The organism is Variovorax gossypii (assembly GCF_003965815.1).
Taxonomy (GTDB): domain Bacteria; phylum Pseudomonadota; class Gammaproteobacteria; order Burkholderiales; family Burkholderiaceae_C; genus Variovorax; species Variovorax gossypii.
Genome location: NZ_RXOE01000002.1, coordinates 1 through 57,671 on the forward strand (window position 1 = coordinate 1; position 57,671 = coordinate 57,671).

Consider the following 57,671-nt stretch of genomic DNA (forward strand, 5'->3'; position numbering starts at 1 on the left):
CCGAGCGCGAAGAGTACCGGAGGGGTATAGCTCAATTGGCAGAGCGTCGGTCTCCAAAACCGAAGGTTGTAGGTTCGATTCCTACTGCCCCTGCCACTTAGGTGGCACTCCGAAAAGCCCGTCGCGTCCCGACGGGCTTCGGCGTCTCAAGAGACGCATTGAATTGAAGGCCTTCGGGTCACAGGAAATCAGCCGAACATGGCCACTTCTCAAATCGAAACCGTGAGCACCGGCGCCGACAAGGCCAAACTGGCCGCGGCGGTGGTGTTGGCAGTGGGCGCCATCGTGGCGTTCTATCTGCTGGCGCGTCAGGGCTCGCTGGTGCAGTGGGCTGCGTTGCTGGTCGGCTTGGCCGCGGCGGTGGCTGCCTTCGGCAGTTCGGAGAATGGTCGCCAGTTGTGGGCGTTCGGTCGTGATTCGTGGCGCGAGGTCAGGAAGGTTGTCTGGCCGACCCGCAAGGAAGCGATGCAGATGACGGCTTATGTGTTCGCCTTCGTGGCGATCATGTCCGTCTTCCTCTGGCTCACCGACAAGACGCTCGAATGGGTGTTTTTCGACCTCATTCTGGGCTGGAGAAAATAAATGATCGACGACGCAGTTGAAACCACGCCGAGCGCGCCGGAGGAAGAAAACACCTCCGTGCTGGCTCCTGCCGCCAACCCTGATCTGCGTTGGTACGTGGTGCATGCCTATTCGGGCATGGAAAAGGCCGTCGAGCGCAACATCACCGAGCGCATCAACCGCGCCGGCATGCAGGACAAGTTCGGCCGCATCCTGGTTCCGACCGAAGAAGTGGTCGAGATCAAGAACGGCCAGAAGCGCACCACCGAGCGTCGTTTCTTCCCCGGCTATGTGCTGGTCGAGATGATCATGGACGACGAAAGCTGGCATCTGGTGAAGCACACCAACAAGGTGACGGGCTTCGTGGGCGGCGCCAAGAACCGTCCGGCTCCGATCTCGCAGAAAGAGGTCGAGGACATCGTCAGCCAGATGCAGCAGGGCACCGAGAAGCCGCGCCACAAGATCGAATTCACCGTCGGCGAATTCGTGCGCGTCAAGGAGGGTCCGTTCACCGACTTCAACGGCACCGTCGAGGAAGTCAACTACGAGAAGAGCAAGGTCAGCGTGTCGGTCATGATCTTCGGCCGCGCGACGCCTGTGGAACTCGAATTCAGCCAGGTCGAAAAGACCTGAGCCCCGGACCGAGAGGTCCGAGCCACTCCCGGCTGCGCGTTGTCCGACTCGGCGCGCGGCTTTGATCGAAGAGTCGTTTAACCCCGGGGAGCCTCGGCCGCAAGCCAAGGCGATATCACCCGCAAGGAGCAAAAAGCATGGCGAAGAAAATCGTCGGCTTCATCAAGCTGCAAGTGCCAGCTGGTAAGGCCAACCCGTCCCCGCCGATCGGTCCCGCACTCGGTCAGCGCGGTCTGAATATCATGGAGTTCTGCAAGGCGTTCAACGCGCAGACGCAGAGCTACGAGCCGGGTTTGGCGCTGCCGGTGGTCATCACCGCGTTCGCCGACAAGAGCTTCACCTTCATCATCAAGTCGCCGCCGGCCGGTGTCCTGATCAAGAAGGCCATCAAGCTCGAGAAGGGCTCCGCACGTCCGCACACCGACAAGGTCGGCAAGATCACGCGTGCACAGCTCGAAGAGATCGCAAAGACCAAGATGAAGGACCTGACCGCTGCCGACATGGACGCCGCGGTTCGCACCATCGCTGGTACGGCCCGTTCGATGGGCGTGAATGTGGAGGGCGTGTAAATGTCCAAGATCACCAAGAAGCAGAAGTCGCTCGAAGGCAAGGTCGACAGCACCAAGCTGTACCCGCTGGCTGACGCGATCAACATCGTCAAGGAAGCCGCTACCGCCAAGTTCGACGAATCGATCGACGTGGCCGTGCAGCTCGGCATCGATGCGAAGAAGTCGGATCAGGTCGTGCGTGGCGCCGTCGTGCTGCCCAACGGCACCGGCAAGACCAAGCGCGTCGCCGTGTTCGCCCAGGGCGCCAAGGCTGAGGAAGCCAAGGCTGCCGGCGCCGACATCGTCGGCATGGACGACCTGGCTGCCATGGTCAAGGCTGGCGACATGCCTTTCGACGTCGTGATCGCTGCCCCTGACGCGATGCGCGTCGTCGGTACGCTCGGTCAGATCCTCGGTCCCCGCGGCCTGATGCCGAACCCGAAGGTCGGCACCGTGACCCCGGACGTCGCCACGGCCGTGAAGAACGCCAAGGCCGGCCAGGTCCAATTCCGCGTCGACAAGGCCGGCATCGTGCACGGCACGATCGGCCGTCGCTCGTTCGACAACGACAAGCTGCAAGGCAACCTCGCCGCGCTGATCGACGCTCTGGTCAAGGCCAAGCCCGCGACCAGCAAGGGCGTGTACCTGCGCAAGGTGGCTGTGTCGTCGACCATGGGTCTGGGTGTCCGCGTGGACACGCAAACCATCTCGGCGAGCTAAGAAGGATTTGCCTCACCCGAAAGGGCGGGGCGGATGTGGTGGGTCGCGGCGGCTTCGGTTGCCGCGGGCCATCCAAGACCGCTGGTGTGCAGGGTGCTGCACTTAAACGCCGGACCTCCCTGTCCGGTATCCAGCGCAGATGGCGACCCCACTGCAAGGAATCAAGGAAGTCGATTTTTTGTTCCTGACAGTTGGTCGCTGCATGAAGCGCGATCCCAGGCTCCGGCCGAAGATCGCATTTAAAGGAGTAGACCTTGAGTCTGAATCGCAGTGAGAAAGAAGCGGTCATCAATGACGTGACCAGCCTCGCCGCAAAAGCTCAAACGCTCGTGATGGCGGAATACCGTGGCATCACGGTGGCCGATATGACCAAACTGCGCAACGAAGCGCGCAGCAAGGGTGTGAGCCTGAGTGTTCTGAAGAACACCCTGGCCCGCCGTGCTGTCGCTGGTAGCCCGTTTGAAGTCGTCGGCGACCAGATGACCGGTCCGCTGATCTATGGCTTCTCCGAAGACGCTGTGGCCGCCGCCAAGGTGGTGGCCGATTTCGCGAAGACCAACGACAAGTTGGTCATTCGCGGTGGCGCTTTCGGTGGTAAGGCCCTGGACGTCGAGGGCGTGAAGCAACTGGCCAACATCCCTTCGAAGGAAGTGCTGCTGGCGCAACTGCTGGGCTTGATGCAATCCCCGATCTCTCGTACCGCCCGCGTGCTCGCGGCGCTGGCCGAGAAGCGCGGTGGTGGCGAAGCTGCACCCGCCGATGCCCCGGCAGAAGCACAGGCAGCCTGAGCTGTCTGCGTTTGAAACATTCAACCCAATTGTTAGGAAACAAAAATGGCATTCGATAAAGACGCATTTCTGACCGCGCTCGACAGCATGACGGTCCTGGAACTCAACGACCTGGTCAAGGCCATCGAAGAGAAGTTCGGCGTGAGCGCCGCTGCAATGGCCGCTCCGGCTGCTGGTGGTGGCGGTGCCGCTGCTGCTGCAGTCGAAGAGAAGACCGAATTCAACGTCGTGCTGGTCGATGCCGGCGCGAACAAGGTTTCGGCGATCAAGGCAGTGCGCGAAATCACCGGCCTGGGCCTCAAGGAAGCCAAGGACCTGGTGGAAGCCGCTCCCAAGGCTGTCAAGGAAGGCCTGTCGAAGGCTGACGCTGAAGCCGCCAAGAAGAAGCTGGAAGACGCCGGCGCCAAGGTGGAACTGAAGTAATTCAGACCCCCTGGAGGGCTGGAGGTGCCTGCAAAGGCCCTCCAGCCTTTGCCGCTTTCAGAGCGCACTCAAAAGCCGGCTCGTTGCCGGCTTTCCCGGAGACCCGAAGGGCTCCGGAAAAGCCAGAGCGAGATGTTTTTTGAGTGTCTTCTGACCCCGACTGCAGAAGACCCCTTGGTTCGGGCGATGTGCAACGCATCGCTGTCCGCCAACGGCTGGTAGTGGCCAGCCGCCAAGCAGTGGTGCCCAGGCACTGCTGACAAGTCGCTGAAGATCTCAAGCACCGGAGCTCTCATGGCCCAATCGTCCGCGTACAGTTACACCGAACGCAAGCGCATCCGAAAAAGTTTCGGCAATCGCGACAGCGTCGTCGAAATCCCCTACCTGCTGCAGATGCAGAAAGACGCGTACACCGCGTTCCTGCAAGCCGGCATCCCGCCGAAACAACGTACCGTCGAAGGCCTGCAGGCCGCGTTCGACGCCGCCTTCCCGATCGTCTCGCACAACGGTTTCGTCGAGATGAAGTTCCTCGAGTACAACCTGGCGAAGCCGGCGTTCGACGTGCGCGAATGCCAGACCCGCGGCCTGACCTTCGCGTCGGCCGTGCGCGCCAAGGTGCAGCTCATCATCTATGACCGCGAGTCGTCGACCTCGCAGTCGAAGGTGGTCAAGGAAGTGAAGGAACAAGAGGTCTACATGGGCGAAGTGCCGCTCATGACGGACAAGGGTTCGTTCATCATCAACGGTACCGAGCGCGTGATCGTGTCGCAGCTGCACCGCTCGCCCGGCGTGTTCTTCGAGCACGACAAGGGCAAGACGCACAGCTCGGGCAAGCTGCTGTTCTCGGCCCGCGTGATTCCCTACCGCGGTTCGTGGCTCGACTTCGAGTTCGACCCGAAGGACATGCTGTACTTCCGCGTGGACCGTCGCCGCAAGATGCCGGTCACGATCCTGCTGAAGGCCATCGGCCTGAACCCGGAATCGATCCTCGCGAACTTCTTCGTGAACGACAACTTCCGCCTGATGGACAGCGGCGCGCAGATGGAGTTCGTCTCCGAGCGCCTGCGCGGCGAAGTCGCGCGCTTCGACATCACCGACAAGTCGGGCAAGGTCGTGGTCGCCAAGGACAAGCGCGTCACCGCGCGCCACACGCGTGAGCTCGAGCAGGGCGGCACCACGCACATCAGCGTGCCGGAAGACTTCCTGATCGGCCGCGTGATCGCCCGCAACATCGTCGACGCCGACTCCGGCGAGATCCTGGCCAAGGCCAACGACGAGCTGACCGAAGCGCTGCTGAAGAAGCTGCGCACGGCCGGCGTGCAGGACGTGCAGGTCATCTACACGAACGAACTCGACCAGGGCGCGTACATCTCGCAGACCCTGCGCATCGACGAAACCGTGGACGAGTTCGCCGCACGCGTGGCCATCTACCGCATGATGCGCCCCGGCGAGCCGCCGACGGAAGACGCCGTGCAGGCCCTGTTCCAGCGCCTGTTCTACAACCCGGACACGTACGACCTGTCGCGCGTCGGCCGCATGAAGTTCAACGCCAAGGTCGGCCGCGACGAATCGACCGGCCCGATGGTGCTGACCAACGAGGACATCCTGGCCGTGGTCAAGATCCTCGTGGACCTGCGCAACGGCAACGGCGAAGTCGACGACATCGACCACCTGGGCAACCGCCGCGTGCGTTGCGTCGGCGAACTGGCCGAGAACCAGTACCGCACCGGCCTGGCACGTATCGAGAAGGCCGTGAAGGAGCGTCTGGGCCAGGCGGAGCAAGAGCCGCTGATGCCGCACGACCTGATCAACAGCAAGCCGATCTCGGCCGCGCTGAAGGAATTCTTCGGTGCCTCGCAGCTGTCGCAGTTCATGGACCAGACGAACCCGCTGTCCGAAATCACCCACAAGCGCCGCGTGTCGGCCCTTGGCCCGGGCGGTCTGACGCGCGAACGTGCAGGCTTCGAAGTGCGCGACGTGCACGTGACCCACTACGGCCGCGTGTGCCCGATCGAAACGCCTGAAGGCCCGAACATCGGTCTGATCAACTCGCTGGCCCTGTACGCCCGCCTGAACGAATACGGCTTCATCGAGACGCCGTACCGTCGCGTGGTCGACAGCAAGGTCACCAACGAGATCGACTACCTGTCGGCCATCGAGGAAGGCAAGTACGTCATCGCCCAGGCCAACGCGGCCCTGGACAAGGACGGTGTGCTGACCGGCGACCTGGTCTCGGCTCGTGAAGCCGGCGAATCGATCCTGGTCGGTGCCGAGCGCATCCAGTACATGGACGTGTCGCCCGCGCAGATCGTGTCGGTGGCCGCATCGCTCGTGCCGTTCCTCGAGCACGACGACGCGAACCGCGCGCTGATGGGCGCCAACATGCAGCGTCAGGCCGTGCCCGTGCTGCGTCCCGAAAAGCCGATGGTCGGTACCGGTATCGAGCGCGTTTCCGCGGTCGACTCGGGCACCGTGGTCACGGCCACCCGCGGCGGTATCGTCGACTACGTCGACGCGACCCGTGTCGTGGTGCGCGTGAACGACGCCGAAGCGGCTGCCGGTGAAGTCGGTGTGGACATCTACAACCTGATCAAGTATCAGCGTTCGAACCAGAACACCAACATCCACCAGCGTCCGATCGTCAAGCGCGGCGACAAGATCGCCAAGGGCGACGTGGTGGCCGACGGCGCATCGACCGACCTCGGCGAACTGGCTCTCGGCCAGAACATGCTGATCGCGTTCATGCCCTGGAACGGCTACAACTTCGAAGACTCGATCCTGATCTCGGAACGCGTTGTCGCCGAAGACCGCTACACCTCGATCCACATCGAGGAACTGGTGGTGATGGCTCGCGACACGAAGCTGGGCGCCGAAGAAATCACGCGCGACATCCCGAACCTGGCCGAGCAGCAGCTCAACCGCCTCGACGAGTCCGGCATCATCTATGTCGGCGCCGAAGTGCAGCCGGGCGACACGCTGGTGGGCAAGGTCACGCCGAAGGGCGAGACCACGCTGACGCCTGAAGAGAAGCTGCTTCGCGCCATCTTCGGCGAGAAGGCTTCCGACGTGAAGGACACCTCGCTGCGCGTGGACCAGGGCTCGCAAGGCACCGTGATCGACGTGCAGGTGTTCACCCGCGAAGGCATCCAGCGCGACAAGCGCGCCCAGCAGATCATCGACGACGAGCTGAAGCGCTTCCGCCTCGACCTGAACGACCAGCTTCGCATCGTCGAAGCCGACGCGTTCGACCGTATCGAGAAGCTGCTGACCGGCAAGGTCGCCAACGGCGGTCCGAACAAGCTGGCCAAGGGCACCAAGCTCGACAAGGCCTACCTGTCGTCGGTCGAGAAGTTCCACTGGTTCGACATCCGCCCGGCGGAAGACGAAGTGGCGACGCAGCTCGAGTCGATCAAGAACTCGCTGGAGCAGACGCGCCACAGCTTCGACCTCGCGTTCGAAGAAAAGCGCAAGAAGCTCACGCAGGGCGACGAGCTGCCCGCCGGCGTGCTCAAGATGGTCAAGGTGTACCTGGCCGTCAAGCGCCGCCTGCAGCCTGGCGACAAGATGGCCGGCCGCCACGGCAACAAGGGCGTGGTGTCGAAGATCGTTCCGGTCGAAGACATGCCCCACATGGCCGACGGCACGCCGTGCGACATCTGCCTGAATCCGCTGGGCGTGCCCTCGCGGATGAACGTGGGCCAGGTTCTCGAAGTGCATCTGGGCTGGGCCGGCAAGGGCGTGGGCCAGCGCATCGGTGACCTGCTGCAGCAGGAGGCCAAGGTGGCCGAGCTGCGCAAGTTCATGGAGCAGCTGTACAACGGTTCGGGCCGCAAGGAAGACATCGCCTCGCTGAGCGACACCGAACTGCTCGAGATGGCAGGCAACCTGCAGAACGGCGCGACCTTCGCGACGCCGGTGTTCGACGGTGCCTCGGAAGAGGAAATCCGCGGCATGCTGAAGCTGGCCTACCCGGACGACATCGCCAAGGCCAAGGGCCTGACCGACAGCCGCACGCAGGCCTACCTGTTCGACGGCCGCACCGGCGACCAGTTCGAGCGTCCCGTCACCGTCGGCTACATGCACTTCCTGAAGCTGCATCACCTGGTGGACGACAAGATGCACGCCCGCTCGACCGGCCCGTACTCGCTGGTCACGCAGCAGCCTCTGGGCGGCAAGGCGCAGTTCGGCGGCCAGCGTTTCGGGGAAATGGAAGTGTGGGCGCTCGAAGCCTACGGCGCTTCCTACGTTCTGCAGGAAATGCTGACCGTGAAGTCCGACGACGTGCAAGGCCGTACCAAGGTGTACGAAAGCATCGTCAAGGGCGAGCACTCGATCGAAGCCGGCATGCCGGAATCGTTCAACGTGCTGGTCAAGGAAATCCGTTCGCTGGGTCTCGACATCGAGCTCGAGCGTTCCTAATTTGAAAAGGGAAAGAGTCTTATGAAATCGCTACTCGACCTGTTCAAGCAATTCACGCCCGATGAGCATTTCGATGCCATCAAGATCGGCATGGCTTCGCCCGAGAAGATCCGTTCGTGGTCCTTCGGCGAGGTGAAGAAGCCCGAGACGATCAACTACCGCACGTTCAAGCCCGAGCGCGACGGTCTCTTCTGCGCGAAGATCTTCGGCCCCATCAAGGACTACGAGTGCCTGTGCGGCAAGTACAAGCGCCTGAAGCACCGCGGCGTGATCTGCGAGAAGTGCGGCGTCGAAGTCACGCAGACCAAGGTGCGTCGCGAGCGCATGGGTCACATCGACCTGGCCGCGCCCTGCGCACACATCTGGTTCCTGAAGTCGCTGCCGTCGCGTCTGGGCCTCGTGCTCGACATGACGCTGCGCGACATCGAGCGCGTGCTGTACTTCGAAGCCTACGTGATCACCGACCCCGGCATGACCCCGCTGAAGAAGTTCGGCATCATGTCCGAGGACGACTACGATGCGAAGCGCAAGGAATACGGTGACGAGTTCGTCGCCAAGATGGGCGCCGAAGGCATCAAGGACCTGCTGGAAGGCATCGAGCTCGACAGCGAGATCGAACGCCTGCGCGGCGACCTGACCGGCTCCGAAGTCAAGGTCAAGAAGAACTCCAAGCGCCTGAAGGTGCTGGAAGCCTTCCGCAAGTCGGGCATCAAGCCCGAGTGGATGGTGCTCGACGTGCTGCCCGTGCTGCCGCCGGACCTGCGTCCGCTGGTGCCGCTGGACGGCGGCCGCTTCGCGACCTCCGACCTGAACGACCTGTACCGCCGCGTCATCAACCGCAACTCGCGTCTGCGCCGCCTGCTGGAGCTGAAGGCTCCGGAAATCATCGCGCGCAACGAGAAGCGGATGCTGCAGGAAGCCGTCGACTCGCTGCTGGACAACGGCCGCCGCGGCAAGGCCATGACGGGCGCCAACAAGCGCGCGCTGAAGTCGCTGGCCGACATGATCAAGGGCAAGAGCGGTCGCTTCCGCCAGAACCTGCTGGGCAAGCGCGTCGACTACTCGGGCCGTTCGGTCATCGTGGTGGGCCCGACGCTCAAGCTGCACCAGTGCGGCCTGCCGAAGCTGATGGCGCTTGAGCTGTTCAAGCCCTTCATCTTCTCGCGCCTCGAAGCCATGGGCATCGCGACCACGATCAAGGCTGCCAAGAAGGAAGTCGAATCGGGCACGCCGGTGGTCTGGGACATCCTGGAAGAGGTCATCAAGGAGCACCCGGTCATGCTGAACCGCGCTCCTACGCTGCACCGTCTGGGCATCCAGGCCTTCGAGCCGATCCTGATCGAAGGCAAGGCCATCCAGCTGCACCCGCTCGTCTGCGCGGCATTCAACGCCGACTTCGACGGCGACCAGATGGCCGTCCACGTGCCGCTGTCGGTGGAAGCGCAGATGGAAGCCCGCACGCTGATGCTGGCCTCCAACAACGTGCTGTTCCCGGCTTCGGGCGAACCGTCGATCGTTCCTTCGCAGGACGTGGTGCTGGGTCTGTACTACACGACCCGCGACCGCATCAACGGCAAGGGCGAAGGCCTGGTCTTCTCCGACATCGGTGAGGTCCAGCGCGCGCTCGACGCCAACGAAGTCGAACTCACCGCCAAGGTGGCAGTGCGTATCACGGAGTACACCAAGAACAAGGAAACCGGCGAATTCACGCCGTCGACCTCGCTCGTGGATACCACCGTGGGCCGCGCGCTGCTGTCCGAGATCCTGCCGAAGGGCCTGCCGTTCTCGAACATCAACAAGGCGCTGAAGAAGAAGGAGATCTCCAAGCTCATCAACGTCTCGTTCCGCAAGTGCGGCCTGAAGGAAACCGTCGTCTTCGCAGACAAGCTGCTGCAGAACGGCTTCCGCCTGGCGACCAAGGCCGGCATCTCGATCGCCATCGACGACATGCTGGTGCCTTCGGAGAAGCACGGCATCATCGAGCGCTCGGCCAAGGAAGTGAAGGAGATCGAGCAGCAGTACGTTTCGGGTCTCGTGACCTCCGGCGAACGCTACAACAAGGTGGTGGACATCTGGGGCAAGGCCGGCGACGAAGTGTCGAAGGTGATGATGGCCAAGCTGTCGAAGCAGAAGGTCATCGACCGCAACGGCAAGGAAGTCGAGCAGGAGTCCTTCAACTCCATCTACATGATGGCCGACTCGGGTGCCCGCGGTTCCGCGGCCCAGATCCGCCAGGTGGCCGGCATGCGCGGCCTGATGGCCAAGCCTGACGGCTCGATCATCGAGACGCCCATTACCGCGAACTTCCGCGAAGGCCTGAACGTGCTGGAGTACTTCATCTCCACCCACGGTGCCCGTAAGGGTCTGGCCGACACGGCGCTGAAGACGGCGAACTCGGGCTACCTGACCCGTCGTCTGGTCGACGTGACGCAGGATCTGGTCGTCACCGAGCAGGACTGCGGCACGCACGGCGGCTACCTGATGCGCGCCATCGTCGAAGGCGGTGAAGTCATCGAATCGCTGCGCGACCGTATCCTCGGCCGTACCGCTGCCGACGACGTGCTGCACCCCGAGAACCGCGCGGTGCTGCTGAAGGCCGGCGAGATGTTCGACGAGGACACCATCGAGGAGCTCGAGGCGCAGGGCGTGGACGAGGTCAAGGTGCGTACCGCGCTGACCTGCGAAACCCGCTTCGGCATCTGCTCGACCTGCTACGGCCGCGACCTGGGCCGCGGCGGCCTGATCAACATCGGCGAAGCCGTCGGTGTGATCGCCGCCCAGTCCATCGGCGAACCGGGCACGCAGCTGACGATGCGTACCTTCCACATCGGTGGTGCCGCTTCGCGCGCCGCCATTGCCTCGAGCGTGGAAGCCAAGTCGAACGGCTCGATCGGCTTCAACGCCACGATGCGCTACGTGACCAACAGCAAGGGCGAGCTGGTCGTGATCTCGCGTTCGGGTGAAATCATCATCCACGACGAGCATGGCCGCGAGCGCGAGCGCCACAAGGTGCCGTACGGCGCGACCCTGACGGTCAAGGCCGACCAGCAGATCAAGGCTGGCCATGTCCTGGCCAACTGGGACCCGCTGACCCGCCCGATCATCACGGAATTCGCCGGCAAGACGCAGTTCGAGAACGTCGAGGAAGGCCTCACGGTCGCCAAGCAGGTGGACGAAGTGACCGGTCTGTCGACCCTGGTCGTGATCGACCCGAAGCGCCGCGGCGCCGCCAAGGTCGTTCGTCCGCAGGTGAAGCTCATCGACGCCTCCGGCGCCGAAGTGAAGATCCCGGGCACCGACCACTCGGTGACGATCGGCTTCCCGATCGGCGCGCTGGTGCAGGTGCGTGACGGCCAGGACGTGGGCCCCGGCGAAGTGCTGGCGCGTATTCCGGTCGAAGGCCAGAAGACCCGCGACATCACCGGCGGTCTGCCGCGCGTTGCCGAGCTGTTCGAAGCTCGTTCGCCGAAGGACAAGGGCATGCTGGCCGAAATGACCGGTACCGTGTCGTTCGGCAAGGAAACGAAGGGCAAGATCCGCCTGCAGATCACCGATCCGGAAGGCACGGTCTGGGAAGACCTCGTGCCGAAGGAAAAGAACATCCTGGTGCACGAAGGCCAGGTGGTGAACAAGGGCGAATCCGTGGTCGACGGCCCGGCGGACCCGCAGGACATCCTGCGCCTGCTGGGTTCGGAAGAACTGGCGCGCTACATCGTGGACGAAGTGCAGGACGTGTACCGCCTGCAGGGCGTGAAGATCAACGACAAGCACATCGAGGTGATCGTTCGCCAGATGCTGCGCCGCGTCGTGGTCGACAACATCGGCGACACGAGCTACATCTCCGGCGAACAGGTCGAACGCAGCGAAATGCTCAACACCAACGACGCCCTGCGCGCCGAAGGCAAGATCCCCGCGACGTTCACCAACCTGCTGCTGGGTATCACGAAGGCATCGCTGTCGACCGACTCGTTCATCTCGGCCGCTTCGTTCCAGGAAACGACGCGCGTGCTGACCGAAGCCGCGATCATGGGCAAGCGCGACGAGCTGCGCGGCCTGAAGGAAAACGTCATCGTCGGTCGCCTGATCCCCGCGGGCACCGGCATGGCGTACCACCAGGCACGCAAGGTCAAGGACGCCATGGACGAGGCCGAGCGCCGCGCCATCGCCGAATCGGAAGCAGCCGAACTGGCTGGCTCCGGTGAAGCCGATGCGGCTGCCAGCACGACGGAAGCCAGCGAAGGCGCTGCGACCGAATAACTGGTTAGCATCACCGGCCATGACCGGTACATCACGCCCCCCGACCGCCCCCGGTTGGGGGGCGTTTTTCTTTGTGTTCCCATGAGGCTTGGTGGTCGATGAGTCTGTTGCCCGAATCGATGGCCGGCTGGATCGTGATCGCGATCCTGCTGTTCTGGTTTGTCGGTGCCTACAATCGGCTGGTGCGTCTGCGCGCGGCCGTGCTGCAGGCCTATGGCCAGCTCGATGCGGCGCTGGGCAAGCAGCTGGATTTCGTGCAGGCCAGCATCGCGGCGGGGCCGCAACCCGAGGCCGCGCCCACGGGCGAGCTGCTGTCTTCGGTCGCGCCGCTGCAGGCTGCAACCGCGCAGCTCGCCACGCTGCTGGGAGCGACCCGGCTGCGACCGCTCGATGTCGGCGGCATGGCCGCGCTGGCCACCGCGCTGCAGGTCTGGATCGGAGCCTGGCAGCGCCAGCACCCCGACCAGGTGACGGTGTTCGATGCCGACGGCACGCTGTCGCGGCCCGTACCGCTGCAGCCCGGCACGACAACGACCGTGGTGTCCGGCGCCGCCGAGCCGATCGGCTGGCCCGAGCCCTCGGCCGCGGCCGAGATCGCGCGCAGCCAGTTCAACCTGGCGGTGGCGCAATACAACGCTGCGATCGCGCAGTTTCCGGCGGTGCTGGTGGCATGGGCCGTGCGTCTGCGTCCGGCAGCTCCGCTGCTCTGAATAGAGCTTGCGGCGCGCTTCGACCACCGTTTCTCTCCGTTTCTTCTTCTTTCCATGCGCGAAGTCCGGCCTTTGGCCGGCCCGTTACCATCGCCTCCAACTTGTCAGAACTACCTTCCGATCCTTCCCGCAGGGGCCATGGCGATACGCCGCCGCTGCAACAACCTCCGCTCTGGCGCCAGCTGCAGCTGACTGCGACGGCGCTGGCGTCGATCCGGGCCGGCACCTCGGGCTCGGTGGCCTTCGAGGCCGTCGAGCCCGCGCTGCGGCCGGGCGTGCAGGCGCTCGGCTTCCAGGTGCTGCGCTGGCTCGGCCGCGCCGAGGCCCTGCGCCGCCACCTGGCCAAGCGCACCCCGCCGCCCCTGCCCGATGCACTGCTGTGCACCGCACTGGCGCTTGCCTGGGACGCCGCGCACGCGCCCTACGAACCTTTCACGCTGGTCGACCAGGCCGTCGAGGCCGCCAAGCGCAACCCGGCCACGCGGGCGCAGGCCAGCTTCATCAATGCCTGCCTGCGGCGCTTCCTGCGCGAGCGCGACGAACTCGTGGCGGCCACCGACACCGAACCCGTCGCGCAATGGAACCATCCGCGCTGGTGGATCGAGCGCCTCAGGCGCGACCATCCGCGCGAGTGGCAGCGCGTGCTCGCTGCCGACAACGCGCAGGCGCCGATGACGCTGCGGGTCAATGCACGCAAGACGACCGCTGCTTCCTATCTCGCCGAGCTGGAGGCAGTCGGCCTGGGCGCGACGCGCGTGGGGCCCAGCGGCCTGCAACTGGCACGCGCCCGCCCCGTGCAGCAGCTGCCCGGTTTTGCCGATGGCGCTTGCTCGGTGCAGGACGCTGCCGCGCAGATGGCCGCGCCGCTGCTGCTCGACGGCCTGCTGCAGCCAGCGAAGCCCGGCGAGACGGCCGCGCCGCTGCGCGTGCTCGACGCCTGCGCCGCTCCCGGCGGCAAGACCGCCCATCTGCTCGAGATGGCGAGCCCCGGCGCCATCGACGTCACCGCGCTGGAAGTCGATGCAACGCGCAGCCGCCGCATCGACGAAACCCTGGCCCGCCTCGGGCTCCAGGCCAGGGTGCTCGTCGCCGATGCGGCCCGGCCGGCCCAGTGGTGGGACGGCACGCCCTTCGACGCCATCCTGCTCGACGCGCCGTGCACCGCCTCGGGCATCGTGCGGCGCCATCCCGACGTGCGCTGGCTGCGCCGCGAAAGCGACACCGCCCAGCTCGCCGCCCAGCAGGCCGCGCTTCTGGCGGCCCTGTGGCCGCTGGTGCGGCCCGGCGGGCGGCTTCTGTACTGCACTTGCTCCGTGTTCCGCGAAGAGGGTTCGCAACAAATTGATGCGTTTCTTGTACACAACACCGACGCACGATTGCTGCCATCGCCGGGCCATTTGCTGCCCCAAAGCGGGTCGAATGCCCGCAGCGTCCCGGACAATGCCTCTGGTGACCACGACGGCTTCTTCTACGCCCTGCTTGAAAAGCGTCCGCGTTGAGCGACGGCGCCGGCTGATCCTGTCGCTGCCCGTCCTGCTCTGGATCTGGGCGATTTGGATGGCCTTCCTGCCGGCTCCGGTCTCCGCGCAGGGCCGCAACGGCGCGTCGATCACCCAGATGCGGCTGGAGCAGTCCGACGACGGCATCTACTTCAGCGCCGCGGTGCAGTTCGAGCTGCCCTCGCTGGTCGAGGAGGTGCTCGACAAGGGCATCGCCGTCTATTTCGTGGCCGAGGCCGAACTTTTCCAGGAGCGCTGGTACTGGACCGACCGCAAGGTCGCGCAGGTCACGCGCCACATGCGGCTGGCCTACCAGCCGCTCACGCGGCGCTGGCGGCTCAACGTGTCGGCGGCGCCGATGACCGGCGCGGCCGGCCTGGGCATCTCGCTGAACCAGAACTTCGACACCCTCGGCGACGCGCTCGATGCCATCAAGCGCGTCGGCCGCCTGCGCATGGGCGACGTGGCCGAGATCGGCGACGACCCGCAGCACCAGGTCACGTTCCGGTTCAGGCTCGACACCTCGCAGCTGCCGCGCCCCTTCCAGATCGGCGTGGTCGGCCAGTCCGACTGGAACATCGCCGTCGAGCGCACCGCGCGTCTCGCGGTGGAGAAGCAGAAGTGAGCACTCCGGAGCGCGGCGGCACTTCGGCCTCGTCGGCCGCGAGCCGCGCGCGAGCCCGACGCTGGGCCATCGGCGTCGGAGCCGCGCTGGTCACGGCCATCGGCCTCGTGCTGATGTTCCTGCTGGCCCAGGCCACCAACAACCGCGCGCTGTACGAGCGCTACTACGTGCGCCTGTTCGGCATCAATGTCGTGGTGGCGGTGCTGCTGGTGCTGGTGATCGGCTGGGTGGCCTTCCGCCTGCTGCGGCGCCTGCGACAGGGCAAGTTCGGCAGCCGGCTGCTCATCAAGCTCGCGGCCATCTTCGCGCTGGTGGGGGTGGTGCCGGGGGCGCTGGTCTACGTGGTGTCGTACCAGTTCGTCGCGCGCTCCATCGAGAGCTGGTTCGACGTCAAGGTGGAAGGCGCGCTCGACGCCGGCCTGAACCTCGGGCGTGCCACGCTCGATTCGCTGTCCGACGATCTTGCCGTCAAGACGCGCAGCGCCAGTGCGCAGCTGGCGCAGGTGCCCGACGCCAGCGCGGGCCTGGTGCTCGAGCGCATCCGGGACCAGCTCGAGGCCAGCGACGTCATTCTCTGGACCGGCAGCGGCCAGCTGGTGGCCAGTGCCGGCACCTCGCGCTTCCAGCTCAATCCCGAGCGCCCGACCGTGCAGCAGTTTCGCCAGGTGCGCCCCGAGCGCGCCGTCGCGCACGTCGAGGGGCTGGACGAAACCGCCGCGGCGGGCGCCACTCCGCCGGTCGCCAGCGTGCGTGCGCTCGCCATGGTGCAAAGGCCGGGGTTCGACTTCGACACCGCTCCGCGCTATCTGCAGGTCACGCGGCCGCTGCCGCCGGCAGTGGTCAAGAACGCGCTGGACGTGCAGGAGGCCAACCGCGAGTACCAGGAGCGTGCGATCGCGCGCGAGGGGCTGCGCCGCATGTACATCGGCACGCTCACGCTGAGCCTGTTCCTCGCCGTGTTCGGCGCGGTGCTGCTGGCCGTGCTCTTCGGCAACCAGCTCGCGCGCCCGCTGCTCGTGCTGGCCGACGGCGTGCGGCAGGTGGCCGCCGGCGACCTGCGGCCCACCGCCGTGCTGCAGGGCAAGGACGAGCTGGGCGGCCTTACGCGCTCCTTCGCCGTCATGACACAACAGCTGGCCGATGCGCGCGGCGCGGTCGAGAAGACCATGGGCCAGCTCGACGCGGCGCGGGCCAACCTGCAGACCATCCTCGACAACCTGACCTCGGGCGTGATCGTGCTCGATGCCAAGGGCACCGTGCTGTCCACCAATCCGGGCGCGACCCGCGTGCTGCGCGCGCCGCTCGCGGCCTACGAAGGCCGGCTGCTCGTCGAAGTGCCTGGGCTGGCGGAGTTCGGTGCCAAGGTGCAGCAGCAGTTCGAGGACTTTCTCGTCGAGCGCATGCAGCACGGCCTCGACCACTGGCAGCATGCCTTCGAGCTGCATGCCTCCGGCGCCGACCTGCCGCAGCAGGACGGCGCCATCAACATCGTCGCGCGCGGTGCCGAACTGCCCGGTGCCGCGCGGCTGCTGGTGTTCGACGACATCTCCGAGATCGTCTCGGCCCAGCGCGCGCAGGCCTGGGGCGAAGTGGCGCGCCGGCTCGCGCACGAGATCAAGAATCCGCTCACGCCGATCCAGCTCTCGGCCGAGCGGCTCGAGATGAAGCTCTCCGGCAAGGTCCAGCCGCCCGAGCAGGCCGTGCTCGTGAAGTCGGTGAAGACCATTGTCGACCAGGTCGATGCGATGAAGCGGCTGGTGAACGAATTCCGCGACTACGCGCGCCTGCCCGCTGCCGACCTGAAGCCGGTGGACCTGAACGCGCTGCTGACCGACGTGCTCCAGCTCTACAGCGCGGAGAACCTGCCGATCACGCTGCGCTCCGAACTCGACGAACGCTGCCCACCCATCCGTGGCGACGCGCAGCAGATCCGCCAGGTCATACACAACCTGTTGCAAAACGCGCAGGACGCCGCCGAGGCCGCCGCCAGCGGCACGGGCAAGGTCGGCGAGGTCACCATCCGCACGCGGCTCGGCGACTCCGGCCAGCGCGTGCGACTGACCGTGCAGGACACCGGACCGGGCTTCGCCGAGAACATCCTCAAGCGCGCGTTCGAGCCCTACGTCACCACGAAAACAAAAGGTACCGGTTTAGGGCTGGCGGTCGTCAAGAAGATCGCCGACGAGCATGGCGCGCGCATCGAGCTTTCCAACCGCGTCGTCGATGGGGCTGTAGCGGGGGCACAAGTCTCGCTATCATTCGCGCTGGCAGGCGAGCCGCAGGCAGCGGTCGCTCACACCGAAGATTCGTCGAAGTCTTCCGCCGCCTGAGCCGCACGCACGAACGAATGTCCGTCGCACAGGCGACGGATCGGCCAGCGACTCGACAAACATTGCAGACACCAGCGCACACAACAAGCATCACTCATGGCAAACATTCTCGTGGTCGATGACGAGCTGGGCATCCGGGACCTGCTCTTCGAAATTCTCAATGACGAAGGCCACAACGTGGAGCTCGCGGAGAACGCAGCCGAAGCTCGCGCTGCACGCCAGCGCGCACGGCCCGACCTCGTGCTGCTCGACATCTGGATGCCCGATACCGACGGCGTCACGCTGCTCAAGGAGTGGTCCACCGCGGGCCTCCTGACCATGCCCGTCATCATGATGAGTGGCCACGCCACCATCGACACCGCGGTCGACGCCACGCGCATCGGCGCGTTCGCCTTCCTCGAAAAGCCCATCACCATGCAGAAGCTGCTCAAGGCGGTGGAGCAGGGCCTGGCCCGCGAGAACGCACGCCGTGCCGCTGCGGGCGTGGTGCCCGCGCCGGTCACCGGCAGCCAGTCGGCAGCCATCACGACGACGGGCGACAGCCTGCTGATGGCGTCGCTGGCCTCGGTGCCCGTGGCCGATGCCGGCCCGCAATCGACCCAGAGCTTCGACCTCGACCGCCCGCTGCGCGACGCGCGCGACGGATTCGAGAAGGCGTACTTCGAGTTCCACCTCGCGATGGAGAACGGCTCGATGACCCGCGTCGCCGAGAAAACCGGCCTCGAGCGCACCCATCTCTACAGAAAACTCAAACAACTTGGCGTTGATCTTTCAAGAGGGCGAAGAAGCGCTGTATAATTCGAGGCTACACACAGCAATGGCCCGGTAGCTCAGTTGGTAGAGCAGCGGATTGAAAATCCGCGTGTCGGTGGTTCGATTCCGCCCCAGGCCACCACTCTTCTAAGCCCTTGATTCTTAACGGAATCAGGGGCTTTTCAGTTTGTGGCGCCTCGCTATCCGCTTGATTTGGTACACCAAGCAGGTACACCGTGGCATCTACGCTTCATAGAATCGGCGGCGCATCAACTGTTCGCCGACGCTCGTTCATGGCCCAGCCGTTCAAGTCCCCGACTGGGATCTATCAGTTGCGCCGCAAGGTGCCGCCCGAGTTGCGGTCTGCGCTCGGCCGCGAGTACAAGAGATCGCTTAAGACCCGCGATCCGTCCGAAGCGAAGACGAGATTTGCCGAGGAGTGGGCGAGATCGGACGATGCTTTCGCACTCGCTCGGGCTCAATCAGACGGTCTCAATGCGCTGGGCGAACGAGACATCCAGCAGCTGGCCGCGCGATGGTTTCGGACCGAGGCGCAGAAGCTTGAAGCGTCGGGTAACTTCGTTGATTGGCTGTTCGAAGCCGAGACGTGGGTCAATGAACTCGGCGATCAGTACGTCGAGCACACTCGGCTTGCTAGTGCTCGGCAGGCGCTGGACGAGGGGTACTTGGAAGAGCAGGACTTCGCTTCTCATGTCACTCGCAATGTCGCGGCCACGCTGCGATCCAGTGGTGTGCCTTTGCCCACAGACACCGAACGACGAGCGCGCCTTGAGGCGGCTTTTCGTGAGCACTGGCTCAAGCTATCTGACCTCGCATTCAAGCGCTACGAAGGCAACTGGACGATCCAACCCGATGTTCTGCCGCATGAGCCGCTGACGATGGAGGCCAAGCGAAAAGCGTCGAAGCAGCACACGAAACTCCTTGACCTGTTCAAGACCTACAGCGCCGACAAGAAGCTCAACGATGGCGACACGCGGGGTGTACGCAAGACGCTGGACGGCTACGAAGCAACGCTCAAGCAGTTCATCGAACTCTGTGGCGATCTCCCTATCGAGAAGATCAGCCGCGAGACGGTCCGTGAATATCGGGCCTATCTGGCTCAAATGCCCGCAAAGGGCGATGGCATCCGCAAGCTATCGGCAAAGCAATTGATTGCGAAAGCCGAAGCCGAAGGGTTGCCCAAGGTTTCTGCGCCAACCATCCGAAACAAGCTGCGTGCTCTGTCCGCTGTGCTCAGTCATGGTGTAAGGCTGGGGTTGCTTGCGGAAAATCCAGTCATCGCGGGCGGCATCGGCAGGGCTGCGGCGAAGGCCGCTGGCAGTCGCGGTGCTGCATCGCGGCGGCGCAGGGACTACACCAAGGATGAACTGCGGCGTATCTTCATGAGCCCGATCTTTACCGAGGCGGGATGGTCTGCGCCTCGCGCGGATTTCGGTAGGGCGTGGTACTGGATGCCGCTGCTGATGTACTACACGGGGGCGCGGCGCGAAGAGCTTGCGCAGCTCGCCGCGAGGGACGTGCTGGTCAGCAGCGAGGGGATTCCTTGTCTGAGCATTCTTGCGATGCTGGATGACGATGACGCAGATCGTGGAGTGAAGACAGAAGGGAGTCGGCGGATGATTCCGCTGCATCCTGATTTGGTGGAGCGAGGTTTTCTGGAGTACGCGCAAAGTGTCCCGACGGGTGGGCAGTTGTTTCCCAAGTTGAAGCCAAGCCCTGCCGGTTTTTACGGCGCGAACTTCGGCAAGCGCTGGGCAGCATATTTGCGTGAGGTGGTGGGTTTGGATACTTCAGTCAGCCCTTCGCACGGCTTCCGCCACACGTTCAAGACGCTATGCCGAGAGGTGGGCGTCGCTGAAGACGTACACGATGCGATCACTGGTCATGCCGGGGCTGGGATGGTGGCGCGCGACTACGGGCAAATGCCACTGGTGCGCATGGCTACCGAGATTGCTCGTTACCCATCTGTAGATGCTCTGACTGATTCGGCCTAGTTTCTTCCCGGCTAGTGATTGCAGGGTCAAAGGGGGTAAGCCCGGGCGTGCGACTGCTCGCCCGAGTGGAAGATGGCTGGCTATGCTGTCTCTAGCGACGGTACCGGCTTCGTGGCAGCTTTGTGTATTGCGGCGTAAGCCGCTTCCTCTGCCTGTAGCTCGGCTTCTAGCGCGGCTACCTGTTCGGCCACAAGCCATGACGGTGCCGCGTGGCCTTGCTGGCTGGAAATCGGGTTCGTGTCCTGAGTATGCATGCGCATGAGCATGTACTTGGTCGATGCATCGACCTCCTCGCTCATGACTTCGGTTGATGTCGCAGTCGTGCGTTGGAACAGTCTGCCTAGCAGCGTGTCACCGGCAAGGATGCCAGCCCTCTTCAACGCCGGGATATACCGCCGCACGTCATTGGATCTCTTGTTGTTGAGGTCGGCATACCAGCGGCAAAGTGTGCCGATGTCCGGGGTAATGCCGCGACGTCGGTTGGCAAACCTTAAAACAAAGGACGCAAACCGGCGAACCTCGGGCCTCAAGGAGTCAAGCGCCTTAAGGCGGGCCGGCAATATGGTCGCTAGGTCAAGGGGGCGGATATCCAGCTCAGATGCGGGAATGATCTCGCCCGTTTTTAGGTCCACGTACTCGCGTACTGAGCGGACCTTCCCGGCCTTGGTCTGCGAGATGGACAGGACGGCAAGGGACCTCGCGTCTAGTTTCTCGGTGTATTGAATCCGAGTGACAGTTTTATTCTGCAAACATGTTCCTTTTAAAGTCAGGGGGAATGCCGGGAAGTCAGCATTCATGCGGGGTTCAGCCCGATGAAAGTGCGCAGAAAGCGCAGATCTGTGCCTAAAAAATGGGCAGTGGTGCTGATGTCACGGCGGAACGACAGAGTTCGGCTGCCCGCAACTGCATGGGGCCTTGTGAGGCCGAGGTAGTGGTACGCGGGCAGTTGAGCGCGCGGAGCAAGTCGCGGTGAAGAGTGCGGCGAACGCTGTCTGTTCACTTAGGTGGTCCCGTCACCACCGCGAGGCGTTTCGAGGGTGAACAAGGGCTCCCGCTGTTCGCAGGGCGTTGCCTGCAATCCTCCTGCTTCGCGCCTTGGCGCGGGCAGGAATGAGCTCTTTTTGGCTCGGACGCCGCTGCGGAGCGGGGTGCGAGCAGGACCTCAGGCTCCAAATTCGGAGGGGCTTACCTGGGCTTTCTCTGGGCCGTTGAGCGTTGACGGCGGGCCAGAGTAAGGGGGTGAAAGACGGCTGGCGCGCGAACTGGTGCCCGTCGGGATCATCGAGCGCCGATAACGATCACGGATAACGCGCCGTAATCCAGGGCGACTTTCGAGGCGGTTCGAACCCAAACTCCAGGTGCATCCAATCCGTGGACGAAGAGGCAACTCCTTCGGCGGCGAGCGCGTGCCATAGGGCGATTAGAGCGCTGTGTGCCTGCGCGTCGCCTCGCCGCTTAGCCTGTTTGACATTGCATAGCAGAGCGTGGGTGACGTGGTGTCGGTCGTAAAGGGCCAACTGGTTTTTCCACTTGCCGGCTTGCAGCTGTCCGTACATGGGTAGGCCGTGCAGGCCCTCCGACTGCAACTCTGCCGTTCCCGGCAGTCTGGAAAGCGTCTCGAAAATTGCGCCTAGATGCCGAAGAGCACGGGCCAAGCGGAAACGTTGGAGTAGCGTCATTACTTCCTCGTTGACTGGGTTACACCACAAAGAAGTCTGCCACAAAATCACACTTATAGTGTGTGTACTTATAGTGTGAGTACCGGAACACTGAGGGTGTGCAAGGTCCGAAGCGCTCACCCTCTCAGCAAGCTCTGCTAAAGGCTTTTGGTGCAGCTATGCGGCTTCGACGCAAAGAGGTCGCATTGACTCAGGAGCAGGTAGCTGAACACGCCGACCTGCACACAAACTACGTCAGTTCGGTGGAACGAGGCGAGCGCAACGTCTCACTCCACAACATCGCTCAGATTGCTGCGGCGCTACGTGTAAAGCCTTCTGAACTGGTGGCTGCCATCGATCATTTGTCGCCGAGCGGATGACGTAAGGCACCAGCTGTTTCTCTCTTACAGGTCGACCGACCTGAATCCGAGGCCTTTAGTATTAAATTTTGAGGGCGTCCGCGCGGCTTAGCCGTTGACTCTCGCTACCCAGTCAGGCTCTTTTGCCAGAGCGCTCGCCAGCTTGGGAATACGCGGCTCAAAAGGCCCCGGGAAGGCGTGTTATCGCCTTTTTGGCGCACGATCTAAAGCTGGGTGTGACTTCGTGTCGGCTGGGCGGTGCGAGCGCCTGTGGCTCGATCTAAGGCCTTGGCGCTGTTCGTGCCGAAAATTCCTTGCCGAGGGCTCTAGGATGTTGGCTCCGCCGCGTCCCTTGCCCGCATGATGGTCTGCCTGCTGGTTTGAAATTCTCGGGCGAGTGCCGCAACGGAATCCCCGGCCTTGACTCGCTGGCGCACAGCCTGGCTCTGAAGCTCTGATAGAGACGAGGGACGGCCCAACGACTTGCCTTCGGCCTTCGCGCGTGCAAGTCCAGCCTGTGTTCGCTCGACGAGCAGGTCACGTTCGAACTCTGCGACGGCTGCTATGACACCCATGGTCATCTTGCCGGCTGGGCTAGTCAGATCAACGCCGCCCAGCGCCAGGCAGTGGACACGAACGCCCATTCCTGACAGTCCCTCTACTGTCGCTCGTACATCCATTGCATTCCGTCCAAGGCGGTCCAGCTTCGTGACCACCAGTACATCGCCGTCCTCCAGCTTGTTGAGGAGCTGACAAAAACCCGCTCGCTCAGCTGCTGCTACGCTGCCTGACACCGTTTCCACGATGGTGCGTGACGCAATAACGTTGAAGCCTGCGGCCCCGATCTCTTGGACTTGGTTGTCGGTGGTTTGATCGGCAGTAGAGACACGGCAGTACGCAAAGACACGAGACATAGCAGGGCCTAGGTGTTCGTTAAGGGTGTCCGAATCATCTGGTATGTCCGTTAATGTGTCAAGCTAGATTTTGGACACATCTAAAGCGGCTGTCCGTATACGGTCGTTTTTGGACGAATGAGCGCTAGCGAAGGGCACTGAGCCGATGCGACCATCGGGCTTGATCGTTGGGGGGAGTCGCTTATCGTCAACTGTGAGGGGGCCGGGGGGGCGTAGAGAGGCTTTCGAGTTGGACCTGTCCTCGCGCAAATGGGCTTCAAAATTTATGCAGAGGGTTGCCGTCGGTGCGGGAAGGGGCAGGTCGCACCAAACGAAGATCTGCCGGCGCCCTCGGTCTCTTACGAGGATGCGGGCAACAAAATGCTACGCTCGCCGACTACTAACGACTAGCAGCAATGGCAAAGAACGAGCGCGAGACCGAGAATTTTGTTCGCGACGAATTGCGGGCACTCCAGTACTTCCATCCCGACGCGAACATTCGGGTGGAGGAGCAGAAGAGCAATATTGAGGCCGTGAAGCGACTGCTGCGAACTGGTAGCAAGTCGGGTGCAGGCGGCTTTGGATCACCCGAGTTCATCATCTCGGCGACTGATACGCCCGACTTCCTCATGGTAGTTGAGTGCAAGGCCGACACTAAAGATCACCAGAGTGGTCACGCCTACATGGGCGTTCTCAGCCCTGCGGGAGATGTTGCCGACATTGGCGACTATGCAAAGCGAGCCCAGCGGTACGCGGTCGATGGAGTGCTCCACTACGCTAGGGCGTTGTCGAAGGAATTCAACGTCATAGCGGTGGCTGTCAGCGGAGGCGCGAAGTCCAGCAAACTGTTCTCTGTGTTTCTGCACCCGAAAGGCGGTGACAAGGCCAGCCCCCTGCTTTCCAAAACGGGTGCTGCAATCGAGGCATTCCTGCCATGGCCGGACCTGATCGAGCACGCGACTTTCGATCCCACGGTGCAAAAGGTCAAATTCGATGAGTTGATGGCGTTCTCGCGTGAATTGCATGAGTTCATGCGGGATCATGCAAAGCTTACGGAGAGCCAAAAGCCCTTGCTTGTCAGTGGCACGCTGATCGCACTACGCAACGCCGCCTTTTCTAAGGCCTATGACGCGCATACACCCGACGAACTCCAGAAGGAATGGATGCGAGTCATTCGGGGCGAAATCGAGAAGGCGAATATCCCGCAGGGCAAGAAAGACAACATGGCCCAGCCCTACTCAGGCATTGCGGTCCACCCAGTGCTTGGCAAGGCATCGGTCGCATATCCGCGAGGAGTTCTACACGAGCTGATCACGCGTCTTCGCGAGAAAGTATGGCCGTTCATTGAGGTGTATCGGGACTTTGATGTCGTGGGCCAGTTCTACGGTGAGTTCCTAAAGTACACGGGCGGAGACAAGAAGGCTTTGGGTATCGTGCTGACACCCCGACACATCACGGAATTGTTTTCGCTGATTGCCAACGTCGATAGGTCGAGTACGGTCATAGATATCTGTGCGGGTACGTCGGGATTTCTTGTGTCCGCGATGCATCAGATGATGCGCAGCGCCCAGACAAAGGCCGAAGTTGAGCGAATCAAGAAGCAAGGGCTAGTCGGTGTAGAGCAACAGCCCGACATGTTCGCGCTTGCCGCTTCCAACATGATTCTCCGGGGAGATGGAAAGGCCAACCTGTATCAAGGATCGTGCTTCGACAAGGCGATTACTAAAGCCATCGTGGCACATAAGGCCAACGTGGGTCTTCTAAATCCGCCGTTCTCGCAGTCAGATGCGGATCAACACGAGCTTCATTTCGTGAAGCATATGCTGGACTGCCTAGCCCCGGGCGGCACAGGTGTTGCCATCGTACCGATGTCCTGTGCGATCTCGCCGCATCCCCTAAAGCTTGATCTTTTGAAGAATCACACTCTGGAGGCGGTTATGTCCATGCCGGACGATCTTTTCTACCCGGTGGGCACTGTGACTTGCATCATGGTGTTTACCGCTCATCAGCCGCATGCCAAATCTGATCGAAAGACTTGGTTCGGATTCTGGAAACGCGACGGCTTCGTCAAGGAGAAGCACAAGGGGCGCGTGGACCTTTACAACCGCTGGTCTGAGATTCGTGCAAATTGGATTGAGGCCTACCGCAACCGCGAGGTCCATGTCGGCTTCAGCGTCAGTAAAAAGGTGGGGGCAAATGACGAGTGGTGCGCGGAGGCGTACATGCAGACGGACTACTCCACGTTGGACCGTCAGCATTACGAGGAAAATGTAAAGCGCTTTCTTGTCTTTCAGTTGCTTCATGGGATGCAACCTGCCAACGGAGCGGACAACGAGGAGGATGCACTGTGAAGGTCGTGAAGGTTTCCAGCCTGTTCGGAGTCCACTATGGTTCCAACCTCGAACTTAATCGCCTGCTGCCTGATCCCACGGGGATTAACTTTGTTTCCCGGACCGCGAACAACAATGGTGTATCTGCGAAAGTGCAGCGCATTCCAGGGCTAGCTCCGATCAAAGCGGGTGTCCTCACGGTCGCGGGCGGGGGCTCGGTTCTTGAGACGTTTGTGCAACCGGAGCCGTTCTACAGCGGGCGAGACCTGTACTACCTCGACCCAAAGACGGAAATGACGTTGCAGCAGAAGCTGTACTACTGCATGTGCATACGGAAGAACAAGTACCGTTTCAACTATGGCCGGCAGGCGAATCGCACCCTGAAGGACTTGCTTATCCCCGACCTAAACGAAATTCCAACATGGCTTGACTCGGCGTTCAGTCAGGTGGTTGAGGATTGGACGCAGACCCTTACGCACTTCCCAACGGTCTCGGTGGCCAAGGCATAATCAGCGGCCGCAGCCTGCCCGGGTGGTGAAATTGGTAGACGCAGGGGACTCAAAATCCCCCACCGAAAGGTGTGCCGGTTCGATTCCGGCCCCGGGCACCACATGTCAATTTCTGGCATGTCACAAAGACTCAGAGTCACGACCCTCTGGTGCTAGCCTGCTACGAACCAGCCCATCAGATTGGGATGGTGTTCCTCGGCTGCGTGAGATGAGACGCGGTATGGCCTTGGCGTAGAGCGACCAATGTCTGCAAGAGACTTGCTTGAGGCGCGGCATAGGCGTTGTCCTCCATCGCTGCGCAGATGGCACAGGAAATCGAATGAAGCCTTTGAGGAAAACGTATGGCGCTGTGGTTAATACGAGCAGGCAAGTACGGGCAACATGAGCAGCGATTCTTCAACGACAGTCGCTGCTATCTGACATGGGATGGCACCGAAGATATCGGCCTTTCGACTGTCAAGGATTTCGAGGGCGTCAAGGCTTTGCTGGCAACGCTTTACCCCGACGAGAAGCCAAAAACGCGGATCAACTGGGCGAGCCAGATTGCCCCGTTTGTGTTCGAGGTGAAGAAGGGCGACTGGGTTGTGTTGCCGCGCAAGCACACTTCGGCGCTGGCGTTTGCCGAGGTGCTTGAAGGCTACTCCTTCAATCCTACGGCCGAGTCCACGTATCGGCATAGTGTCAAGGTCAAGTGGCTGAACATTAATGTGCCTCGCACGGCCTTCGGCCAAGACCTCCTGTACTCCTTCGGGGCCTTCATGACCGTCTGCAGGATGTCGAAGAACGACGCCGAGGCCAAGGTCAGAGCAATGGAAAGAGCTGGCTGGAAATCTATGAGCGACGGCGCGGTCCTGGTTCCCCGGAACAAAAGCCCTTTAGAAGAGTATGCCGAGCCAGGCGATGAACGTTTCGACGTCGAGCAGTCGGCCCGCGATCAAATCACCAAAGTCTTGCAAGCTCGATTCAAGGGGCACGGCATGGCACAGCTTGTAGGGGCCATCCTTCGGGCTCAGGGATTTAAGACACACGTCAGCCCGCCGGGGCCAGACGGCGGGATCGACATACTGGCTGCACCTGGCACGTTTGGTTTCGCAGAACCCCGTATCTGCGTGCAAGTGAAGTCGCAGCAGAGCCCTGTTGAGCGGGCGGTTTTAGACGCCTTAGGGGGTGTCATGAAAAAGGTCAGTGCTACGCACGGCCTGCTAGTTTGCTGGGGTGGTTTTAAAAGCGGCGTAGACAGAGAGGAAGCTCAGCAGTTCTTTCATGTGAGGTTGTGGGACGCCGACGATCTGATTGATGAGTTGTTGGCGGTCTACGACAAACTAGATGCTGATATTCGTGCACTGTTGCCTTTGAAACGGGTTTGGACGCTCGCCGCCCCCGAGGATGTGTAAAAGGGAGTTGGATTCTTCAAGGCGCTGCGCCAGATAGTTGCAGCACAGGCCGTAGAGCGCTTGTCGCACCAAGTAATTTGAATAGCTACGTTTGAGGAACAGGCAATGACCAAGTCACCCCCGCCCTCGGAAAAGTCTGCTGGCCACCCAAAGAATGAATTGCCCAGTTGGGCTGTTCTGATAGGCGCAATTACGTTGGGCATAGCCCTGTGGTTGGGTTGGATGTACTGGGGGATGAGGCTAACTCATGCCAAGGTGGCTGACTACGCAGACGGATATGTGAGTGTGAAACGGAAAGAAGCGCCGAAGCAGAGCGAGGGGGGCGCTGCGCAGCCGGCTATCGATCGCGCGGCGGTGATGGCGGAGGTTGGTCAAACTGGTGATGCGTTTGGGGGAGCAAACGCATTGTTCGCGTCGGTGGCTGGAGCTCTGGTACTGTGGGCAGGGGTTCTTCAGAGCCGTTCTCTGAAGGAGGCCCAAAAGGCGACTAGGTTGGCCGCGCAAGCTTATGAGGACGAGCGCGCGTTCAATAAAAAAGAGCAGTTCTCATCCACTTTTTTCCAGATGCTTACCTTGAGTCGCCAGTTGGTGGAGCGAATAGATGTGCCCAAAAGCGATGGTGCGAGAGAAGAACGTAGGCAAGGGGCGGCGGCGCTTGACAGTCTTGCCCGGACTCTCGTCAACAGGCTCGATGACAATGGAATTGCTACGCAAACGGTAGGCCAACAAGCACGTGAAATTGCAACAACCTATGTTGGAAGCATTTACGACAACCATCCATCTTCACTTGGGCCGTATTTCCGCTTGTTGTTCCAGACTTTCAAGTTTGTGGCGGACGCCGAAATGGAGGAAAGTGAAAGAATCAGATTTGCGAATATCGCACGCGGGCAAATGAGTGAGGGCACCGTAATGCTGCTTGCCGCAAATGGTCTGACTGAGCGTGGTCATCGATTTATTCCACTAATTGAAAGGTTTGGCCTGCTTGAGCACCTTCATAGCGGCTATCGGAATAAGTACAAACCGGCGCTACTTGAAGGCTATCGCCGCCGGGCCTTTTTAGGGAGTAAGGAGCGAGAACAGCATGCTCTTGAAACGACGCCGCTCTGCTCTGCTCACTACTTCATTGCCTGGGAACAAATGGAGCGGCAGTGACATTGTGTTTTGGTACGCAAATAAGGTACACTTTTGTCCTTTCTATCAGTAAAAAATCCAATCAAATCAACGGTCTAGAGAGACTGAAGGCGTGTCGGTGGTTCGATTCCGCCCCAGGCCACCATCCTTCTTTCTCGGTAGAACCCAAGACAGCTTAAAAGTCCTTGTACATCAAGGACTTAGCCTGAAAAGGCGGCTCAGGCGGCATCATCCGATCTCACATAGTCCTGTTCTTGCGTGTACCCCACGGTGTACCCCAGACTGCTTTTCAACCGCAGTCGATTTTGGGTACACCATGGGGCAACTCAACGAACTTCAGATCAGGGCGGCAGCGCCGCGTGACAGGGAATATTTGCTGGCGGACGGCGAGGGCCTTTACCTTCGCGTGCGACCGACCGGCAAAGTGTGGGTCTATCGTTACAAGCGGCTCGGCAAAGAAGCCAAGCTCAGTATCGGTCACTACCCGGCGGTGACACTCGCGACGGCGCGCCGGAAAGCGCGCCTCGAAGCCGAGAAGCGCGCCGATGGTGTCGATCCCCGGGAGGCCCGGCGCGTAGAGGTCGAGCGTGCTCGTGTCGCACGCCTCAATACCTTCGAACTGACCGCCCGGGCCTGGCATGTGCAGGCGTGGAAAGACCGCGAGTGGTCGGCCGGCTATGCCGGAAAAGTTATGCGCCACCTAGAACTGCACGTCTTTCCCTGGATCGGTGCGCTCGCCATCGAGGCCATCTTGCCGACCGAGGTGGTCCGATGTCTGCACCGCATCAAGGAGCGCGGCAATCTGGAGACGGCGCAGCGAGTGCGCGAAGCGGTGCAGCATGTGTTCCAGTACGCTGTCGACGTGGGCGCGCTAGATCCGGCTCGGAACTTCGTGAACGGTCGCACGGGCGGCCTGCCGCCACCTCGCACTCGACACTATGCGGCCATCACGGATCCGCAGAAGCTCGGCCAGTTGCTTCGTGACATGCGCGCGTACAACGGCAATGTCATCACGCGTGCGGCCTTGCAGCTATCGCCCTTGTTGTTCCAGCGGCCTGGTCAGCTGCGCTTGGCGCATTGGGAAGATGTAGATCTCAATCAGGCGCTTTGGCGTTGCCCACCCGAGAAGATGAAGTTGAGGGAGTGGAAGAAGCGAGACGTACGCACGCCGGCACACCTCGTGCCGCTGCCGACCCAGGCGGTCGAAATTCTGCGCGATATCCATCCGCTGACCGGTCCTAGCGGGCCGATCTTCCGCAGCATGTCGAAGCGTTCCGAGAAGACGCGGTACATGAGCGACAACACCATCAACAGTGCGCTGCGTACATTGGGCTATGACACGAAAGAGCAGATCACGGGCCACGGGTTTCGCGCCACGGCCCGGACGCTGATCCGCGAACTGTTGGGGTGGGATCGTGAGGTAATCGAGCGGCATTTGGCACACGGCTCCGATGAGGAGTTGGGAAGCGCCTATGACCGCACCACTTTTCTGAATCAACGGCGCCAGATGATTCAGTTGTGGGCGGATCTGCTTGATGACCTGGCTGCGGACAGCGCGTTGGCGATGCCTGTTTGCACGGAGTTTGCGACGGTAAGGGCGAGCGAGATGGGCGTGGAGGAGGCGGGCTCTTTCCACCGCACTGCTCAGCTCGAAGTTTGATTCGAAAGCGATGCTGACGCGCTGCAGTGGCATACCTTTGCCGGATCTCGATCGGGGGGCGTTCGTCGCGAGAAAAGTCCCCTTGCTTCGAGGCAAGCGTTGCAACCTGCCGATCGAATATGCCAAGTATTCTGGTCTACACCACCGAGCTTCTTGATGTTGGCTGGCGGTATGGCAAGCAACTAATTGAGCGACCTCTCATTGAACCTAATTTCTGTCTAGGATTTGGCTTTCAGAACCCGTGCCGATGCGTTCGTTCTTCCTCGCACTGCCGATTCGCCGGACAGCGTCTTGCGAATCTCCTCGTCGGCTGAACCAAAAGCATGTCTCGAAGTGGAGGAACGCCAAGCATCGAGCGCAATAGACCAGCACGGTCGACCTGTACGTGATGTCGACGATCGGCGAACTGCGGGTACAGGACGTCGAGCTATCGCGTGTGCCGACGGTGCTGGAGGCGATCTGAATCATGAAGACCGAAACCGTCTAGCGGCCACGTGATCGCAACGAAGCTGTTCTGGAGTGGGCTCTGGTACGCGGCTATCGGGAAGGCGCGAACGCGGCGCGCTGGCGCGGCCACGTCGACCAGATAATGGGCCGTCCGCGAAAGCTCAAGAAGGTGACGCACCACCCTGTGCGACCGTCGACCAAGCGGGCGCGTTCATGGTTGACTTGCGCGGCGTGGAGGGATGCAGTGCCCTGGCGTTGGACCAGGCCGTGCTGCCGGGCGAAGTGCGCGGCCGGTGGGCCGAAATCGACCTCGATGCGCAGCTGTGAATCATCCCTGTCGAGCTCATGAAAGCGAAGAAGGAGCACAGCGTACCGCTGTCTAAGCAAGCAATCCAGCTGATGGAGGCACTGGATCGGATCGAGGGCTCGGGCCTCGTACTCCCCGGCCGCAAGCCGCTACAGTCGCTCAGCGAGATCAGTCTGACGACGTGCATGCGCCGCATGACAAGCACGTCACACGGGCAGGTCGTTGGTGCCTCACGGCTGCCGCAGCACGTTGGGAACTGGGGCGGAGCTCGTAGGGAGGCACTCCAACACTGGCTCACTTCTTCTTCAGCGCGGACACGCAGGGGTTAAGACGTGCCAGTGTCGCGCTTTTTTCGGGGCCAAGGCGCGGCGCACGGACTTCTGCCATGCCTGCGGGGCAGGGCAGGGGCTGGTGGTCGACCGCATCGGGGCCGTGGCGGGCTACCGGTATGAGCTCCTGGGGCACTCGCTGTCGCGCGAACGGTTCGTTGAGCCCTATCTCGTCACATTGTTGCCGGAGGCTCGCTGCCGCTGCACGCCGTGCGAGGCACCCGGCTACCACTTCCAGGCCTGAACTGAAGAGGGGCCGGCCGCGGGAAGCGGCTGTCGACAGCCCTACTTGAACTCGTCCACTGTCAGGCCCAGCTTGCGCACTTTGTCGTGCAGCGTCTGGCGCGCGATGCCCAGCGCCGCGGCGGTGGCCGGCTGGTCGCCGCGCTGGCGTCGGAGCTCCTCGACGATCACGGCGCGCTCGAACGACTCCACCTGCTGCGGCAGCCCGCGGGGCAAGGCTGGCACGCCCTGCGCGCCACCACCGGCGCCGCCGTGCGTCTGCGTGAGGCGCTCGCCGAGCAGGCCCAGCACGAAGCGGTCGGCCACGTTGCGCAGCTCGCGCACGTTGCCGGGCCAGGCGTAGGCCATCAGGTCGGCCAGCTGCGCGTTGCTCAGGAGCGGCGCGGGCCGGTCGTAGCGGCTTGCGGCCTGCAGCGTGAAGTGCTCGAACAGCAGCGGAATATCCTCGCGCCGCTCGCGCAGCGGCGGCAGCTCGATGAAGGCCACGCCCAGGCGGTAGTACAGGTCGGCCCTGAACTTCTGCTGGTCGCTCATGGCCTTCAGGTCGTCCTTGCTCGCGGCCACCACGCGGCAGTCGAAGGGAATGGTCTTGTTGGAGCCGATGCGCTCGATGCTGCGCTCCTGCAGCGCGCGCAGCAGCTTGATCTGCACCGCCATCGGCATGCTCTCGATCTCGTCGAGGAACAGCGTGCCGCCGCTGGCGTACTCGAACTTGCCCACGCGCATGCGGCTGGCGCCGGTGAAGGCGCCGGCCTCGTGGCCGAAGAGCTCGCTCTCGGCCAGCGACTCGGGCAGGCCGCCGCAGTTCAGCGGCACGAAATGCTGGCGCCGGCGCGCGCTGTGGTCGTGCAGGCAGCGCGCGACCAGCTCCTTGCCGGTGCCGGTCTCGCCGTACACCAGCACGTCGGCCGATGTCTCGGCCAGCGTCTTCACGGTCTGGCGCACCTGCTGCATCTGGGCCGAACGGCCGATGAGCACCGACTGGATGCCCTGCCAGTTCTCCAGCGCGTCGCGCAGCGCGCGCACCTGCAGGCTGAGCTGCCGGCGCTCGATGGCGTGGCGCACGATGGCCACCAGCCGCTCGGAGCTGAAGGGCTTCTCGATGAAGTCGTAGGCGCCCTCGCGCATGGCCTGCACGGCCATCGCGATGTGGCCGTGGCCGGTGACGAGGATCACCGGCAGCTCGGGGTCGACGCCGCGCAGCTCGGGCAGCCACTCGGTGCCGCTCAGGCCCGGCAGGCGCACGTCGCTGATGACGACGGCGGGCACGCCGAACGAGATGTGCGGGCGCGCGCGCTCGGCGCTGGGAAAGGACTCGACTTCGAAACCGGCCAGGGTCAGCACCTGGGTGGTGCTGACGCGGACGTCTTCGTCGTCCTCGATCAGCATCACCCGGATGGCAGGGGCTTCGCTCACTTGGGGATCACTCCTGTTGTGCAATGGAAAGGGCGTCGGGAACCGGCGGGTTGCTGCTGCTGTCGTGCATCACGGCGATGGCCGCCGGCAGGTCGATGACGAAGCAGGCCCCGCCGCTGTCCAGGTTGGCCGCGCGCAGCGTGCCGTCCATGGACCGCACCAATTGTGCCGAGATCACGAGACCCAGTCCCAGCCCCGAGCCGGCGGCCTTGCCGGTGACGAAGGGTTCGAACAGGCGCTGCAGGATGTCGGGGCGGATGCCCGGGCCGGTGTCGGTCACCGACAGCACCACGCGGCCCTCCTTCGGCCGCGCCTGAAGGCGCAGCGTGCGCGCCGGCGCGTCCTGCATGGCGTCGATGGCGTTGCGCATCAGGTTGGCGAGCACGCTGCCCAGCGCGGCCTCCTCGGCCATGACGCTCAACGCGGGCGGCTGCACGTCGACCTCGATGGCGACGCGCTGCTTCCTCGAAGCCTCGGCAACGATCACCTGCGCGTCGGCGATCGCGTGCGACAGCAGCACGGGCGCCAGCGGCAGCTCGCTCTTGTAGGCGAAGGTGCGCAGCTGCGAGGTCAGGCGGGCGAGCCGGTCGACCATGCCGCGGATGCGCTCGAGGTTGCCGCGCACGTCGTCGAGGCGGTTCTTGTCGAGCAGGATCGCGGCGCTTTCCGACAGCGTGCGCATCGCCGTGAGCGGCTGGTTGAGCTCGTGCACCACGCCCGCCGACATCTGCCCCAGCGCGGCCATCTTGCCGGCATGCACCAGCTCGCCCTGCGCGGCGCGAAGCTGCGCGGTGCGCGCCGCCACGGTCGATTCGAGCGTGTCGTGCGCCGCCTGCAGCGCGGCCTGGTTGGCCAGCTTCTGGCGCACCGCGCGACGGCGCTGCCACAGCGCCACGGCCACCAGCAGCAGCACCGTCATCGCAAGGCTGGCGGTGATGGCGGCGTTGCGCGCCGCCACATGCAACGGCGCGAGGTTGTCGAGCACCACCAGCTGCCATGGAGCGCCGCGCAGGGTGCGGGCGGAGGCGAGCTGGTCGACGCCGTCGAGCGAGATCACCTGCACGTCGCGGTCCAGCGCTTCCTTCTGCGTCCATTGCAGCGGCTGGAGCGCGGCCTCGCCATAGGGACGTGAGCGCAGCACCTCGGCGCGCTGCAGGGCATCGAGCGGCAGCAGCGGCCTGAACTTGATGTCGTCGCGCGTGGAAAGGATGACCACGCCGCGCTGGTCGATCAGCGCCACGTCGCCCGGCAGCTTGCGCCACGCGCGCTCGGCCTCCTCCAGGTTGATCTTCACGGCCACCACGCCGCGCGAGGTCTGGCCGCGGCGCAAGGCATAAGAAAGGTAATAACCCGGCTTCTTGCTGGTGATGCCCACGCCGTAGAAGCGGCCCCGGCCCTGCCCCAGCGCGTCGATCACGTAGGGCCGGAACGAGAGGTCCTGGCCCACGGTGGTGCCGGGCTTGTCCCAGTCGGACGCGGCCAGCGAGGTGCCGGAGGCGTCGAGCACGTAGAGCATCTCGGCCCCCGCCGCGGCATTGACGCCGTCGAGATAGCGGTTGACCGAGTCGCGCAGCCGCGTGTCCGCCGGCGTGCCGAGCAGCGCCGGCACGAGGGGCGTCATCTCCAGCAGCGCGGGCAGGTAGTCGAAGCGGGCCAGGTCGGCGTCGAGGCCGGTCGCGAGCATGTCGAGCCGGTGGTCGGCCGCCTCGCGCAGGCGCGCCAGGCCAGTCTGCATGGCGACCTGGTGACCGGCGAAGGCGGCCACGGCCACCAGGGCCAGCGCCCCGCCCCATCGGGGCAGGCCGCGCCATCCTCTTGTCGCCTGGTCGGAAGTTGAATCGAAACGCCGGGCCGGCTCCCTTGAATTCATGGGCCCGTTATTGCACAAGGCCGGGCCGCCCGCATTAGTGGCAGCCCGATGGCCCCGCGGCGGGGCCGGAGGGAGGATCAGGAAGCCTGCCGCGCGGAGCTGACGGGCATGTGCGTCTCGGCGGCGTCGAGCACGAGTTCGGGCTCGTTGGCCTCGGCCGGGCTTTCCTGGTTCAGGTGCTGGTTCATGCGCACGGTGTCGAGGTCGCCGGTCCACTTGGCGACCACGATGGTGGCCACGCCGTTGCCGATCAGGTTGGTCAGCGCGCGGGCTTCAGACATGAAGCGGTCGATGCCCAGGATCAGCGCCAGGCCCGCCACCGGCACATGGCCCACCGCCGACAGCGTGGCCGCCAGCACGATGAAGCCGCTGCCCGTGACACCGGCCGCGCCCTTCGAGGTGAGCAGCAGCACCGCCAGCAGCGTGAGCTGCTGCGTGAGCGTCATGTCGGTGTTGGTGGCCTGCGCGATGAACACCGCCGCCATCGTCAGGTAGATGGAAGTGCCGTCGAGGTTGAACGAATAGCCGGTCGGGATCACGAGGCCGACCACCGACTTCTTCGCGCCCAGGTTCTCCATCTTGGCCATCATGCGCGGCAGCACCGATTCGCTGGACGAAGTGCCCAGCACGATCAGCAGCTCTTCCTTGATGTACTTGATGAACTTCCAGATGCTGAAGCCGTGGAAGCGTGCGATGAGCCCCAGCACCACGAAGATGAACAGCAGGCAGGTGGCGTAGAAAGTGGCCATCAGCTGGCCGAGCTGCAGCAGCGAGCTCACGCCGTACTTGCCGATGGTGAAGGCCATGGCGCCGAAGGCGCCGATGGGCGCGACCTTCATGATGTAGCCCACGATCACGAAGAGCACGTGCGAGCCCTTCTCGATCACGTCGAACACCAGCGTGCCGCGGCCGCCGAAGCGGTGCAGCGCGAAGCCGAACATCACGGCGATCATCAGCACCTGCAGGATCTCGCCCTTGGCGAAGGCATCGACCACCGTGTTCGGAATGATGTTGAGCAGGAAGTCGGTGGTGCTCTGCATCTTGCCCGGGCCGGTGTAGGCCGCGATGCTCTTGGTGTCGAGCTGGGTCACGTCGACATTCATGCCCGCGCCGGGCTTGAGCACGTTGACCAGCACCAGTCCCACGATCAGCGCGATGCTGCTGACGATCTCGAAGTAGAGCAGCGCCATGCCGCCGGTCTTGCCGACCTTCTTCATGTCTTCCATGCCGGCGATGCCGACCACCACCGTGCAGAAGATGATCGGCGCGATGATCATCTTGATCAGCTTGATGAAGCCGTCGCCCAGCGGCTTCATGGAAGCGCCGGTGTCGGGATAGAAATGCCCCAGCAGCACCCCGAGCACGATGGCCGTGATGACCTGGAAGTACAGGGATTTGTAGAAGGGCTTGGGGGCGGTGGTGTGTTCCACGGGGTGACTCATCGGTTTGTCTCCAGTTCGTGGCCAGGCCCCGAATCGGAGGCGCGCGGCCGGCCGGTGGTTCAGCAATCGACATGCCACGGGCGACGCGTGCCCGAGCCGGCCTTAAGTCGTTGATTTCATGAGGTTTTTCATGACCTTGCCGAGCCTGCCCCGCCGACGATCCGGATGACGCGGACCGCGTCCGTCCGATCCCCCGGCTCGCCAACACCGGGTAAACCCTAGGCGCCGGGCGGTGTCAGACTCGGCACATGAACGACAACGCCCGGCCGGAGGCGGCCACGGAAAGCGCCTCGAAGCGCATCGCCCTCACCGTGGCTGCAGCCTTCTTCATGGAAACGCTGGACGCCACGGTCATCGTCACCGCGCTGCCGGCCATCGGGGCCGGCTTCGGCATCGGGGCGCTCGACGCCAGCCTGGGCGTCACGGTCTACCTGATCGCGATGGCTGCGCTGGTGCCGGCGGCGGGCTGGTGCGCGGGGCGTTTCGGGGCGCGGCGGGTGTTCGCGCTGGCGGTCGGCACCTTCACCCTGGCATCGCTCGCCTGCGGGCTCGCGCCGAGCTTCGAGGTGTTCGTGGCGGCGCGCGTGCTGCAGGGCGCGGCTGCGGCCTTCATGTCGCCGGTGGGCCGGCTCGTGGTGCTGCGCGAAACGCCGAAGCACCGGCTGATAGAGGCCATAGGCACCATCACCTGGCCGGGGCTCATCGCGCCGGTGATCGGTCCGCCGCTGGGAGGGCTCATCGCCACGCATGCCTCGTGGCGCTGGATCTTTTTGCTGAACGTGCCGCTGGGCCTCGTGGGCCTGTGGCTGGTGATGCGGCTCTTTCCGCGCCGGGCGGACGCGGCGCCGGTGCGCTTCGACGCGACCGGCTTCGTGCTCACCGCCATCGCGCTGGCCGCGCTGGTCGAAGGCCTCACGCGGCTGGGCGGGCCGCAGCCGGGCTCGGCCGTCACGCTCGGGCTGCTGGCGGCCGGTGTCGTGACGGCATTGGCCGCCGTGTGGCATGCGCGGCGCGTGGCGACGCCCCTGCTCGACCTGCGCGCGCTGGCGGTGCCGACCTACGCGCTGGCCACCGCCACGGCTGGCTTCGTCTCTCGCATCGCGATCAACGCCTCGCCCTTCCTGCTGCCGCTGATGTTCCAGATCGGCTTCGGCATGAGCGCCTTCCATGGGGGCTCGATGCTGCTCGTGTACATGGCCGGCAACCTCGCGATGAAGAGCGCCACCACGGCGGTGCTGCGGCGCTACGGCTTCCGCAATGTGCTCACGGTGAACGGCGCGATCTGCGCGGCCACGCTCTTCGGCTGCGGGCTGCTGTCGCCCGGCGACCCGCTGCCGCTGATGTGCGTGCTGCTGTTCGTGGCGGGCATGGCGCGCTCGATGAACTTCACCGCCATCAGCACGCTGGCATTCGCCGACGTGCCCGACGAGATACGCGCCGGCGCGAGCACGCTCGGCACGATGCTGCAGCAGGTGTCGCTCGCGCTCGGCGTGGCGCTGGGCGCGATGGTGCTCGGCGCCTCGCAGGCATTGCGCGGCGCGCCGGCGGTGGAGCTCGCGGACTTCCGGCATGCCTGGTACGTGGTCGGCCTGCTGATGGCCATTGCGACGCTGATGACGCTGCGGCTCGACCGCCAGGCGGGCATGGCGGTGTCGCGGAGGTCGTGAGAACATCCTCCGCTGCTTTCCCTGACGGAGATTTGCTTCATGCCACTTCACATCGGCATCGTCGGCTGTTCGGCCGAAGGCGCTGCGCTCTGCTATCGCACGCTGTGCGTCGAAGGCGCCGGCTACATGGGCCAGGCTCATGCGCACCCCGAGGTCTCGATGCACACGCATTCGCTCGCGGCGTACGTGGATTGCCTCGATGACAACGACATCGACGGCGTCGCGCAGCTGATGCTGTCGTCGGCGCGCAAGCTCGCCGCGGCCGGCGCCGACTTCCTGATCTGCCCCGACAACACCATCCACCAGGCGATGCATCTGGTTCTTCCGCAATCGCCGCTGCCGTGGCTGCACATCGCCGAGGTGGTCGCGGCCGAAGCCGTGTCGCGCGGCTTTCGCAGCGTGGGCGTGCTGGGCACGCACTGGCTGGTGAACAGCGAGGTCTATCCGCAGGCGCTGTCGTCGGCAGGACTGGAGGCCGTGCGGCCGGACGCCGAAGAGCGCTCGGCGATGGGCCGCATCATCATGGACGAGCTGGTGCGCGGCGTGATCAAGCCCGAGTCGACCGCGGTGCTGCAACGGATGATCGACGGCCTGAAGTCGCGCGGCTGCGATGCCGTGGTGCTGGGATGTACCGAGCTGCCGCTGGTGCTGAACGACGGCAATTCGGCGCTGCCGACGCTGGACTCGACGCGCCTGCTCGCGCGCGCGGCGCTGCGACGCGCGACGGCGGCGGGCTGAGCCTTCATCGGCATCGAACTTCCACGAGAACCAAGGAGACATTCATGCCCGACATCGCCACGATGCAGAAACTGCTGGACACGATCTTCCCCGGCCTCATGGGCGTGCGGCTGACCGAGCTCGCACCCGAGCGCGTGGTCGCGCACATGGAGGTGCGGCCCGATCTGTGCACCGCCGGCGGCATCCTCCATGGCGGCGCCTACATGGCATTCGCAGACACGCTCGGCGCGGTCGGCACCATCGTCAACCTGCCCGAGGGCAAGCGCACGACGACGACCGACTCGAGCACCAAGTTCATCGCGGGCGCGCGCGTCGGCACGACGGTCACCGGCACCAGCGTGGCACTGCATCGCGGACGCACGACGCAGGTTTGGCAGACCACCATCACCAATGCGGACGGCAAGCTGTGTGCGGTGGTCACGCAGACGCAGCTGGTGCTCGACTGAGGGGGCCTGACGGCACCGCCGTCAGGCCAGGTTGAAAGGAAGCTGGCGCAAGGGCTTGCCCGTCAATCGCGCAACGGCGTTGGCGAACGCGGGGGCCAGCGGCGGCAGGCCGGGTTCGCCCATGCCGGTGGGCGCATCGGCGCTGGGCACGATGTGGACGTCGAACTCCGGCACGTTGGTGATGCGCGCCACGGTGAAGTCACCGAAGTTGCCCTGCTGCACGACGCCGTCTTTCAACGTGATGGCGCCCCCCGACAGGCACATCGACAGCCCCATCACTGCCGCGCCCTGCACCTGCGCCTCCACGCTGCGCGGGTTGACGGCCAGGTTGCAGTGCACGCCGCCGGTGACGCGATGCAGTACCGGCTGGCCGTCCTTGACCGAGGCTTCCACCACGTAGGCCACCACGGATTCGAATGACTCGTGCACGGCGACGCCCCAGGCACGGCCGTCCGGCAGCTGCTTCTTTCCGTAGCCGCTCTTGTCCACGGCCAGTTGCAGCGCGGCGCGATGGCGCGGGTGCTTGTCGCCGAAGAGCTGCATCCGGTAGGCCACCGGGTCCTGCTTCGTGCTGCGGGCGATCTCGTCGATCAAGGTCTCCATGACGAAGGCCGTGTGGGTGGAACCCACGCTGCGCCACCACAGCACGGGCACGTTGACCTGCGGGTGATGCACCGCCAGGCGCATCGGCAGCGGATACGGGTCGCGCATGCCCTCGGTGGCCGTGGCGTCGATGCCGTCCTTCACCTGGAATTGCCCGAACACCGTGCCCGTGGTGATGGACTGGCCCACGATGACGTGGTCCCAGGCCAGGATCTTGCCGCGCTCGTCGAAGCCGATGCGCGCGCGGTGCAGGTGCATGGGGCGGTAATAGCCGCCCTTGATGTCGTCCTCGCGGCTCCACAGCAGGCGCACCGGCGCGCTCAGGCCAGCGGCGCGCGCGGCCTTGGCGATCTCGCAGGCCTCGACCACGAAGTCGCTCGTGCCCACGAAGCGCCGGCCGAAGCCGCCGCCCGCCATCTGCACATGCACCATCACCTGCTCGGGCTTGAGGTCCAGCGCACGCGCGGCGGCAGCGGCGTCCAGCCCGGCGCACTGGGTGCCGACCCACAGCTCGGCGCGCCCGTTCGACAGCTTGACGGTGCAGTTCTCCGGCTCCATGGGCGCATGGGCCAGATAGGGGAAGACGAATTCGGCCTCCAGTTGCCGGGGCGCGGTGGCCAGCGGTGTCATGTCGGCGTCGAACTTGCGCGGGCCGGGGCGACCCGCCAGTTCGCGGTACTGGGCCAGCTGCTTTTCGGTGTCGACCTTCTCGACCGCGGCCGTGTCCCACTGCAGCTTCAGTGCGTCGCGGCCCAGCTTGGCCGGCCAGTAGCCATCGGCCACCACGGCCACGCCTTCGGCGCCGCGGTCCAGCGGCACGCGCAGCACGGCCTTCACGCCCTTGACGGCACGCGCCGCACTGTCGTCCACCGAGGCCAGGCGGGCGCCGAACACCGGCGGATGCGCCACCACCGCAGTGAGCTGGCCCGGGTGCCGCACGTCGATGCCGAAGTCCTGCCGGCCGCTGCTCTTGGCGCGCGCATCCAGGCGCGTGGTGGGCCGGCCGATGAGGCGGAAGTCCTTGGGATTCTTCAGCGTGACCTTCTCGGGCACCGGCAGCGCCATCGCGGCTTCGGCCAGTTCGCCATAGCCCAGCCTGCGCCCGCCCGGGCCCAGCACCGTGCCGGCCTGCGTGCGCAGCGTGGCCGCGTCGACCTTCCAGCGCGCAGCCGCTGCCGACAGCAGCATGGCCCGGGCGCGCGCGCCCAGCTCGCGGTACTGCGTGAAGCTGTTCTTGATCGAGTTGGAGCCGCCGGTCAGGTGGATGCCGAAGAGCGGGTCGACGTAGGCCGCGTCGCTCGAGCCATTGCGGCTGCGCACCAGGGCCCAGTCGGCATCGAGCTCCTCGGCCAGGATCATCGGCAAGCCGGTCTGCACGCCCTGGCCGAATTCCAGCCGGTTGATGGTGACGGTGACTTCGCCGTTGCGTGCGATCTGCACGAAGGCCGATGGCTGTTGCGTCGGTTTGAGGGCGCCAGTCGCCGCCTGCGCTGCGCCGTCTGCCTGCGCCATCGCCAGGTGCGGAAAGGCGCCGAGCGCGAAGCCGCCGGCCCCGGCCATCTTCAGGAAACTGCGGCGAGGCAGCGTGGCGGTTTCGCCGGTGGTTTCGCCGGTCAGGCCCCGGGCCATCAGGCGCTGCATGGCGCGCGGCAGCTCGCGGTAATCGATGTCGGCGAAGTTTGCGATGTTGGGCAGCATGGCGGCTCCTTCAGGCGAGGGTCTTGGCCGCATCGGCCACGGCGGCGCGAATGCGGGCGTAGGTGCCGCAGCGGCAGATGTTGCCGACCATGGCCGAATCGATCTCGTCCGCGCTGGGCTGCTTGCCCCGGGGCAGCGACTTGAGAAACGCCGTCGCGCTCATGATCTGGCCGCTCTGGCAGTAGCCGCACTGCGCCACGTCGTGCCTGACCCATGCGGCGTGCACGGCGGCACCGACGCGGTCGCTGCCGTCGGTCGTTGCCTCGATGGTGGTGATCTTCTTGCCCTCGGCCGCGGAGATCGGCGTGATGCACGAGCGGATGGCCTGGTCGTCCAGATGCACGGTGCAGGCGCCGCACAGCGCGGCGCCGCAGCCGAACTTGGTGCCGGTCATGCCCAGCGTGTCGCGCAGGGCCCAGAGGATGGGGGTGCCGGGGTCGGCGTCGACCGTGTGTTCCCGGCCGTTGACGTGGAGCGCGCTCATGTTCGGTTCTCCGTGGGTGGATGGTTGGATCGGGTTCACTTGGCGCCGTCGAGCACCCATTGCGCGAGCGATTGCAGGTCGGCATCGGGGACCTGGGCTTGCGGCGGCATCGGCATCGCGCCCCACTTGCCCGAGCTGCCGGCCTTGATGCTTGCTGCCAGCTGTGCGGCCGTGCCCTTGCCGTCGCCGTACTTCGCGCCGATGTCCTTCCACGATGGGCCCACCACCTTGGTCGCGGGCTGGTGGCATGCGACGCACGCGTACTTCTGCGCGAGCGCCTGGCTGGCGACGGCGCGTGCCGGCCACGCGATGCTCACGCCGATGCCGAGCGCTGCGACGAGGGAGGCGGCAAGGGAGCGCCGTACGGATGCGATGCCGTTTTGCTGTTTTCTGTCGTGGGTCATTTCTGTTTCATCCTGTCGATCGGGTTGCCTGATTCGATGGCCCGCGGTCGCGACTACGCGTCCTTATGGGCGAGCGACGTGGACAGGCCGAGATGCGCGTCAGCCTGTGCAAGCAGCGCCTTGGCCTTGGCCTCGAAGGTCTGCACGGCGTCGGCGCCTGCGGCGAATCGGGCCGGGGGCTCTTCGAGTCCGGCAAGCCGCACGATGGCGTCGGCGAGCCTGGCGGGGTCGCCGCCCTGCTTGCCGCTCATGCCGCTCCAGGCGGCAACGGTCTCCCTCGTGCGCTCGGCGTAGTCGTCGATGCTCGGCTCGGCGAAAGTGGTGGAGCCGGCGGTGAGCAGTTCGGTGCGAAAGAAGCCCGGCTCCACCAGCATGGTGCGGATGCCGAACGGGGCGATCTCGGGGGCCAGCGACTCGATCCACCCTTCGACGCCGAACTTCGCCGCGGCATACGCGGTGCAGAACATGCCACCGGCAATCCCGGCGGTCGAGGAGATGGTGAGCAACAGACCCGAGCGCTGCCTGCGCATCGCCGGCAGCACGGCGCGCGCGACGCTCATCGGGCCGAATAGCAGCGTCTCGATCTGGTTGCGGACCTGCTGCGGGCTCAGTTCCTCGAAGAAGCCTGCGTAGAAGTTGCCCGCGTTGTTGACCAGGACGTCGATGCGTCCGAACCTCGCGACGGCGGCCTCCACTGCGGCCTGCGCGTCTTCGGGCCGGGTGACGTCGAGCTTGACGCTCAGCAGGTTGGCGTGATCGCCGATGGCCTCGGCGACCTTCGCCGGATCGCGGCCGGTGGCCACTACGGCATGGCCCGCGGCCAGGGCCGCCCTGGCGATGTCGGTGCCCAGCCCCCGGCCCGCGCCGGTGACGAGCCAGATTTTCCTGTCGGTCATGGGGATGTTCCTTTCGGTGACTGCCAGTGTCTGCCCGAGGCCCACCGACCCGTTTGCCGAAAGCACGCGTGTTCTTGCCTGAAACGACGGAACTGCGGCAGAAACGCGGATCGGGCGAAATGCGCGAGCTAGACTTTGTTCGGGCACCCGCGAAAGGATTCAAATGGAAGCGCCACCGCTGACGCAGCAAGACGGATCGGCAGTCCTGAGCGACCTGGCCAAGGCAGTCGGGCGCTTTGCAGAAAATGACGGCGACTGCATCACCGCCATTCCGGAACTCACGCTGCACCGGCGCAGCGCCACGACCGAACCCGTGCATTGCATCTATGGCTTCGGCGTGGGAATCACCGTCAGCGGAAAGAAGCGGGTTGCGCTCGGCGAAGAGGTTTTCGACTATTCCGCGGGCCAGTCGCTGCTGACCACGCTCGATCTCCCGGTGGTCACCCATGTCACGCAGGCCAGCAGCGCGAAGCCCTTTCTGGGCCTGATGCTCAGGCTCGACTCGCGCGCCATCGTGCAGGCGGCGGCCGAGATGGCGCTGCCCCAGCCGTCAAGGGACTGCAGCTATCGAGCCATGTCGCTCGGCGATCTCGACCCGACGCTGCTGGGCACGGTGACGCGGCTCGTCGAACTGCTCGCCGAGCCCAGGCTGATTCCCCAGATCGCTCCGCTGCTCCAGCAGGAAATCGTCGTTCGCCTGCTCGCCGGACGCCATGGCCCGCAGTTGCAGCGCCTGGTGGCCGTCGGCTCTCCAGGCCAGCAGGTGGCGCAGAGCATGGCCTGGCTCAAGATGAATTTCACGCGGCCCGTGCTCGCGGACGACCTGGCCGCCTCGGTGCACATGAGTCCGTCGACGTTCCGGCAGCACTTCCGTGCCGTGGCGGGCATGAGCCCCATGCAGTACCTGAAGCAGCTGCGCCTGCAGGAGGCCCGGCAACTGATGCTCAACCAGGGCATCGATGCCGGCACCGCGGGAATACGCGTGGGCTACGAGAGCGCTTCGCAGTTCAGCCGGGAATACGCCCGCCTGTTCGGTGCGCCGCCGCTGCGCGACATCAGGCGGATGCGGGAAGCCGCCTGAGAGCAACGGGGTGAGGAAGACCCGGACACCGGGGCCTATGCAGCGCCCCATCCACCGCCGATGGCCTTGTACAGGTTGACCATGTTCACCGCGGCCTTGAGCTGCAGCTCGATCAGCTGCTGCTGCTCGGCATAGAGCTCGCGCTGCGCGTCCTGGCTGGAGAAGTAGTCTTCCATGCCGCTGCGAAAGCGCGTACGCGAAATGCTCGCCACCTTCTCCAGCGCCTGCACGCGTGCCTGCTGCGCCTCGAGCTGCGGCGTCAGGTGGTCGTCGGCGATCAGCGCGTTGGCGGTTTCGCGAAGAGCCACTTGCGCCGCGGACTCGTATGAAGCCATCGCCGCGGCCAGCCGCTCTTCGCTGGCCGTGACGTTGGCGGACCGGCGGCCCCAGTCGAACAGGGGCAGCGACACGCCCAGCACGCCCGCCCAGCTGCTGTTGCTGCCGCTGAGCAGTGTCGACAGTTCCCTGCTCACGCCGCCGGTGAGCGCGGTCAGCGAGATGGTCGGCAGCATGGCCGCCTTGGCCGCGCCGACTCCCGAGTTGGCGGCCTCGACGCGCGCATAGGCCGCCAGCAGGTCGGGCCGGCGCTGCAGCAGGCTCGACGGCATGCCGGGCGCGACCTGTGCGGTGGAGCGCTGCGGCCAGGGCCGTGCGGCGCCCGTGTCCGGCGGCACGGATTCGCCCACCAGCACGTTCAGCCCCTGCAGGTCCTGCGCGACGCGCATGCGGTATTCCTCCTGCCGCACGCGGGCGTTCTGCAGCAGCGACTGCGCGCGGTACACATCCAGCTGCGCGGCGCCGCCGACCGCCTTGGCGCGGCCGATCATGTCGGCATTGGCGGCCAGCCCGGCCGCGTTGGAATCGGCCATGCTCAGCAGGGCGCGGTCCGCGCGCAGCGTGAGATAGGCATTCGACACCTCGCCCACCAGGTTCATGCGCGCCGCCGCGTAGTCCCTGTCGCCGGCATCGGCCAGCGAGCCACCCTGCTGCGCGCCGCTCTGCTGGCGGCCGAAGAAATCGAGCTCGTACGAGGTCACGCCGGCCTGGACGTCGAAGCTGTTGGAAACGCTTCCGTCCGACGGCAGGTTGCCCACCGGGCTGAGCGAGCCCTGCGGCGTGGTCTGCGCGCGCTGGGCGTGGGCCGACAGCCCCAGCGGCGGGAACAGCGATGCGCGGCTCGCGGCATACACGGCCCGCGCCTCGCGCGCCTTCGCCGCGTAGACGCGCAGGTCGCGGTTGCGGGACAGCGCGGTGGAAATCAGGCCGCGCAGTTCGTCGTCCTGCACGAAGCCGCGCCAGTCCACCGGCTCCGCGGCCGGCCTGGCCGCACCGGCCGGCCATTGCGACGGCATCGTCAGATCGGGCTGCTTCATCGGCGGCGTGAGATTGCACCCGCTCACCACCAGCAGGACGCACGCAGCCAGCACCAGCAATATCAGCCGCAGACTGAGGCGCACGAAGCCTGCGTCGGGCGAGCGGAAGCCCGCGCTCGCGAACAGGGCCGAAGCAGCCCGCCACGGCCGTACCTGGACGGCGACATGGCTAGGCACCACGTTGAACACATGGCTCACCAGATGCTCGCGCTGCGCCTCGGTGCCCGCGAACCGCAGCTCGGCGCCGGCGGAGCTGCGCCCCGCGAGAAGGGCCGGGAGCCAGCCCACGGGATCGACGTAGACCTCCAGCGGCTGGCCGACGCGCAGGCGCTTGAAGAGGCTGCCGCCCTCGAGCAGCGCACCATCGGCCGCGATGTTGACGAAGCGCGAGTCGCCCTCTCCCGCTGCGGTCCGGACCCGGGTGCGGGCGCGCCACGGGAAGCGCTCCTCCTGCTCCGGCCGCGGCAGGTCGACGCAGGCCATGAGCGCCCCCAGGCACAGCACCAGCGCGATGCCGGTCCACACGAGGTTGAGTTCGTCGCCGGGCGTCAGCGCCGCGCCGCCCAGGGCCGCCGATGCTCCGCCGCCCTGCAGCGCCACGAACAGGCCGCCGAAGACGGCGACCAACTTCCAGTGCACGACCGTCCTGGAGCGGTCGAGCCCCTTCGCCGTCACCTTGAACGGGTGGCCGAAGGGCCGCAGCATCGCGCTGACCAGCGTGCCGGTGACGGCCATCGCGGCCACCAGCTGGCTGACCTCGCTGAACACGGGCAGGCAGCGGCGCTGGCTGATCCAGTAGCTGTAGGCCCAGAACATCATGAGCGGCGGCAGGCCGTAGGCGGCAAAGGCCTGCGGCGTGGCGTGGAAGGCCGAGACGCCGGCATACCAGTACAGCACCGGCGCCAGCATGATCAGCGCCATGAAGGGCTTGCCCAGCCAATGCAGCAGCCCGTGCAGGAAGTGCAGCCGCGCCGAGAGGCTGTAGCCCGCGCCGCGCAGCGGCCCGTTGGGCAGCAGCGCGAGCTGCACCGTGCCCAGGCACCAGCGGCTGCGCTGGTTGATGTAGTCGACGATGCTCTCGGCCGACAGCCCGTTCGACAGCCGCTCGCCCAGCCAGCGCGTGACGTGGCCGCGCCGCAGCAGCAGATAGGTGGTGTGGATGTCCTCGCACACGCTGCCGACCGGGAAGCCGCCCGCGGCGGTGATCAGGTCTCGCCGCACGATGAACGAGGTGCCCACGCAGAAGGCGGAATCGGCCGCGTCCTTCGCCGGCTGCAGCACGTCGAAGAACACGCGCTGCTCGTCGACCCAGCTGTCGGTGGCGCGCAGGTTGTGCTGGATGGGGTCGGCGTTGTAATAGAACTGCGGCGTCTGCACCAGGCCGACGCGACGGTCCTCGAACAGCCCGAGCATGCGATAGACGATCTCGCGCTGCGGCGCGAAGTCCGCATCGAGCACGAGGATGAAGGGCGCGTTCGTCACGTCGGCCGACAGGCGCAGCCCGTTGTTGAGGTTGCCGGCCTTGGCGTGGCTGTTGTCGGGCCGCCGCGCGTAGTGCACGCCCCTGCGTTCGCAGTAGTCGCGCAGCCAGTCGCGCCGGGTGTCGTCGAGCACCCAGACCTTCAGTTGCGGATAGTCGATGGCCTGGGCGGCGATGATGGTCTTCTCCAGCACCGCCAGCTCTTCGTTGTACGTACAGATGAACACGTCCACCGCCGGCACCTGCTCGCCGCGGGCACGCAGCGCGGCTTCGCCCCGGTCGGCCTGCGGCCGGTTGTCGCGGCGCCTCACCAGCATGTGGATGGACATCAGCGTGTAGACGATGGCTGTCAGCTCGAAGCAGAGGAACACCCAGGCAAAGAGCGTTCCGAAGCCGAGGTCCGACGGCGGCATGGTGGCGACCACGCGCCAGACCGCATAGCGCAGCAGGAGCAGCGCGGTCAGCGCGCCGAACAGCATGCGATGCGAGATGCGTTCGACGCTGGCCCGGCTCATCAGGAGCAGCGCGATCCCCGCGATCAGTGCGTTGAGCTGGAATTCCGGTGTGGCGATCAGGCTGGACATGATGGAGTGGCTTCCGATGCGGCGGTCTTGCCGGTGAAGGGGTTGAAACCCGTGGCGGCCAGGGCAATCCAGGCAGTCGCGCCAAGGTGCGGCCAGTGGTAGTAATAGAAGTCCGCGCCGGCCGAGTCGGGGCCGATGGCCAGGCCGGTGGAAATGCGGGAGGCCGGCGTCGCGTAGTACAGCCCGTTGCCGGCGCGCTGCGATGCGAGCAGCTGCCACAGGGCCTCGGGCGCCGAACCCTTGCGCGCCACCAGCGTGGCGGCGGCTTGTGCGCTGCCCTCGGTCCAGATGCCGTCGGGGTTGCGCGAGAAGCCGTAGCCGGCTTCGAAGCGATGGTGCTTCTCCACCCATTCGAGCCCCCTGGTCCAGGCACACGAACCCTCGGGCGCGGCCAGCAGCGGCCACAGTTGCGCATCCAGGCCGGAGCTCTCGGTGGAGAGGGTCGCGCCGTCTTCCTTGGTGCCGATGTAGAAGCGCTGCTCCTGGGGGCTCCACATGCGGCTCACGAAATCGAGCGCGGTGCGTGCCTGCCGATGCTCCGGCGCGTCCCGCTGGCCGCCGGCGCGCGCCGCCCAGGCGGCCGCCATTGCGATGTCGATGTTGTGCTCGGTGGATTTCCAGGTCTGCGCGCGCTGTGCGTTGTCCCAACCGTAGCGGCCGCCGTTGTAGCCGTCCTGGCCGTTCCTTGCGCGCGTGTTCTGCTCGGTCCAGGCCAGCAGCTTGCGCGCGGTCTCCAGATAGGCCGAGGCCGAGGTCGACGAGGGCTCGGCCTGGAACAGGTTCAGCATGAGCAGCGCGGCCCAGGCCACGTTGCCGGTGGCGGTGCTGACCTGGTAGGCGTCGGCAATCCATTGCTTTCGCTGCGCGTCCCAGCGACCGGGCAGCGCGGGCTTTTCCTCGGCCACCGGTCCGGCGCGGTAGGCGTTGCGCACGCGCCCGTCGGAAAAGCCCTGGTCATGCGCGACGGCGCGCACCACGGCATCGCCGATGCGCCTTGCTGCGGCACGCTCGCCGCAGGCCAGCAGCGCGATGCCGGCCACGGCGTTGTCGTAGGTGAAGCCGGCGCCCGCCAGCGCGGGCTCGAACGGCGGCTCGCCGCGTCCGGCATCCGCCGGCCTGTAGCTCGCGAGGAACAGCGGCCCGGAAGTGACGCCCGCCTGGTCGTGCGAGACCGCGCGACGCAGCCCCTCGCAGCTCTCGCGCGCGAGCGCCTGCTGCGTGGCGCCGGCCTGCGGCGCCGCGGTTGCAGCCGCGGCGCAGGCCAGCGCCGCAGATACGGCAGCGCATCGCACCCGCGCGCGGGAGAAGACAGAGATCGCAGAGATCGGCATTGCGTGCTCTCTGGGGAATGGAGATGAGCGAAGCGCCCGCACTCAGGTCCTGAGGCTGGCCGAGACCACCTTGCCCGGCACGCAGAGAGTCTGCTGACGGGCCGGGGACTGCTGAGACTGGCCGTCCTCGATGCGTGCCACGGCGTAGATGGAGCCCTGCTCGGCATAGGGGAAGGGCACGCTGTACGTGCTCTGCAGCGCGTCGGAGGCCACGGGCAGCAGCTGCTCGACGCGCGCGGGCATCGCGGCCGTGTTCTCGCCGATCTTCACGTCGAGCACCGAGCCGATGCTCAGGCGCTTGGCCAGCCGCGCGGGAAACACCGCGACGACGCCGATCCGGCTGCAATCGGTGACGCGCACCAGCGAAGCGCCCGCCGTGACATACGCGCCCTCGGGCATCAGCACGGTATGCACCAGCCCCGGCTGCGTCGCCGTGACCTGGTACGCGGCGAGCTTCTCGACGCGGTGGCGCTCGTCTTCCTCGAGTTGCGTGATCTGCTTGAGCTGCTTCACGATGGCGGAGCCGTCCTGCTGGGCCCGGTCGATGCTGTTGCGAAGCGCTTCGCGCCGGCTCGTGAGCGTCTGGAACAGGTTGTTGCCCCCGGTGCCCACGAAGGCGCCCTGCCCCGCGCTCACCACGGTCTGCGCCTGTCCGGCGAAGGCCTGCTCGGCCACCGCCGCGTTGGCGCGGGCAGTGCTCAGCTGGGCCTCGGCCGCGTTCATCACCTGCTCGCTGATGGCACCTTCCTTCAGCAGCGCCTCGCTGGTGCGAACCTTGTTCTCTTGTTCGGCCACGACGCTGTGCGCGACGTCGCGCTGGCGCTGGGCGATTTCCCACGAGTCCCAGGTCTGGGCCAGCGAGGCCTGCCGGTGAACCTGCGCCTGCTGGCCCACGGACCTCATCTCCTGGCTGTCGGCCTTGAACTGGTTGCCCAGCTGCGACAGCTGGCTCTGCAACGCCAGGCGCTGCGTCGTGAGCGTGGTGAGGATCTCCTGGCTCACCGTCGGATTGCGCACCGTCGCCACCAGCGAGCCCGGCGCCACCGTGTCGCGCGAGTGCACCGCCATCTGCGTCACCACGCCGCTGATCGGCGAGGTGATGAGCCCCACCGGAGCCTGCAGCACGGCCCGCGTCGCCTGGGCCGACAGCAGCGGCGCGACGAGGGTCGAGATCATGAGCCACAGCACGAACGCCAGCAGCGCATAGCCCGCGAGCTTCGGGACGAAGGCGCCCCGCTGCCGGCTTCGGCCGCGCGTGGCCCGAACGCGGCAACCCGGATCGGACGAAGATGAAATTGGTCTGGACAGTCGCATAGCCACCCCTTGAAAACGTCGATGGCGCGCCGGTGCGGTGCGCCCTCAGGTGTTGAAAGAAAGAGACCCGATCCCAGTCCTCCACCGGTCCACGGATTTGCAGCGCGCCTTGTTTTTCATGCTGCAACGCAATAAAGGTACGTCCTAAGCTGAGTCCTTTCTGCTTCGGTGAGAAACAAGATGTGCAAACTTCCCATCTAATTTGTGAGCGCAAACCGGCATGAAGTCCTACATCGGTTCCGAGGCGGGAGGGATTGACAGCACGGGGGTGCGCAGGCAAGCCGAGGCATCGCGCGATCCCCGTTTGTCAGGGAGTTCGCGGGCCCGGTCTTTCAGGAGTGCGATGGATGTCGTTCTTCGGCGCGCGACGCCGAAGGCCGCTCGAGCGGCTGCGCGGTCAACACGCGGTAACGATATAGCCGCGAACGGTCATGGCCACAACAACACAGCGGCCGGCATGCGCCGGCCATTCACCGAAGTGGTGCCGCGCGCGCGATCGCAGCCGCTGCGGCAGTGCATCGGCTGAATGCTGGCGGGGTTGTCATGAAAGGAAGAAAGAAGCGCTGCCGTCCATCGGCAGGCACTTCGCCGGGCGAGCGTGCCCGGGAAGGAATTGCGCGGTGTTGCGCAAGGGTCGCCACGGTCCGGCAACGCCTCGGCGCCTTCGCACCGATCGACGTTGCCTGCGTGCCCGCGTCGCTCAGTCGCGATCTTCGTAGTAGCGGCGGTGCTGCTCGCGCTCCCATTGCCGGCGGCGCCATTCACGGCGCTCCGCGCGACGCTCTTCCCAGCGCTGGGCACGGCGCTCCTCCCAGCTGGGCTCGTAGTAGACAGGCGCCGGAGTGGAATACACAGGGGCGGGCTGGTAATAGGTCGGAGCCGGCCGCGAGTAGACAGGAGCCGGTTCGTAGTAGACCGGTGCGGGCTCGGTCACGACCACGCCGGGCACGTTGATGCCGACGGACCAGCTTGTGCCGGCATTGGCGGATGCCGCGACGGACAAGGCACCGGCGGCAATGAAACCTGCGGCAACCAGCTTGAGCATGGATCGGGAAAAAGTCATTTCTTTCATCTCCTGGAGGACGGAAAACAGCCTCTGATGCACCACCAACGCCCGGGCCTGCGGAGCGGCGCACATCGCTACGGTGAAGAACGTTCCCAAATGTCACGCGCGACGGCGAGAGGCCGATGTCTATACTTGCGCCCGTCATGCCGCGAGACGGCGTGATCGGGTTTAGCAGCTCGAAGAAGCTCTTGGAAGCAAGCTCTTGGAGATCATTCATGGCTAAATCCGCTCGCGCGCCCTCGCGCCCTCTTCAACACGCCCCGGAATCGCTCGCACTGCAAGCAGGCGATGACATCGCGAGCATTCGCGAGGTGCACTGCGCATACGCGTGCCTCGAGAAGCTCATCGTCGCCCGGCATGTGAGCGACTGCGAAGAGGTCTATCCGACACGCTCCGAACTCGGCGCGCTGGTCCGACTCATCAACGAGGAACTGCATCGGCGCATCGAAGCAGCTGAAGGCACCATCGGCTCGCTGCGCGAGAGTTGCGCGGCCTGAAGGCCGCTGCGCCATTCAGTTCCCGGGCTCCCACGAACATGGGAGATCGCTCGCAAACCCTCGGTTGACAGATCGAGCACGGGCGCACACTGCGACTTCATTCAAGCGAGCGAGGAGACAACATGAAGAAGATCGCAGTGCTGATGGCCGCCCTGTGCCTGAGCCTGGGCGCGTTCGCGCACTCGGGCGGAACGGACAAGAACGGCTGCCATCGCGACCACAAGACCGGCGGCTATCACTGCCACTGACAAGCGGAGATGCAACGATGAGATCGATCATTGTCCTGGCCACCGCCCTGGCCGTTTGCATGCCTGCGTTCGCCAGAGGCGGTGGTGGCGGCCACGGTTCCGGAAGCCATGGCTCGCACTCGGCCAGCCACGGCTCGGGCGGCAGCCATTCGATCAGCGGCTACACCAGGAGCGACGGAACCCATGTAGCGCCGAGCCACGCGACCAATCCGAACGGCACGAAGGCGGACAACTGGTCCACCAGGGGCAACGTGAATCCGTATACCGGCAAGGCGGGGGCGAAGCCGGCTAGCTAGTTAGTTGAAGAACCGCGCGGTCATCGGGGGCCCGGAAACTGAAAAGCCCCTGATTCAATCAAGAATCAGGGGCTTGGAAGTGGTGGCTGGGGCTCAATCCCAACGCCGATCTCAAGCAAGCCGTCAAGAAGCGCGCCTCTGCCCGCAGGAAGTTGCAGTTGGTCAAGGCCGCCGCAAGGAACTTGAGCAGCCTGCTGCGCAAGCCCGAACGCATCAGGAGCTACTTCGAACACAAGCTAGTCCGCCATGCGGCCTGATTCAAGTTTATTCATGCCGGCTCAATAACACGAACAACGAGATCGCGGCGGAGGTGATTGGGCCGGAGCGGCGCCGACGCTGGTACAGCGAGAAGCGGATTGAGATCTCTCTTGGCTCTCTCAGCCCTTTCGAATATCAGGTGAGCCTTGAACTTGCCACATAAACCAGTCCAAGTTTTCATCCGCACCCTCAAATTAACACTCAGTTCGATCTCAGCTTCTTGCGCGGTCTGTCAAGCGCCTGAAAGAACTCAGAAGGCTGCATTTCCAGGGTTGCAATGATCTTGAGGATGTTGATGAGCGCGAGATTATGTTCGCCTCGCTCTATGCCGCCAATGTAGCTGCGGTCGATTTCACACGCGTCGCCGAATGCCTCTTGAGAATAGCCGAGTTCCTTTCTGCGCTGACGTACCGCTTCGCCAAAAAGTACGAGCTCCGGCACTTTTTTCCTGGTAGCTGAAACCCTGTTGACCATTTCGAGATGGTCAGTATTACGTGGATAAAGCACCACGGGATAAAATAACACGGGATATGATTACCATAGCGAGGTGAACTAAATGTCTTTGACATTGCTCCCGTCGCCGCTGCCGAGCGTGCGAGCAGTGCGGCTTCCCGCTTCTGCGTTACCTACGAGGCCGCAGCATCCAGCACCTGCGGCACGCAGCCTGTCACTGGCAAACAGGGGGGCGCAGGTGAGAGCGCTGCGTATGGCGGCAGGAATGTCTGCGGGGCAGCTGGCCTTGGCGGTGGGAATTTCTGCTTCGATGCTCTCGCGCATTGAGCGCGGGCTGGTCTCGCCTTCGGTGGAGACGCTGGAGCGACTCGCGCAAGGCCTGCACGTGCCGGTCTCGCGCTTCTTCAGCGATCAGGCGCGGCGCACGGATTTCTGCCATGTGCGGGCAGGACACGGTGTACTGGTCGACCGCATCGGCGCGGTGGCGGACTACCGCTACGAGCTGCTGGGCCACCTGCTGTCGGGCAACATCTTCGTCGAGCCGTATCTGGTCACGCTGCTTCCGGGCGCCGATCCCTACGTGACTTTCCAGCATCCTGGGTTGAAGTTCCTGTACTTCCTTTCCGGGGAGGTGCGCTACCGCTACAGCGCCAAGGTAGTGGAGGTGAGGGCAGGGGACGCGCTGCTGTTCGATGCGACTGCGCTGCACGGCATCGAGGCGATCGAGGTTCCTCCGGTTTCGTACCTGTCGGTGGTGTTCACGCTGCGGGAGTAGACGGCTCGCGGCGACGCCGTCGTGCCGCGAAGCGGATGCACGGTCGAGCGGATCGCTCGCGCATTTATTGCTTCATGCCGGATTGTCCCTTCCTAGGTGTTCGGCATGCCGAACACAGATGCACCACAAGCGCCTGCCAGTAATTGCGGCTTCCTCTGTTGAAAACGGTGAAGAGATCGTGGATGTGTCTCGTGCAGCGCTTCTGTGCGAGCGGGAGGTAGGTCAGCGTCAACTAGCCTCGAAGTGATGTTTGTGGCGCCACGCGGAGACTCCGGGGGGCAGAGTCCTTGTGCGGCTATGAGGGCAGGATAGACTGCCGTCAGACATTGTTAACAGCCATGGCGTTGCGATGACCAAGACCTCTCGATCGAGCGTGATTGGGGCCCGGGTGTCGGCCGAAACGCGGACACGGTTTGCTGCGCTCGCGGCACATCATCAACTGACTGAGGCCGGCTTGCTCGCCAAGCTCGTCGACGAGGTTCTGCGCACCAATGTGCCCTCGACCACGGTGTCGTCCTCCACACATACCCCGAGCGCTCCGGACATCGGCCGTCTTTCCGAAGATCGCATCACCCTGCGGCTTCTTGCGGGCGACCGCGTCCTGATTGCTGAGCGGGCCGAAGCCCGGGGCATGAAGCCTGGCAGCTATCTCGCCATGCTGATTCACAACCATGTGCACGGACCCATGGTGCTGCCACTGAAAGAACTCGCTCAGATCAAGGCGACCTGCGCTCAGCTGGCCGCGTTCGGACGGCAGTTCCGTATGTTCGGCTTGCCGAACACCGTCACGCAGCCGCAGGCCTGCGAGATCATTGATGCACTCGCGCTGGCCCGACGGGAGGTAGCACAGGCGCGCGTGGCCGCCACCGCTATCGTGCAGCGCAACCTGATCAGCTGGGGGACCCACAGCCGCGAGGTGCTCCGTGCCTAAGCAGACGCTGCGGCTGGCACGCGGCGGCCATCAATCGACCAATGGCGTACGCGACATGGCGCTGGACATCGTGAGCTACGGCCGACGCGGACCCAGTGGTACGCTGCGCTTCGGGACTGGCGAGATCGCGCAGATCCGGCGTACGGTGGGACGCACGCCCGAGGTGTTGGTGAAGGTCTCCGGCGGCGGGCGTGACACCGGTGGTGTCGAAGCGCACCTGCGCTACATCAGCCGGCATGGGAAACTGCCCCTCGAGACCGATGAAGGGCCCGCCATGCGGGGCCATGGTGCCCCCAAAGAGATCGTCACCGACTGGCAGTTGGACCTGTGCAGGAGCCAGTACAGGCCCAAGCCGGCTCCAGGCCAGAAGGACATCCGCCCGAAGCTCGCCCACAATATCGTGCTGTCGATGCCGCCGGGCACGCCGCCGGGAAAGGTGCTTGCGGCGGCGCGCGTGTTCGCGCGGGAGAACTTTGCGCTCCAGTACCGGTACGCCACGGTGCTGCACACCGACCAGCCACACCCGCATGTGCATCTCGTGGTCAAGTGCGAGCACGAGTTCGAGCCCGGCAAGCGTCTCTACATCCGCAAGGAGATGCTGCGCCAATGGCGTGAGCAGTTCGCCGCGCTGATGCGGGAGCAGGGCGTGGCGGCCAACGCGACGCCGCGGCAGGTGCGCGGGCAGATCCGCAAGCCGCTGATGGACACCATCCATCATCGCCTGCGTGCGCTTCGCGCGTTCGGGCGACTGGCGCCGGCCGAGCGGGCAGGTCGGCGGTCACCGAAGACTTCGAGTTTCATGCGGGCCAAGCTAGGGGCCGTGCTGCGGGCTTTACAGACAAAGCGAGACACCCTCGATGCCGGCAGAGATGAGATGCGGCGCACGCGGCAGGAGGTGGTGGCAGACTGGCAGGCGGCCGCTGATACGCTGAGAAGGCAGGGTCAGGTCGAGTTGGCCGAACGCGTGGAGCGCTTCATCGAGCGCATGCCGGCTGTGCAGACCGACGGGCGGCGCATGGCGGAGCGCTGGAAGGATGCGGAACGAAGTCGAACGCAGCAACGTACAGATGTCAAGTCACCTGGAGCGCACTTTCGGTGAGCGAGGAACTTACGCAGCGGCCGACGAAGCTTGACGTCGGGAAATGGTTCTGCGCGTTGGCGGGTGCTACGACTTCGCTGAGGGCGCTCTTGGGGGCCGGCGTGTGGGTCTCGCCGACCGCGACAGCAAGCATTGTTTCATTTGCCCGAATTGCTTCTCGCAGGCCGCAATGACGAAACACAATGCCCGCGCGCCATGCCGCCCGACGCTGTGCGACTTGCTCACGTTTCGACCATCGATGCCTGTCTGGCCTCGCTACATGACGGGCCGACCGTGCCGCGTCTGCCGGACACAGGCCAAGTCGGTGATGCCAATCGGTGAGCCCAGCCGCGACCTGACTGCCTGCACGTGACGCGGCGATGGCGGCGGCCTTGCCGTATGAGCGGAAATTTCCATCGGCATTTATGCACCACATGCCGCGCAACGAGGGTGGATTGGGTGTGCCTTTGAGCACCGTCGCACTCTCATGCGGCTGGCGTTCCAGGTAAGTCGCTTGGCAAAAACGGTTCTTGTTCGAGGCGCGGTCCGCGTCTGTTTCTGGTGAGTCTTACGCAGCGCACGTATGAGTGCGAGCGGATGCGCAATAACGCTGGTCTTGCATTCGGCTGCAGCCCTGGTGCGGTGTCGTCGTCTGGGAGTGTGGCCACTGATGCCGAAAGGTAGAGGTTGTCTACTGTGAAAGTTGTTAGTTGTCAGAAGTCGTGAGTCGTCGCATGCTCAACGTGCATCCACGCGGAAGACGAGTCTTAAGAGGCCCTCGATACGGCCGCAATGCTGATCAAGTCAGGATGGGTTTGCTGCTGGTTTCGGCGCCGGTGCTGCTGCTGCCCGGATTCTTCAAGTCAGAGATTCGCCGTCGGTACTCAGCTAGCTGCTTGAAGGCTCGAACCAGCTTCAAGGAGTTGTCATGCATTTTGGACCCCATTCCAGTCACCGCCGTGTTGACCTTTCGAGCGTGGAAGGGCCCGAGTTCTTTCGCATGCACGATGTGATACGCATCACCGCGCTGAGCCGCGCGACCCTATATCGCAGGATTGCTGAGGGCAAGTTCCCAGCTCCTGTGCACTTGGGTGGACGCGCCTGCGGATGGCCTCGTGCCGCGTTGCAACGCTGGGTAGATGATCCGGAGGGGTACTCAGATGCCCACGGGCCGGCCGACCTCAATACTGGAGCCTGACACGCGCCCGCGGTCCGACGACTTCTACCGGGCAGTTAAGAATCCAGCTGCTATGACCCCTGAAGACTGAGAGCTGCCAGCGATATGCCCGGCAATGGACGACCGCTGTGATCGAAAGCGGACTGTAGATCATCGCTGGATCGCCGTTGCTAGCCTAAAACGTGGCCCAGCTTGGGCTGTCAAGGTCGTGCTCTTCCTAACGGGCAACAGCGGGGAAGCTGTCTGGTCCACTGCTTCTTGAATTTTTCGCCATAGACGCTCGATGAGCCGAGCGACAGCCAGGGTTTCGTCGGTCCGTATTGCCTATTCTTACTGTGTCAAAAGAGTAGCTTTGCGCTTGCCCTTAAGCAGCAGGGCATTGCCCGAGACGAGCGAGCAGCCGGTATCTCAGTCGGGGCGCAGTGTCGTGATCGACATCGCCACGTGGCGCTGTGCGCACAGGACTGCCGCGGGGGATGTAATCCTCGGGGAGGGCAGGCACTTGGCGTTCGATGAAGTCTTTT

Annotated in this window: 45 protein-coding genes, 3 tRNA genes and 2 pseudogenes (1 of these 50 running past the window's edge); 35 read left to right on the top strand and 15 right to left on the bottom strand. The window is 64.6% G+C overall.

Translation table 11 applies throughout. The features are described from left to right. Positions 1 to 20 precede the first annotated feature (20 nt). The 16 genes from EJP69_RS07710 (at position 21) to EJP69_RS07785 (ending at position 20,281) form a co-directional block, all read left to right on the top strand. Positions 21 to 96: transfer RNA gene (locus tag EJP69_RS07710), tRNA-Trp, on the top strand. Positions 97 to 198: 102 nt separating this feature from the next. Then, positions 199 to 582 (top strand): preprotein translocase subunit SecE, encoded by a 384-nt coding sequence (gene secE / locus EJP69_RS07715; protein WP_019658339.1) that lies wholly within the window; start codon positions 199 to 201, stop codon positions 580 to 582. Continuing rightward, a complete protein-coding gene (gene nusG, locus EJP69_RS07720) occupies positions 583 to 1,194 on the top strand; it encodes a transcription termination/antitermination protein NusG (RefSeq protein WP_093206992.1) in 612 nt (203 codons plus the stop codon). Between the two features lie 137 nt (positions 1,195 to 1,331). Continuing rightward, on the top strand, positions 1,332 to 1,763 hold the full coding sequence (rplK, locus tag EJP69_RS07725; RefSeq protein WP_093206996.1) for a 50S ribosomal protein L11: 432 nt from the start codon (positions 1,332 to 1,334) through the stop codon (positions 1,761 to 1,763). Then, a complete protein-coding gene (gene rplA, locus EJP69_RS07730) occupies positions 1,764 to 2,462 on the top strand; it encodes a 50S ribosomal protein L1 (RefSeq protein ID WP_093206999.1) in 699 nt (232 codons plus the stop codon). Between the two features lie 254 nt (positions 2,463 to 2,716). Continuing rightward, the gene (rplJ, locus tag EJP69_RS07735; RefSeq protein WP_019658335.1) at positions 2,717 to 3,250 is read left to right on the top strand and encodes a 50S ribosomal protein L10; all 534 of its coding nucleotides are present in this window, start codon (positions 2,717 to 2,719) and stop codon (positions 3,248 to 3,250) included. A gap of 45 nt (positions 3,251 to 3,295) precedes the next feature. Further along, entirely contained in the window at positions 3,296 to 3,673 is a 378-nt protein-coding gene (gene rplL / locus EJP69_RS07740; protein WP_093207002.1) for a 50S ribosomal protein L7/L12, read from the top strand. 294 nt (positions 3,674 to 3,967) lie between these two features. Further along, complete coding sequence (gene rpoB / locus EJP69_RS07745) at positions 3,968 to 8,092, top strand: DNA-directed RNA polymerase subunit beta (protein ID WP_093207004.1); 4,125 nt, start codon at positions 3,968 to 3,970, stop codon at positions 8,090 to 8,092. A gap of 21 nt (positions 8,093 to 8,113) precedes the next feature. Next, positions 8,114 to 12,349: a DNA-directed RNA polymerase subunit beta' gene (rpoC, locus tag EJP69_RS07750; RefSeq protein WP_093207007.1), complete on the top strand. Its 4,236-nt coding sequence runs from the start codon at positions 8,114 to 8,116 to the stop codon at positions 12,347 to 12,349. Positions 12,350 to 12,447: 98 nt separating this feature from the next. Beyond that, complete coding sequence (locus EJP69_RS07755) at positions 12,448 to 13,059, top strand: LemA family protein (protein WP_093207009.1); 612 nt, start codon at positions 12,448 to 12,450, stop codon at positions 13,057 to 13,059. A 101-nt stretch (positions 13,060 to 13,160) separates the two neighbouring features. Further along, positions 13,161 to 14,558 (top strand): 16S rRNA (cytosine(967)-C(5))-methyltransferase RsmB, encoded by a 1,398-nt coding sequence (gene rsmB / locus EJP69_RS07760; protein ID WP_176947360.1) that lies wholly within the window; start codon positions 13,161 to 13,163, stop codon positions 14,556 to 14,558. A 58-nt stretch (positions 14,559 to 14,616) separates the two neighbouring features. After that, positions 14,617 to 15,183, top strand: a complete 567-nt coding sequence (locus EJP69_RS07765; RefSeq protein WP_176947393.1) for a DUF4390 domain-containing protein — start codon at positions 14,617 to 14,619, stop codon at positions 15,181 to 15,183. Next, the gene (locus EJP69_RS07770) at positions 15,180 to 17,513 is read left to right on the top strand and encodes a sensor histidine kinase (protein WP_126469298.1); all 2,334 of its coding nucleotides are present in this window, start codon (positions 15,180 to 15,182) and stop codon (positions 17,511 to 17,513) included. The genes EJP69_RS07765 and EJP69_RS07770 overlap by 4 nt, the downstream gene beginning before the upstream one ends. A 96-nt stretch (positions 17,514 to 17,609) precedes the next feature. After that, positions 17,610 to 18,311 carry a response regulator gene (locus EJP69_RS07775; RefSeq protein ID WP_093207017.1) on the top strand — a complete coding sequence of 234 codons (702 nt, stop codon included), beginning with the start codon at positions 17,610 to 17,612 and terminating at the stop codon, positions 18,309 to 18,311. A gap of 21 nt (positions 18,312 to 18,332) precedes the next feature. Continuing rightward, positions 18,333 to 18,408, top strand: a tRNA-Phe gene (locus tag EJP69_RS07780). Positions 18,409 to 18,559: 151 nt separating this feature from the next. Then, on the top strand, positions 18,560 to 20,281 hold the full coding sequence (locus EJP69_RS07785) for a site-specific integrase (protein ID WP_170217066.1): 1,722 nt from the start codon (positions 18,560 to 18,562) through the stop codon (positions 20,279 to 20,281). A gap of 80 nt (positions 20,282 to 20,361) precedes the next feature. Here EJP69_RS07785 and EJP69_RS07790 read toward each other — a convergent pair whose 3' ends face one another. Continuing rightward, positions 20,362 to 21,078: a hypothetical protein gene (locus tag EJP69_RS07790; RefSeq protein WP_126469299.1), complete on the bottom strand. Its 717-nt coding sequence runs from the start codon at positions 21,076 to 21,078 to the stop codon at positions 20,362 to 20,364. Positions 21,079 to 22,058: 980 nt separating this feature from the next. On the opposite strand from EJP69_RS07790, the gene EJP69_RS07795 reads away from it, so the two are divergent. Continuing rightward, positions 22,059 to 22,319: a helix-turn-helix domain-containing protein gene (locus EJP69_RS07795; RefSeq protein ID WP_309938913.1), complete on the top strand. Its 261-nt coding sequence runs from the start codon at positions 22,059 to 22,061 to the stop codon at positions 22,317 to 22,319. 305 nt (positions 22,320 to 22,624) lie between these two features. Here the strand turns inward: EJP69_RS07795 and EJP69_RS07800 are convergent, their stop codons facing one another. After that, on the bottom strand, positions 22,625 to 23,212 hold the full coding sequence (locus EJP69_RS07800; RefSeq protein ID WP_126469300.1) for a recombinase family protein: 588 nt from the start codon (positions 23,210 to 23,212) through the stop codon (positions 22,625 to 22,627). A 395-nt stretch (positions 23,213 to 23,607) separates the two neighbouring features. Between EJP69_RS07800 and EJP69_RS07805 the strand changes: the two genes are divergently transcribed. From EJP69_RS07805 to EJP69_RS07830, 6 genes are all read left to right on the top strand, one after another. Then, positions 23,608 to 25,542 carry an HsdM family class I SAM-dependent methyltransferase gene (locus EJP69_RS07805; RefSeq protein WP_126469301.1) on the top strand — a complete coding sequence of 645 codons (1,935 nt, stop codon included), beginning with the start codon at positions 23,608 to 23,610 and terminating at the stop codon, positions 25,540 to 25,542. Next, on the top strand, positions 25,539 to 26,030 hold the full coding sequence (locus EJP69_RS07810; protein WP_126469302.1) for a restriction endonuclease subunit S: 492 nt from the start codon (positions 25,539 to 25,541) through the stop codon (positions 26,028 to 26,030). The genes EJP69_RS07805 and EJP69_RS07810 overlap by 4 nt, the downstream gene beginning before the upstream one ends. A gap of 16 nt (positions 26,031 to 26,046) precedes the next feature. Then, positions 26,047 to 26,131 (top strand) — tRNA-Leu (locus EJP69_RS07815). 240 nt (positions 26,132 to 26,371) lie between these two features. Next, the gene (locus EJP69_RS07820) at positions 26,372 to 27,424 is read left to right on the top strand and encodes a restriction endonuclease (protein WP_126469303.1); all 1,053 of its coding nucleotides are present in this window, start codon (positions 26,372 to 26,374) and stop codon (positions 27,422 to 27,424) included. Between the two features lie 105 nt (positions 27,425 to 27,529). Beyond that, positions 27,530 to 28,576 carry a putative phage abortive infection protein gene (locus tag EJP69_RS07825; RefSeq protein WP_126469304.1) on the top strand — a complete coding sequence of 349 codons (1,047 nt, stop codon included), beginning with the start codon at positions 27,530 to 27,532 and terminating at the stop codon, positions 28,574 to 28,576. A gap of 295 nt (positions 28,577 to 28,871) precedes the next feature. Then, positions 28,872 to 30,215 (top strand): tyrosine-type recombinase/integrase, encoded by a 1,344-nt coding sequence (locus EJP69_RS07830; protein WP_126469305.1) that lies wholly within the window; start codon positions 28,872 to 28,874, stop codon positions 30,213 to 30,215. A 1,368-nt stretch (positions 30,216 to 31,583) separates the two neighbouring features. Here the strand turns inward: EJP69_RS07830 and EJP69_RS07840 are convergent. From EJP69_RS07840 to EJP69_RS07850, 3 genes are all read right to left on the bottom strand, one after another. After that, positions 31,584 to 32,957 carry a sigma-54-dependent transcriptional regulator gene (locus tag EJP69_RS07840; protein ID WP_126469306.1) on the bottom strand — a complete coding sequence of 458 codons (1,374 nt, stop codon included), beginning with the start codon at positions 32,955 to 32,957 and terminating at the stop codon, positions 31,584 to 31,586. 7 nt (positions 32,958 to 32,964) lie between these two features. Next, positions 32,965 to 34,827, bottom strand: a complete 1,863-nt coding sequence (locus EJP69_RS07845) for a sensor histidine kinase (protein ID WP_126469307.1) — start codon at positions 34,825 to 34,827, stop codon at positions 32,965 to 32,967. A gap of 77 nt (positions 34,828 to 34,904) precedes the next feature. Next, positions 34,905 to 36,269 carry a dicarboxylate/amino acid:cation symporter gene (locus tag EJP69_RS07850; protein ID WP_126469308.1) on the bottom strand — a complete coding sequence of 455 codons (1,365 nt, stop codon included), beginning with the start codon at positions 36,267 to 36,269 and terminating at the stop codon, positions 34,905 to 34,907. A 248-nt stretch (positions 36,270 to 36,517) separates the two neighbouring features. Between EJP69_RS07850 and EJP69_RS07855 the strand changes: the two genes are divergently transcribed. From EJP69_RS07855 to EJP69_RS07865, 3 genes are read left to right on the top strand one after another with little or no spacing between them, the layout of a single operon-like run. Next, positions 36,518 to 37,936 carry an MFS transporter gene (locus EJP69_RS07855; RefSeq protein ID WP_126469309.1) on the top strand — a complete coding sequence of 473 codons (1,419 nt, stop codon included), beginning with the start codon at positions 36,518 to 36,520 and terminating at the stop codon, positions 37,934 to 37,936. Positions 37,937 to 37,975: 39 nt separating this feature from the next. Further along, the gene (locus tag EJP69_RS07860) at positions 37,976 to 38,674 is read left to right on the top strand and encodes an aspartate/glutamate racemase family protein (RefSeq protein ID WP_126469310.1); all 699 of its coding nucleotides are present in this window, start codon (positions 37,976 to 37,978) and stop codon (positions 38,672 to 38,674) included. Between the two features lie 44 nt (positions 38,675 to 38,718). Beyond that, positions 38,719 to 39,120, top strand: a complete 402-nt coding sequence (locus EJP69_RS07865) for a PaaI family thioesterase (protein ID WP_126469311.1) — start codon at positions 38,719 to 38,721, stop codon at positions 39,118 to 39,120. Between the two features lie 21 nt (positions 39,121 to 39,141). On the opposite strand, the gene EJP69_RS07870 is transcribed toward EJP69_RS07865, so the two are convergent. The 4 genes from EJP69_RS07870 to EJP69_RS07885 are packed head-to-tail and all read right to left on the bottom strand — an operon-like array spanning position 39,142 to position 43,205. Continuing rightward, the gene (locus EJP69_RS07870) at positions 39,142 to 41,421 is read right to left on the bottom strand and encodes a xanthine dehydrogenase family protein molybdopterin-binding subunit (RefSeq protein ID WP_126469312.1); all 2,280 of its coding nucleotides are present in this window, start codon (positions 41,419 to 41,421) and stop codon (positions 39,142 to 39,144) included. Between the two features lie 10 nt (positions 41,422 to 41,431). Beyond that, positions 41,432 to 41,905 (bottom strand): (2Fe-2S)-binding protein, encoded by a 474-nt coding sequence (locus EJP69_RS07875; protein WP_093207042.1) that lies wholly within the window; start codon positions 41,903 to 41,905, stop codon positions 41,432 to 41,434. Positions 41,906 to 41,940: 35 nt separating this feature from the next. Continuing rightward, positions 41,941 to 42,309, bottom strand: coding sequence for a c-type cytochrome (locus tag EJP69_RS07880; protein ID WP_093207045.1), 369 nt, complete (start codon positions 42,307 to 42,309; stop codon positions 41,941 to 41,943). 53 nt (positions 42,310 to 42,362) lie between these two features. Next, the gene (locus EJP69_RS07885; RefSeq protein WP_126469313.1) at positions 42,363 to 43,205 is read right to left on the bottom strand and encodes an SDR family oxidoreductase; all 843 of its coding nucleotides are present in this window, start codon (positions 43,203 to 43,205) and stop codon (positions 42,363 to 42,365) included. A 163-nt stretch (positions 43,206 to 43,368) separates the two neighbouring features. Here EJP69_RS07885 and EJP69_RS07890 point away from each other — a divergent pair, with 163 nt between their 5' ends. After that, complete coding sequence (locus tag EJP69_RS07890; protein ID WP_126469314.1) at positions 43,369 to 44,286, top strand: AraC family transcriptional regulator; 918 nt, start codon at positions 43,369 to 43,371, stop codon at positions 44,284 to 44,286. A 35-nt stretch (positions 44,287 to 44,321) separates the two neighbouring features. On the opposite strand, the gene EJP69_RS07895 is transcribed toward EJP69_RS07890, so the two are convergent. From EJP69_RS07895 to EJP69_RS07910, 4 genes are all read right to left on the bottom strand, one after another. Further along, a complete protein-coding gene (locus tag EJP69_RS07895; protein WP_126469315.1) occupies positions 44,322 to 47,723 on the bottom strand; it encodes an efflux transporter outer membrane subunit in 3,402 nt (1,133 codons plus the stop codon). Next, positions 47,711 to 49,054 (bottom strand): hypothetical protein, encoded by a 1,344-nt coding sequence (locus tag EJP69_RS07900; RefSeq protein ID WP_126469316.1) that lies wholly within the window; start codon positions 49,052 to 49,054, stop codon positions 47,711 to 47,713. The genes EJP69_RS07895 and EJP69_RS07900 overlap by 13 nt, the downstream gene beginning before the upstream one ends. A 42-nt stretch (positions 49,055 to 49,096) precedes the next feature. Then, entirely contained in the window at positions 49,097 to 50,368 is a 1,272-nt protein-coding gene (locus EJP69_RS07905; RefSeq protein ID WP_126469317.1) for an HlyD family secretion protein, read from the bottom strand. A 700-nt stretch (positions 50,369 to 51,068) separates the two neighbouring features. Next, complete coding sequence (locus tag EJP69_RS07910) at positions 51,069 to 51,431, bottom strand: hypothetical protein (protein WP_093299913.1); 363 nt, start codon at positions 51,429 to 51,431, stop codon at positions 51,069 to 51,071. Positions 51,432 to 51,649: 218 nt separating this feature from the next. Here EJP69_RS07910 and EJP69_RS07915 point away from each other — a divergent pair, with 218 nt between their 5' ends. From EJP69_RS07915 to EJP69_RS29790, 4 genes and pseudogenes are all read left to right on the top strand, one after another. Then, the gene (locus tag EJP69_RS07915) at positions 51,650 to 51,931 is read left to right on the top strand and encodes a hypothetical protein (RefSeq protein ID WP_240652082.1); all 282 of its coding nucleotides are present in this window, start codon (positions 51,650 to 51,652) and stop codon (positions 51,929 to 51,931) included. Between the two features lie 122 nt (positions 51,932 to 52,053). Then, complete coding sequence (locus EJP69_RS07920; protein WP_126469318.1) at positions 52,054 to 52,179, top strand: YHYH domain-containing protein; 126 nt, start codon at positions 52,054 to 52,056, stop codon at positions 52,177 to 52,179. Between the two features lie 17 nt (positions 52,180 to 52,196). After that, the gene (locus EJP69_RS07925; protein WP_126469319.1) at positions 52,197 to 52,475 is read left to right on the top strand and encodes a hypothetical protein; all 279 of its coding nucleotides are present in this window, start codon (positions 52,197 to 52,199) and stop codon (positions 52,473 to 52,475) included. A 92-nt stretch (positions 52,476 to 52,567) separates the two neighbouring features. Further along, a pseudogene (locus EJP69_RS29790) lies at positions 52,568 to 52,732 on the top strand (IS630 family transposase); the annotation flags it as partial. Between the two features lie 202 nt (positions 52,733 to 52,934). Here the strand turns inward: EJP69_RS29790 and EJP69_RS07935 are convergent. Continuing rightward, the gene (locus tag EJP69_RS07935; protein ID WP_338067619.1) at positions 52,935 to 53,258 is read right to left on the bottom strand and encodes a helix-turn-helix domain-containing protein; all 324 of its coding nucleotides are present in this window, start codon (positions 53,256 to 53,258) and stop codon (positions 52,935 to 52,937) included. A gap of 139 nt (positions 53,259 to 53,397) precedes the next feature. Here EJP69_RS07935 and EJP69_RS07940 point away from each other — a divergent pair, with 139 nt between their 5' ends. The 4 genes from EJP69_RS07940 (at position 53,398) to EJP69_RS07955 (ending at position 57,168) form a co-directional block, all read left to right on the top strand. Next, on the top strand, positions 53,398 to 53,961 hold the full coding sequence (locus tag EJP69_RS07940) for a helix-turn-helix domain-containing protein (RefSeq protein WP_256230254.1): 564 nt from the start codon (positions 53,398 to 53,400) through the stop codon (positions 53,959 to 53,961). Positions 53,962 to 54,310: 349 nt separating this feature from the next. Next, positions 54,311 to 54,892: a hypothetical protein gene (locus tag EJP69_RS29795; RefSeq protein ID WP_240652084.1), complete on the top strand. Its 582-nt coding sequence runs from the start codon at positions 54,311 to 54,313 to the stop codon at positions 54,890 to 54,892. A 55-nt stretch (positions 54,893 to 54,947) separates the two neighbouring features. Beyond that, entirely contained in the window at positions 54,948 to 55,991 is a 1,044-nt protein-coding gene (locus tag EJP69_RS07950; RefSeq protein ID WP_093207094.1) for a relaxase/mobilization nuclease domain-containing protein, read from the top strand. A 979-nt stretch (positions 55,992 to 56,970) separates the two neighbouring features. Continuing rightward, positions 56,971 to 57,168, top strand: a complete 198-nt coding sequence (locus tag EJP69_RS07955; protein WP_338067628.1) for a helix-turn-helix transcriptional regulator — start codon at positions 56,971 to 56,973, stop codon at positions 57,166 to 57,168. Positions 57,169 to 57,485: 317 nt separating this feature from the next. Here EJP69_RS07955 and EJP69_RS07960 read toward each other — a convergent pair. After that, positions 57,486 to 57,671 (bottom strand): annotated as a pseudogene (locus tag EJP69_RS07960) (IS701 family transposase) (its annotated part continues 103 nt past the right edge of the window); the annotation flags it as partial.

Bases quoted from the DNA above. Each gene is read 5' to 3' on its own strand.
- secE (WP_019658339.1), top strand. From the start codon at position 199: ATGGCCACTTCTCAAATCGAAACCGTGAGCACCGGCGCCGACAAGGCC.
- nusG (WP_093206992.1), top strand. From the start codon at position 583: ATGATCGACGACGCAGTTGAAACCACGCCGAGCGCGCCGGAGGAAGAA.
- rplK (WP_093206996.1), top strand. From the start codon at position 1,332: ATGGCGAAGAAAATCGTCGGCTTCATCAAGCTGCAAGTGCCAGCTGGT.
- rplA (WP_093206999.1), top strand. From the start codon at position 1,764: ATGTCCAAGATCACCAAGAAGCAGAAGTCGCTCGAAGGCAAGGTCGAC.
- rplL (WP_093207002.1), top strand. From the start codon at position 3,296: ATGGCATTCGATAAAGACGCATTTCTGACCGCGCTCGACAGCATGACG.
- rpoB (WP_093207004.1), top strand. From the start codon at position 3,968: ATGGCCCAATCGTCCGCGTACAGTTACACCGAACGCAAGCGCATCCGA.
- rpoC (WP_093207007.1), top strand. From the start codon at position 8,114: ATGAAATCGCTACTCGACCTGTTCAAGCAATTCACGCCCGATGAGCAT.
- EJP69_RS07755 (WP_093207009.1), top strand. From the start codon at position 12,448: ATGAGTCTGTTGCCCGAATCGATGGCCGGCTGGATCGTGATCGCGATC.
- EJP69_RS07765 (WP_176947393.1), top strand. From the start codon at position 14,617: ATGGCCTTCCTGCCGGCTCCGGTCTCCGCGCAGGGCCGCAACGGCGCG.
- EJP69_RS07775 (WP_093207017.1), top strand. From the start codon at position 17,610: ATGGCAAACATTCTCGTGGTCGATGACGAGCTGGGCATCCGGGACCTG.
- EJP69_RS07785 (WP_170217066.1), top strand. From the start codon at position 18,560: ATGGCCCAGCCGTTCAAGTCCCCGACTGGGATCTATCAGTTGCGCCGC.
- EJP69_RS07790 (WP_126469299.1), bottom strand. From the start codon at position 21,078: ATGAATGCTGACTTCCCGGCATTCCCCCTGACTTTAAAAGGAACATGT.
- EJP69_RS07800 (WP_126469300.1), bottom strand. From the start codon at position 23,212: ATGTCTCGTGTCTTTGCGTACTGCCGTGTCTCTACTGCCGATCAAACC.
- EJP69_RS07805 (WP_126469301.1), top strand. From the start codon at position 23,608: ATGGCAAAGAACGAGCGCGAGACCGAGAATTTTGTTCGCGACGAATTG.
- EJP69_RS07820 (WP_126469303.1), top strand. From the start codon at position 26,372: ATGGCGCTGTGGTTAATACGAGCAGGCAAGTACGGGCAACATGAGCAG.
- EJP69_RS07825 (WP_126469304.1), top strand. From the start codon at position 27,530: ATGACCAAGTCACCCCCGCCCTCGGAAAAGTCTGCTGGCCACCCAAAG.
- EJP69_RS07830 (WP_126469305.1), top strand. From the start codon at position 28,872: ATGGGGCAACTCAACGAACTTCAGATCAGGGCGGCAGCGCCGCGTGAC.
- EJP69_RS07845 (WP_126469307.1), bottom strand. From the start codon at position 34,827: ATGAATTCAAGGGAGCCGGCCCGGCGTTTCGATTCAACTTCCGACCAG.
- EJP69_RS07850 (WP_126469308.1), bottom strand. From the start codon at position 36,269: ATGAGTCACCCCGTGGAACACACCACCGCCCCCAAGCCCTTCTACAAA.
- EJP69_RS07855 (WP_126469309.1), top strand. From the start codon at position 36,518: ATGAACGACAACGCCCGGCCGGAGGCGGCCACGGAAAGCGCCTCGAAG.
- EJP69_RS07860 (WP_126469310.1), top strand. From the start codon at position 37,976: ATGCCACTTCACATCGGCATCGTCGGCTGTTCGGCCGAAGGCGCTGCG.
- EJP69_RS07865 (WP_126469311.1), top strand. From the start codon at position 38,719: ATGCCCGACATCGCCACGATGCAGAAACTGCTGGACACGATCTTCCCC.
- EJP69_RS07870 (WP_126469312.1), bottom strand. From the start codon at position 41,421: ATGCTGCCCAACATCGCAAACTTCGCCGACATCGATTACCGCGAGCTG.
- EJP69_RS07875 (WP_093207042.1), bottom strand. From the start codon at position 41,905: ATGAGCGCGCTCCACGTCAACGGCCGGGAACACACGGTCGACGCCGAC.
- EJP69_RS07880 (WP_093207045.1), bottom strand. From the start codon at position 42,309: ATGACCCACGACAGAAAACAGCAAAACGGCATCGCATCCGTACGGCGC.
- EJP69_RS07885 (WP_126469313.1), bottom strand. From the start codon at position 43,205: ATGACCGACAGGAAAATCTGGCTCGTCACCGGCGCGGGCCGGGGGCTG.
- EJP69_RS07890 (WP_126469314.1), top strand. From the start codon at position 43,369: ATGGAAGCGCCACCGCTGACGCAGCAAGACGGATCGGCAGTCCTGAGC.
- EJP69_RS07895 (WP_126469315.1), bottom strand. From the start codon at position 47,723: ATGTCCAGCCTGATCGCCACACCGGAATTCCAGCTCAACGCACTGATC.
- EJP69_RS07900 (WP_126469316.1), bottom strand. From the start codon at position 49,054: ATGCCGATCTCTGCGATCTCTGTCTTCTCCCGCGCGCGGGTGCGATGC.
- EJP69_RS07905 (WP_126469317.1), bottom strand. From the start codon at position 50,368: ATGCGACTGTCCAGACCAATTTCATCTTCGTCCGATCCGGGTTGCCGC.
- EJP69_RS07910 (WP_093299913.1), bottom strand. From the start codon at position 51,431: ATGACTTTTTCCCGATCCATGCTCAAGCTGGTTGCCGCAGGTTTCATT.
- EJP69_RS07915 (WP_240652082.1), top strand. From the start codon at position 51,650: ATGGCTAAATCCGCTCGCGCGCCCTCGCGCCCTCTTCAACACGCCCCG.
- EJP69_RS07920 (WP_126469318.1), top strand. From the start codon at position 52,054: ATGAAGAAGATCGCAGTGCTGATGGCCGCCCTGTGCCTGAGCCTGGGC.
- EJP69_RS07925 (WP_126469319.1), top strand. From the start codon at position 52,197: ATGAGATCGATCATTGTCCTGGCCACCGCCCTGGCCGTTTGCATGCCT.
- EJP69_RS29795 (WP_240652084.1), top strand. From the start codon at position 54,311: ATGACCAAGACCTCTCGATCGAGCGTGATTGGGGCCCGGGTGTCGGCC.
- EJP69_RS07950 (WP_093207094.1), top strand. From the start codon at position 54,948: ATGGCGCTGGACATCGTGAGCTACGGCCGACGCGGACCCAGTGGTACG.
- EJP69_RS07955 (WP_338067628.1), top strand. From the start codon at position 56,971: ATGCACGATGTGATACGCATCACCGCGCTGAGCCGCGCGACCCTATAT.